The organism is Allorhizobium sp. DMC15 (assembly GCF_056314065.1).
This window is the reverse complement of record NZ_JBQUZB010000002.1, coordinates 1-55781: the sequence shown is the minus strand read 5'-3', so window position 1 is coordinate 55781 and position 55781 is coordinate 1. Positions and strand designations below refer to the sequence as shown.

Annotated in this window: 52 protein-coding genes, 1 other RNA gene and 1 pseudogene (1 of these 54 running past the window's edge); 27 read left to right on the top strand and 27 right to left on the bottom strand. The window is 62.2% G+C overall.

Going from position 1 to position 55781, the window contains the following annotated elements; genetic code table 11:
• Nucleotides 1-317, top strand: the 3' portion of a protein-coding gene (locus ACT53S_RS08825; RefSeq protein WP_476066708.1) for an SCO family protein. Its footprint begins 283 nt before the window's first position; only the last 317 of its 600 coding nucleotides appear in the window; the start codon falls outside the window, past its left edge; its stop codon occupies nt 315-317.
• An 86-nt stretch (nt 318-403) separates the two neighbouring features.
• Nucleotides 404-1288: a 50S ribosomal protein L11 methyltransferase gene (locus ACT53S_RS08820; protein WP_476066707.1), complete on the top strand. Its 885-nt coding sequence runs from the start codon at nt 404-406 to the stop codon at nt 1286-1288.
• Between the two features lie 144 nt (nt 1289-1432).
• Here the strand turns inward: ACT53S_RS08820 and ACT53S_RS08815 are convergent, their stop codons facing one another.
• Nucleotides 1433-1606 (bottom strand): hypothetical protein, encoded by a 174-nt coding sequence (locus ACT53S_RS08815; protein ID WP_174238474.1) that lies wholly within the window; start codon nt 1604-1606, stop codon nt 1433-1435.
• Between the two features lie 274 nt (nt 1607-1880).
• Here ACT53S_RS08815 and ACT53S_RS08810 point away from each other — a divergent pair, with 274 nt between their 5' ends.
• A complete protein-coding gene (locus ACT53S_RS08810; RefSeq protein ID WP_476066706.1) occupies nt 1881-3716 on the top strand; it encodes an aminopeptidase P family protein in 1836 nt (611 codons plus the stop codon).
• 3 nt (nt 3717-3719) lie between these two features.
• Here the strand turns inward: ACT53S_RS08810 and ACT53S_RS08805 are convergent, their stop codons facing one another.
• Complete coding sequence (locus ACT53S_RS08805) at nt 3720-4031, bottom strand: AzlD family protein (RefSeq protein ID WP_113375588.1); 312 nt, start codon at nt 4029-4031, stop codon at nt 3720-3722.
• Nucleotides 4031-4735, bottom strand: coding sequence for an AzlC family ABC transporter permease (locus ACT53S_RS08800; RefSeq protein WP_113375514.1), 705 nt, complete (start codon nt 4733-4735; stop codon nt 4031-4033). Before ACT53S_RS08800 ends, ACT53S_RS08805 begins: the two co-directional genes overlap by 1 nt.
• Nucleotides 4736-4902: 167 nt before the next feature.
• Here ACT53S_RS08800 and ACT53S_RS08795 point away from each other — a divergent pair, with 167 nt between their 5' ends.
• Nucleotides 4903-5151 (top strand): DUF2164 domain-containing protein, encoded by a 249-nt coding sequence (locus ACT53S_RS08795; RefSeq protein WP_476066705.1) that lies wholly within the window; start codon nt 4903-4905, stop codon nt 5149-5151.
• Here ACT53S_RS08795 and panB read toward each other — a convergent pair whose 3' ends face one another.
• The 3 genes from panB to pncA all read right to left on the bottom strand — a co-directional run bounded on the left by panB (nt 5152) and on the right by pncA (nt 7571).
• Nucleotides 5152-5979, bottom strand: coding sequence for a 3-methyl-2-oxobutanoate hydroxymethyltransferase (panB, locus tag ACT53S_RS08790; protein ID WP_476066704.1), 828 nt, complete (start codon nt 5977-5979; stop codon nt 5152-5154).
• A 1-nt stretch (nt 5980) separates the two neighbouring features.
• A complete protein-coding gene (gene panC / locus ACT53S_RS08785; protein WP_476066703.1) occupies nt 5981-6853 on the bottom strand; it encodes a pantoate--beta-alanine ligase in 873 nt (290 codons plus the stop codon).
• A gap of 91 nt (nt 6854-6944) precedes the next feature.
• Nucleotides 6945-7571: a bifunctional nicotinamidase/pyrazinamidase gene (gene pncA, locus ACT53S_RS08780; protein WP_476066702.1), complete on the bottom strand. Its 627-nt coding sequence runs from the start codon at nt 7569-7571 to the stop codon at nt 6945-6947.
• Between the two features lie 224 nt (nt 7572-7795).
• Here pncA and ACT53S_RS08775 point away from each other — a divergent pair, with 224 nt between their 5' ends.
• Nucleotides 7796-10135 carry a glucose/quinate/shikimate family membrane-bound PQQ-dependent dehydrogenase gene (locus ACT53S_RS08775; protein ID WP_476066701.1) on the top strand — a complete coding sequence of 780 codons (2340 nt, stop codon included), beginning with the start codon at nt 7796-7798 and terminating at the stop codon, nt 10133-10135.
• Nucleotides 10136-10286: 151 nt separating this feature from the next.
• Nucleotides 10287-10568, top strand: a complete 282-nt coding sequence (locus tag ACT53S_RS08770; RefSeq protein ID WP_476066700.1) for a DUF6074 family protein — start codon at nt 10287-10289, stop codon at nt 10566-10568.
• A 2-nt stretch (nt 10569-10570) separates the two neighbouring features.
• Here the strand turns inward: ACT53S_RS08770 and ACT53S_RS08765 are convergent, their stop codons facing one another.
• Nucleotides 10571-11191 (bottom strand): cupin domain-containing protein, encoded by a 621-nt coding sequence (locus ACT53S_RS08765; protein ID WP_476066699.1) that lies wholly within the window; start codon nt 11189-11191, stop codon nt 10571-10573.
• Nucleotides 11192-11334: 143 nt separating this feature from the next.
• On the opposite strand from ACT53S_RS08765, the gene ACT53S_RS08760 reads away from it, so the two are divergent.
• Entirely contained in the window at nt 11335-12252 is a 918-nt protein-coding gene (locus tag ACT53S_RS08760; protein ID WP_476066698.1) for a LysR family transcriptional regulator, read from the top strand.
• Between the two features lie 126 nt (nt 12253-12378).
• On the top strand, nt 12379-12978 hold the full coding sequence (locus ACT53S_RS08755; RefSeq protein ID WP_476066697.1) for a thymidine kinase: 600 nt from the start codon (nt 12379-12381) through the stop codon (nt 12976-12978).
• A 21-nt stretch (nt 12979-12999) separates the two neighbouring features.
• Here ACT53S_RS08755 and ACT53S_RS08750 read toward each other — a convergent pair whose 3' ends face one another.
• Nucleotides 13000-15468 (bottom strand): ATP-dependent helicase, encoded by a 2469-nt coding sequence (locus ACT53S_RS08750; RefSeq protein WP_476066696.1) that lies wholly within the window; start codon nt 15466-15468, stop codon nt 13000-13002.
• A 277-nt stretch (nt 15469-15745) separates the two neighbouring features.
• On the opposite strand from ACT53S_RS08750, the gene ACT53S_RS08745 reads away from it, so the two are divergent.
• The 4 genes from ACT53S_RS08745 to ACT53S_RS08730 all read left to right on the top strand — a co-directional run bounded on the left by ACT53S_RS08745 (nt 15746) and on the right by ACT53S_RS08730 (nt 25449).
• Nucleotides 15746-16990: an efflux RND transporter periplasmic adaptor subunit gene (locus ACT53S_RS08745; RefSeq protein ID WP_476066695.1), complete on the top strand. Its 1245-nt coding sequence runs from the start codon at nt 15746-15748 to the stop codon at nt 16988-16990.
• Nucleotides 16987-20136: an efflux RND transporter permease subunit gene (locus ACT53S_RS08740; RefSeq protein WP_476066694.1), complete on the top strand. Its 3150-nt coding sequence runs from the start codon at nt 16987-16989 to the stop codon at nt 20134-20136. The genes ACT53S_RS08745 and ACT53S_RS08740 overlap by 4 nt, the downstream gene beginning before the upstream one ends.
• A gap of 120 nt (nt 20137-20256) precedes the next feature.
• Nucleotides 20257-21666: an FAD-binding oxidoreductase gene (locus ACT53S_RS08735; RefSeq protein WP_476066693.1), complete on the top strand. Its 1410-nt coding sequence runs from the start codon at nt 20257-20259 to the stop codon at nt 21664-21666.
• A gap of 72 nt (nt 21667-21738) precedes the next feature.
• Nucleotides 21739-25449, top strand: coding sequence for an AsmA family protein (locus ACT53S_RS08730; protein WP_476066692.1), 3711 nt, complete (start codon nt 21739-21741; stop codon nt 25447-25449).
• Nucleotides 25450-25456: 7 nt separating this feature from the next.
• Here the strand turns inward: ACT53S_RS08730 and ACT53S_RS08725 are convergent, their stop codons facing one another.
• The 5 genes from ACT53S_RS08725 to ACT53S_RS08705 form a co-directional block, all read right to left on the bottom strand.
• Nucleotides 25457-25705 carry a ribbon-helix-helix domain-containing protein gene (locus ACT53S_RS08725; RefSeq protein WP_476066691.1) on the bottom strand — a complete coding sequence of 83 codons (249 nt, stop codon included), beginning with the start codon at nt 25703-25705 and terminating at the stop codon, nt 25457-25459.
• 59 nt (nt 25706-25764) lie between these two features.
• Nucleotides 25765-25962 carry a DUF4169 family protein gene (locus tag ACT53S_RS08720; RefSeq protein WP_113375526.1) on the bottom strand — a complete coding sequence of 66 codons (198 nt, stop codon included), beginning with the start codon at nt 25960-25962 and terminating at the stop codon, nt 25765-25767.
• A gap of 57 nt (nt 25963-26019) precedes the next feature.
• The gene (locus ACT53S_RS08715) at nt 26020-26523 is read right to left on the bottom strand and encodes an SspB family protein (protein WP_113375527.1); all 504 of its coding nucleotides are present in this window, start codon (nt 26521-26523) and stop codon (nt 26020-26022) included.
• Nucleotides 26524-26701: 178 nt separating this feature from the next.
• Nucleotides 26702-27078: a transfer-messenger RNA gene (gene ssrA / locus ACT53S_RS08710) on the bottom strand.
• A 37-nt stretch (nt 27079-27115) separates the two neighbouring features.
• Complete coding sequence (locus ACT53S_RS08705; RefSeq protein ID WP_113375528.1) at nt 27116-27847, bottom strand: AprI/Inh family metalloprotease inhibitor; 732 nt, start codon at nt 27845-27847, stop codon at nt 27116-27118.
• A gap of 205 nt (nt 27848-28052) precedes the next feature.
• Between ACT53S_RS08705 and ACT53S_RS08700 the strand changes: the two genes are divergently transcribed.
• The 5 genes from ACT53S_RS08700 to ACT53S_RS08680 all read left to right on the top strand — a co-directional run bounded on the left by ACT53S_RS08700 (nt 28053) and on the right by ACT53S_RS08680 (nt 33453).
• Entirely contained in the window at nt 28053-28847 is a 795-nt protein-coding gene (locus tag ACT53S_RS08700; protein WP_476067457.1) for a thymidylate synthase, read from the top strand.
• Between the two features lie 21 nt (nt 28848-28868).
• Complete coding sequence (locus ACT53S_RS08695) at nt 28869-29393, top strand: dihydrofolate reductase (protein ID WP_476066690.1); 525 nt, start codon at nt 28869-28871, stop codon at nt 29391-29393.
• 152 nt (nt 29394-29545) lie between these two features.
• On the top strand, nt 29546-30670 hold the full coding sequence (gene hflK, locus ACT53S_RS08690; RefSeq protein WP_113375531.1) for an FtsH protease activity modulator HflK: 1125 nt from the start codon (nt 29546-29548) through the stop codon (nt 30668-30670).
• Between the two features lies 1 nt (nt 30671).
• On the top strand, nt 30672-31628 hold the full coding sequence (hflC, locus tag ACT53S_RS08685; RefSeq protein ID WP_113375532.1) for a protease modulator HflC: 957 nt from the start codon (nt 30672-30674) through the stop codon (nt 31626-31628).
• A 256-nt stretch (nt 31629-31884) separates the two neighbouring features.
• Complete coding sequence (locus ACT53S_RS08680) at nt 31885-33453, top strand: Do family serine endopeptidase (RefSeq protein ID WP_476066689.1); 1569 nt, start codon at nt 31885-31887, stop codon at nt 33451-33453.
• 2 nt (nt 33454-33455) lie between these two features.
• Here the strand turns inward: ACT53S_RS08680 and ACT53S_RS08675 are convergent, their stop codons facing one another.
• The 3 genes from ACT53S_RS08675 to serB all read right to left on the bottom strand — a co-directional run bounded on the left by ACT53S_RS08675 (nt 33456) and on the right by serB (nt 37361).
• On the bottom strand, nt 33456-35840 hold the full coding sequence (locus ACT53S_RS08675; RefSeq protein ID WP_476066688.1) for a putative bifunctional diguanylate cyclase/phosphodiesterase: 2385 nt from the start codon (nt 35838-35840) through the stop codon (nt 33456-33458).
• Nucleotides 35841-35920: 80 nt separating this feature from the next.
• The gene (locus ACT53S_RS08670) at nt 35921-36466 is read right to left on the bottom strand and encodes a GNAT family N-acetyltransferase (RefSeq protein ID WP_476066687.1); all 546 of its coding nucleotides are present in this window, start codon (nt 36464-36466) and stop codon (nt 35921-35923) included.
• A 4-nt stretch (nt 36467-36470) separates the two neighbouring features.
• Nucleotides 36471-37361: a phosphoserine phosphatase SerB gene (gene serB, locus ACT53S_RS08665; protein WP_476066686.1), complete on the bottom strand. Its 891-nt coding sequence runs from the start codon at nt 37359-37361 to the stop codon at nt 36471-36473.
• On the opposite strand from serB, the gene miaA reads away from it, so the two are divergent.
• Complete coding sequence (gene miaA / locus ACT53S_RS08660) at nt 37360-38295, top strand: tRNA (adenosine(37)-N6)-dimethylallyltransferase MiaA (protein WP_476066685.1); 936 nt, start codon at nt 37360-37362, stop codon at nt 38293-38295. The two genes, serB and miaA, sit on opposite strands and share 2 nt — an antisense overlap.
• On the opposite strand, the gene ACT53S_RS08655 is transcribed toward miaA, so the two are convergent.
• Nucleotides 38280-40373 (bottom strand): ATP-binding protein, encoded by a 2094-nt coding sequence (locus ACT53S_RS08655; protein WP_476066684.1) that lies wholly within the window; start codon nt 40371-40373, stop codon nt 38280-38282. The genes miaA and ACT53S_RS08655 overlap by 16 nt on opposite strands.
• A 338-nt stretch (nt 40374-40711) precedes the next feature.
• Between ACT53S_RS08655 and ACT53S_RS08650 the strand changes: the two genes are divergently transcribed.
• Both ACT53S_RS08650 and ilvN read left to right on the top strand, forming a co-directional pair.
• Nucleotides 40712-42490: an acetolactate synthase 3 large subunit gene (locus ACT53S_RS08650; RefSeq protein WP_476066683.1), complete on the top strand. Its 1779-nt coding sequence runs from the start codon at nt 40712-40714 to the stop codon at nt 42488-42490.
• Between the two features lie 17 nt (nt 42491-42507).
• Nucleotides 42508-43080, top strand: coding sequence for an acetolactate synthase small subunit (gene ilvN, locus ACT53S_RS08645; protein WP_476066682.1), 573 nt, complete (start codon nt 42508-42510; stop codon nt 43078-43080).
• Between the two features lie 328 nt (nt 43081-43408).
• On the opposite strand, the pseudogene ACT53S_RS08640 reads toward ilvN, so the two are convergent.
• The 4 genes and pseudogenes from ACT53S_RS08640 to ACT53S_RS08625 all read right to left on the bottom strand — a co-directional run.
• A pseudogene (locus ACT53S_RS08640) lies at nt 43409-43684 on the bottom strand (metalloregulator ArsR/SmtB family transcription factor); the annotation flags it as partial.
• Between the two features lie 126 nt (nt 43685-43810).
• Nucleotides 43811-44290: a DUF2269 family protein gene (locus tag ACT53S_RS08635; RefSeq protein WP_476066681.1), complete on the bottom strand. Its 480-nt coding sequence runs from the start codon at nt 44288-44290 to the stop codon at nt 43811-43813.
• A gap of 1 nt (nt 44291) precedes the next feature.
• Nucleotides 44292-45575, bottom strand: a complete 1284-nt coding sequence (locus ACT53S_RS08630) for an SDR family oxidoreductase (protein WP_476066680.1) — start codon at nt 45573-45575, stop codon at nt 44292-44294.
• A 29-nt stretch (nt 45576-45604) separates the two neighbouring features.
• The gene (locus tag ACT53S_RS08625; RefSeq protein WP_476066679.1) at nt 45605-46450 is read right to left on the bottom strand and encodes an aldo/keto reductase; all 846 of its coding nucleotides are present in this window, start codon (nt 46448-46450) and stop codon (nt 45605-45607) included.
• A 156-nt stretch (nt 46451-46606) separates the two neighbouring features.
• Between ACT53S_RS08625 and ACT53S_RS08620 the strand changes: the two genes are divergently transcribed.
• From ACT53S_RS08620 to ACT53S_RS08600, 5 genes are all read left to right on the top strand, one after another.
• The gene (locus ACT53S_RS08620) at nt 46607-47200 is read left to right on the top strand and encodes a LysE family translocator (protein WP_476066678.1); all 594 of its coding nucleotides are present in this window, start codon (nt 46607-46609) and stop codon (nt 47198-47200) included.
• A gap of 9 nt (nt 47201-47209) precedes the next feature.
• Entirely contained in the window at nt 47210-47866 is a 657-nt protein-coding gene (gene nthA, locus ACT53S_RS08615) for a nitrile hydratase subunit alpha (RefSeq protein WP_476066677.1), read from the top strand.
• Nucleotides 47863-48522: a nitrile hydratase subunit beta gene (gene nthB / locus ACT53S_RS08610; RefSeq protein WP_476066676.1), complete on the top strand. Its 660-nt coding sequence runs from the start codon at nt 47863-47865 to the stop codon at nt 48520-48522. The genes nthA and nthB overlap by 4 nt, the downstream gene beginning before the upstream one ends.
• On the top strand, nt 48509-48883 hold the full coding sequence (locus tag ACT53S_RS08605) for a nitrile hydratase accessory protein (RefSeq protein ID WP_476066675.1): 375 nt from the start codon (nt 48509-48511) through the stop codon (nt 48881-48883). The genes nthB and ACT53S_RS08605 overlap by 14 nt, the downstream gene beginning before the upstream one ends.
• A gap of 73 nt (nt 48884-48956) precedes the next feature.
• Entirely contained in the window at nt 48957-50087 is a 1131-nt protein-coding gene (locus tag ACT53S_RS08600) for an ATP-dependent DNA helicase (RefSeq protein ID WP_476066674.1), read from the top strand.
• A gap of 16 nt (nt 50088-50103) precedes the next feature.
• Here the strand turns inward: ACT53S_RS08600 and ACT53S_RS08595 are convergent, their stop codons facing one another.
• From ACT53S_RS08595 to ACT53S_RS08585, 3 genes are all read right to left on the bottom strand, one after another.
• Entirely contained in the window at nt 50104-50616 is a 513-nt protein-coding gene (locus ACT53S_RS08595) for a DUF4405 domain-containing protein (protein WP_476066673.1), read from the bottom strand.
• 103 nt (nt 50617-50719) lie between these two features.
• Nucleotides 50720-51406 carry a MerR family transcriptional regulator gene (locus ACT53S_RS08590; protein ID WP_476066672.1) on the bottom strand — a complete coding sequence of 229 codons (687 nt, stop codon included), beginning with the start codon at nt 51404-51406 and terminating at the stop codon, nt 50720-50722.
• A gap of 208 nt (nt 51407-51614) precedes the next feature.
• Nucleotides 51615-52601, bottom strand: a complete 987-nt coding sequence (locus tag ACT53S_RS08585; RefSeq protein ID WP_476066671.1) for a hypothetical protein — start codon at nt 52599-52601, stop codon at nt 51615-51617.
• Between the two features lie 257 nt (nt 52602-52858).
• On the opposite strand from ACT53S_RS08585, the gene ACT53S_RS08580 reads away from it, so the two are divergent.
• On the top strand, nt 52859-53611 hold the full coding sequence (locus tag ACT53S_RS08580; protein WP_476066670.1) for a pyridoxine 5'-phosphate synthase: 753 nt from the start codon (nt 52859-52861) through the stop codon (nt 53609-53611).
• A 27-nt stretch (nt 53612-53638) separates the two neighbouring features.
• Here ACT53S_RS08580 and ACT53S_RS08575 read toward each other — a convergent pair whose 3' ends face one another.
• On the bottom strand, nt 53639-54352 hold the full coding sequence (locus ACT53S_RS08575) for an aspartate/glutamate racemase family protein (protein WP_476066669.1): 714 nt from the start codon (nt 54350-54352) through the stop codon (nt 53639-53641).
• A gap of 164 nt (nt 54353-54516) precedes the next feature.
• Between ACT53S_RS08575 and ACT53S_RS08570 the strand changes: the two genes are divergently transcribed.
• Nucleotides 54517-54981: an Lrp/AsnC family transcriptional regulator gene (locus ACT53S_RS08570; protein WP_476066668.1), complete on the top strand. Its 465-nt coding sequence runs from the start codon at nt 54517-54519 to the stop codon at nt 54979-54981.
• A 1-nt stretch (nt 54982) separates the two neighbouring features.
• On the opposite strand, the gene ACT53S_RS08565 is transcribed toward ACT53S_RS08570, so the two are convergent.
• A complete protein-coding gene (locus ACT53S_RS08565; protein WP_476066667.1) occupies nt 54983-55369 on the bottom strand; it encodes a DUF4087 domain-containing protein in 387 nt (128 codons plus the stop codon).
• Nucleotides 55370-55502: 133 nt separating this feature from the next.
• Nucleotides 55503-55751, bottom strand: coding sequence for a hypothetical protein (locus tag ACT53S_RS08560; RefSeq protein WP_476066666.1), 249 nt, complete (start codon nt 55749-55751; stop codon nt 55503-55505).
• Nucleotides 55752-55781 lie beyond the last annotated feature (30 nt).

Sequence of the window (55781 nt, the reverse complement as noted above, 5' to 3'; positions counted from 1 at the left end):
GCCTGCAGGCTTACTTCGTGACCGTCGACCCGGAGCGCGACACTCCTGAAATCCTTGGTCAGTATATTTCCAATGTCACCGATCGCGTCACCGGCATCGCCGGCGATCCCGCAAAGATCGCAGAGATCATCAAGGGCTTTCGCGTCTATGCCAAGAAGGTGCCGCTGGACGAAAGCAAGCCGGATGGCGATTACACGATGGATCACACGGCTTCGGTTTTCCTGCTCGACGCGGAGGGCCGTTTCAAGGGCACCATCGCCTATGGCGAAAACCCGGACACGGCGGTGAAGAAGCTCGAAAATCTGATGAAGGGCTGATGCGCTTCCCGCTTGCGCCGGTTGCCTTGGCGGCCATTGCGTTGTACCGCAAGGCCTGACCTTGAGACGTCCGAGAAAGTTGAGCCGTGAGCGAAATCCGCCTGTATGTCAGCACGACCGAAGTGAATGCCAATCGCGTCCTGGACCTTTTGGGTTTTGAGTTCGGCGAGGAGGACTTTGCCATCGCGACCACCGAGGTCGACGAAAAAGCGGACATATGGGAAGCCTCTGTCTACCTGATGGCGGACGACGAGGACGCCGTGCGGGCGCGTTTCGAAACAGCGATCGCAGACGCCTTTCCTGACCTCCTGATCGCGCGCGAGATCATCCCTGACATCGACTGGATCGCCAAATCGCTCGAAGGTCTGACGCCTGTGAGGGCAGGGCGCTTCCTGGTCCATGGCTCCCATGACCGCGACAAGGTGCAGCCGCACGACATCGCTATCGAGATCGATGCCGGACAGGCGTTCGGCACGGGCCACCACGGAACGACGGCCGGCTGCCTTGAGGTTATCGAAAAGGTGGTTCGATCGCGCAAGGTGCGCAATGCGCTCGATCTCGGCACCGGCAGCGGTGTGCTGGCGATCGCCGTGCGCAAGCTCCTGCCGATCCCTGTGCTCGCCACCGACATCGATCCGATCGCTGTGCGCGTGGCGCGCGACAATGCGCGGCGCAATCAGGTGGTCGATGCCATCGATTTCCGCACGGCGCCCGGTTTCCATTCGACAGCCTTCAGGCACTATGGGCCATTCGATCTCATCATTGCAAACATCCTGGCGCGGCCACTGATCAAGATGGCGCCGCAACTGGTGACGCATCTGGCGCCGAACGGATCGGTCATTCTTTCGGGGATCCTGGCGAGCCAGCGCTGGAAGGTGATTGCCGCCTATAGTGGCGAGGGGCTGTCGCATGTGCGCACGATCTGGCGCAACGGCTGGGTGACGATCCATTTCACGCAAGGCAAGGGCTGACTCCTAGAGTCAGCACTTGATCTCATTCAGCAGTCACAAAAAAAAGGCGGCACCAGGTGGAGCCGCCTTTTTGGCATCGGCATCGTGCCGCGCCTTGGTTCGCGAGCGTGGGAGGAGCGCTCAAGCGGATGCGTTTCTCTGGTATCAGATGATCGCGCGCTGCGACGGGCGACGGCGCAGTTCTTCGCGAGTCAGGCCCATGGCCTTCAGTGATGCGTCATCAAGGGTGAGCAGAGCGCCCGTGGCGTAGAGATCGGCCCGGCGCTGGCGGGCTTCCACGAGGTTGTCGAGGGCGGTGCGCAGGAAGGACTTGGCCATTTCTCTGTTCCTTTCGGTTCGACGCGATCACCGCGTCGTCATGACCAACATATAGTTGCTACCAGCGGGATGAGGCAGGGGGTCTGCGGCACGGGAGCCGTGCAATTGCTGCATAGCAACATGAGAGCGGCCTTAAATTTAGGCATGACGGATAGATGGTGGTGGCAGATGCCGCAATTTCCGTCTGTAGCCGTTCACCTGACGTGGATGGGCAGCTTGGGGCAGCCTTGCTATAAGGCCGGAGAGAATCCCTTCCCATCAACGCAGGCATGTCATGTTCCAGTCCTTCGACGTCAAATCCACTCCGCAGCACGGCAAGGCCCGGATCGAGGCCCTGCGCGGACTGTTCGCCGACAACAAGATCGACGGGCTTTTGGTGCCGCGTTCGGACGAATATCTCGGCGAATATGTGCCGCCGTCTGCCGAGCGGCTCGCCTGGGCGACCGGATTTACCGGTTCGGCCGGACAGTTGCTGGTGACTGTGAGCAAGGCCGTGATCTTCGTTGACGGCCGCTATGTGACGCAACTCGCCCAGCAGGTGGATCCTGACGTGTTTACGCCGGGTGACCTGGTTGGCGAACCACCGCACAAGTGGATCGCAAAACACGCCGCAAAGGGCTTCCGCCTCGGCATCGATCCGTGGATGCACACCGGCGCAGAGGTGCGCAAGCTGGAACAGGCTCTCGCCGAGATTGGCGGTGCCTTGGTGCTGCTGCCATTCAACCCGGTCGATCGGCTGTGGAGCGATCGCCCCGCCGAGCCGCTCGGCAAGGTCGCGATCCAGGCGGAGAATCAGGCCGGCGTTTCAGCCAAGGACAAGATCGCGAAGATCGCCGCCGATTTGACCGAACGCGGGTTGGCGGCTGCCTTCATCACCGATCCCTCTTCTGTCGCGTGGATCTTCAATATTCGCGGCAATGACGTGCCCCATACCCCGCATCCCCTGTCGCGTGCTTTCATCAAGGCAGATGGCAGCGCGGAACTCTTTCTTGACCCGCGCAAGACGAATCTTGAGGTGGAAACCTATCTGCGCGATCTCTGCGAGCAGGTCGATCCGACCCTGCTGGCGGAGAGGCTGGAGCGGCTGTGCGCCCATGGTGCGCGCATTCTGCTTGATCCGGACCTCGCACCGCATGTGCTCGGCCATCTGATCCGTCATTTCGGAGGCGACGTGGTCGAGGGCAACGATCCGGCCAAGCTCGGCCGCGCGGTGAAGAACATGGTCGAGTTGAATGGCTCGGCTGCCGCCCATCTGCAGGATGGCGTCGCCATGGTCGACTTCCTGCACTGGTTTGACGAACAGCCGGCCGGCAGCCTGACAGAGATTGCCGCCGCGCAGGCACTCGAGGCGTCGCGCGCGCGTGTCGGCGAGCGCATGCAGAACCCGCTCAAGGACATTTCCTTCGAGACGATTTCCGGTGCCGGCGAACATGCCGCCATCATGCATTACCGGGTGACGACGGAGAGCGATCGCACGATCCGGTCCGGCGAGATGTTCCTGATCGATTCGGGCGCGCAATATGTCAACGGCACGACCGACATCACCCGCACGCTCGCTGTCGGCACCGTGCCTGACGAACAGCGACGTTTTTTCACGCTGGCTCTGAAGGGCATGATCGCGATCAGTACGGCGCGTTTTCCGAAGGGGACGCGTGGCTGCGACCTCGATCCGCTGGCGCGCATCGCGCTGTGGAAGGCCGGTGCCGATTTCGCCCATGGCACGGGCCATGGCGTCGGTTCCTATCTCTCGGTGCACGAAGGGCCGCAGCGGATTTCGCGGGTGTCGACCCAGGAACTTCTGCCCGGCATGATCCTGTCGAACGAGCCGGGTTATTATCGACCCGGCAGCTTCGGCATCCGCATTGAGAACCTGATCTATGTCCGCGAGGCGGAAGCGATTGACGGTGGGGACCAGCCGATGCTCGGGTTCGAGACGCTGACCTTCGTTCCGATCGACCGCAGGCTGATCGTCGAGGACCTTCTGACCCGCGAGGAACTGCGCTGGCTCGACGACTATCACCAGAAGACGCGTGACGAGTTGATGCCGCTGATTTCCGACCCGGCACAGCGTGCATGGCTGGAAAAGGCGACGGCGCCGTTCGGGCGCTGAGGCTCAGACGAGGAACTGGCGCAACAGCATGAGCACCACCCATCCCGCGACCAGCATCGGGATGGCCGAAAAGCGCAGGCCGACCAGTAGGGAGACTGCCATGGCGACCTTGATGTCCATGCTGCCGGCGAAGAAGGCAGGCGCGACCAGCGTCGTCAGCACCGCCGCCGGCACGGCATTCAGGGCGGCCTCCAGGCGCGGTGGCATGGTCTTCAGGCGCTTGACCAGGACATAGCCGCCAATCCGCGTGAGGTATGTGGCCAGTGCCGCAGCGAAGATCAGCAGCACCATGTAGGGGTTGAAAAGCGTGCTCATCATGCCTGCTCCGCAGTCGCGGTATCCGTCTTCGGCGGCAGGATGGCTGCGAGAGCCACGCCGGCAATGGCACCGATGCTGATGTGCCAGGGTGCGCCGACGAGATGCTGGGCGATGACGGAGACGGCACCGCTCACTACCACGATCGGCAGGAAATTGCTGCGCCGGCGGAAGCCCAGCACCAGTCCCATGAAATAGATCGGCAGCAGAACATCGATGCCCCAGTCGGCCGGGTCACCGATAATCTTGCCGAGCAGGCCGCCGATCGCCGACATCACGACCCAGGGGAAATAGATCACGGCGCCGAAGCCGAGATACCAGCGGAAGCTGACCGGGTCGCCGGATTCACCGCGGGCAAGGGTCTCGGCAAATTGCGGATCGGTGAGCAGGAAGAAGCTGAGAAGCTTCTGGGGCAGGGTGAAATGGTCGATCAGCGGGGTTAGCGCCGCCGAATAGAGGATGTGGCGAAAATTGACTGCGAGGATCGACAGGACGACGATCCAGAGCGGGACCTGCTGGCCGAAAAGTTCAATGCCCACAAGTTGGCTGGCACCGGCATAGACCGTCGCGCTCATCAGGGCAGCCTCGGCGACCGACTGGCCATTTGCCACCGCCACCGCGCCGAACAGGATGGCAAAGGGACCTGCGGATACGATGACCGGCAGCGCCTTCAGCGCGCCTTCTGCATAGGGTGATCGGGACATTCTCGAATTCTCGCGTTCATTTGCTGGCTAAAGCCTGTCACGGCAATGGACAAACCAATTCCGCTGATGGAACAACGACCGCCATTGATGAATGGCATTGCCATCTGGCGCCCAACGGCGTCTTGTCGAAAAGTCGCACTCGCTCTGCTCACTTGGAGGGAAGGAAGATGGAAAAGGGTCTGGTCAGCCGAGAGGACATGGAGCGGCTGCTTCTCAGAGTTCAGCGCCACCTGTCCGACGAGGTTGATGTCGAACTCGGTCGTTTCGAGGTCGAAGCGCTTGTCGAGTTCATCGCGACGATGATCGGCCCGCACAACTACAACAAGGGCCTGCGGGATGCGCAGGCGCTCGTTGCCCGACAGGTGGACCAGATCAATGATGCGATTGACGAGATGGAGCGACTGCCGGAGCGCTGATTACTTCTTCGGTCGAACCTGGAAGGTGTGCTCGGGGCCGGGGAAGGTTCGGGCCTTCACCTCTTCCGCATAGTCCGAAACCGCCTTGTCGATGACATTGGCGAGTTCGGCGAAATGCTTGACGAAACGCGGCTTGAACTCGTTGAACAGGCCGAGCATGTCGTCGGAGACAAGGATCTGGCCGTCGCAGGCCGGCGAGGCGCCGATGCCGATAGTGGCGGATTTGACCGACGTGGTGATTTCGCGGGCGAGGGGCTCGACCGTTCCCTCGATCACCATGGCGAAGGCACCCGCCTCGTCGATCGCTTTGGCGTCACGGCGGATTTTGTCCTGTTCGGCTTCGCTGTGGCCCTTTGAGCGATAGCCGCCCGACGTGTTCACCTGCTGCGGCATGAGGCCGATATGGCCGAAGACCGGTACACCGCGCGAGACGAGGAACTCCACGGTCTCGGCCATTTCCGCGCCACCTTCGAGCTTGACGCCGTCGCAGCCGGTTTCCTTCATCAGCCTTACTGCGTTCTGGAAGGCCTGTTCCTTGCTTTCCTGGTAGGAGCCGAAGGGCAGGTCGACGATGACGCAGGCGCGCTTTGTGCCGCGCATGACAGCCTGGCCATGGGCAATCATCATCTCCATGGTGACGCCGACGGTGGTGTCGAGGCCGTAGAGCACCATGCCGAGACTGTCGCCGACCAAAAGCAGATCGCAATGGTTGTCCATGATGCGGGCAACGGGGGTGGTGTAGGCGGTCAGCGAAACGATCGGCCGCACGCCCTTGAGAGCGCCGATATCGGCAGGGGTGAAACGCTTCTGGCGGGGTGGTGTACTCATGTCAGGCGGCCTCCATGCCGGTGGCGGCCGCTTGGCCGATGATGCGGTTGTCGAGAAGCTTCGTCTTGCCGAAACGGACGTAGAGAAGGACCAGCGCCCTGTCATTCACCGTCTCGATGCGCTCCAAGGTCTGAGGGTCGCGAATGGCCACGACCTCCGGTTCTGCGAGAGGCTCGGTGCGCAGGAAATCGAGGAGCTTGGCTTCCAGCACCGCGACGTCGCGGATGCCGGTCAGCAGCAGCCTCTCGGCCTCGGCGAGCGTCTTCGGCACGATGACGGCTGCGGCGCGTTCGGCGGGCGAGAGATAGACATTGCGCGACGAACAGGCGAGGCCATCGGCCTCGCGCACGGTCGATACAGGGACGATGCGGAGGGGCTGGGCGAGATCCTCGACCATCTTCTGGATGATGGTGACCTGCTGGTAGTCCTTCTCGCCGAAATAGGCCGCATCCGGCTGGACGATGTTGAAGAGTTTTGTCACCACCGTCGCGACACCGGCGAAATGGCCGGGGCGGGCTTCCCCTTCCAGCTCGGAGCCGAGCTTCGGAAGGTCGACCACGGTCTGCATGGGCTCCGGATACATTTCGGAGACGGGTGGGGCGAAGAGGAAGTCCACGCCTGCCTCGCGCAGAAGGGCTGCGTCGCGGTCGAGGTCGCGCGGATACTTTTCCAGGTCCTCGTTCTTTCCGAACTGCAGCGGGTTGACGAAGATCGAGACGACCGTCACGGCGTTTTCGGCTTTCGACCGGGAAACGAGGCTGAGATGGCCCTGATGGAGATAGCCCATGGTCGGCACGAAGCCGATCGACTGGCCGCTTCTGCGACGGGCTGCGAGCTTTTCCCGCAAAGCGGCGATCGTGGTGATGATATCCATGACCGGGCGTCCTCCCTGTCTTGCTCTTGGGTCCGCCTCTAACGCGTGCCGCCAAAAAAGGCAATCGCACGAATCATTTGCAGTCCTGTCTTCAGATTCCGATTCGGCTGCTGTCGACGATCTCGACGCCGGCATCGGCCATTACATCGAGTGCCTGTTTGACCGCAGCCGGGTCGATCCCCCGACAGCCATCGGCAATGAGCCGCACCGTGACACCCGGCAGCATGTCCACGGCGTCGAGGGCCGAGAAACGCACGCAGTAATCTGTCGCGAGGCCCATCAGGTCGAGCTCCGTGACATTCTTCGACCTCAGATAATCCGACAGGCCGGTCAGCGCCGACCTGTCGTTGTCGCGGAAGGCCGAGTAGCTGTCGACGGCAGGGTTTTCGCCCTTTCGCTGGATGTAATCGATGCGGCTCTGGTCGAGATCCGGGTGGAATTCCGCGTCCCGCGTGTCCTGGACGCAGTGATCCGGCCACATCACCTGAGGCTGGCCGGAGAGTTCGCCCATGTCGAAGGGTTTCTTGCCGTCATGCTGGGAGGCGAAGCTGCCGTGATTGGCCGGGTGCCAGTCCTGCGAGGCGACCACGAGATCGTATCGTCCTGATCGCATGAGCCGATTGGCGACCGGCACCACCGCGTCGCCTTCGGCGACCGGCAGATTGCCACCCGGGCAGAAGCCGTTCTGGATATCGATCAGCAGCAAGGCCTTTGTCATGGAACGCGCTCCCTTGTTTGTGCGGCGCAAGATGGCAATGGGCGAGTGCAGGATCAAGAGAAAGTTGGTGAATTTTTGCCGGCGAGTGGGCCCGAAAACATTGTTCCATTCGGGATGGAACAATCCTCCGTTTCTCCCGTTCGACTGATGTCGCAGGTCCCTTATCCCGCGCCATTCGACGCGTAGGGCCATCTCGTACATTTCCAGACATGAATGGACTTGGCATGTTATTGACCATCACCATCGGCATATTCGCCCTTGTGGGGCTCGTGCTCGGGGTCGGCGGAGCACAGCTCGCCGCCCTGGGTGGCAGCTTGTATTACCTGATCGCCGGGATCGTCTTTCTGGCGACCGCCGTGCTTTTGTTTCTCAGACGCGCGGAAGCGCTGTGGCTCTATGGGCTCTTCATCCTCGGCAGTCTCGTCTGGGCGCTCTGGGAGGTTGGGCTCGACTGGTGGCAGCTTGGTCCCCGTGGTGGACTGGTCGTCGTGCTTGGCCTCTGGCTGATGTTGCCGGGTGTCCGTCGCAGACTTGGTCCGGAGCATCGCCGCGGGCGCGTGCCGGCGCCGCTGCTGCCGCTTGCCGTGCCCGTTCTGATCGCCGTGATCACGGCGGCCATTTCCCTCTTCACCGATCCCTATGACCGCTCCGGCAGCCTGCCGACGGAGCAGGTTGCGGCGGCGCCGTCGCTGGGTGGCAACGTCCCCGACGGCGACTGGCATCAGTATGGCCGAACCCCGTATGGCCAGCGCTACTCGCCGCTCACCCAGATCAACACCGACAACGTCAAGGACCTGAAAGTCGCCTGGACCTACCAGACCGGTGACGTAAAGCTTCCCGAGGACGTGACGGAGACGACCTATCAGGTGACGCCGCTCAAGGTGGACGACACGCTTTATCTCTGCACACCGCACAACTGGGCGATCGCGGTGGATGCGGCGACCGGCAAGGAGAAGTGGAAGTTCGATGCCAATGCCGGTCTCAACACCGATCGCCAGCACCAGACGTGCCGTGGTGTGACCTATTACGCGGATCCCGCCGCGGCCGCCGGTACGGCCTGCGCCACCCGCGTCTACCTGCCGACCTCGGACGCCCGTCTGATCGCGCTCGACGCCGCAACCGGAGCCGTTTGCCAGAACTTCGCCGACGGCGGCACGCTGCAGCTCGGCCAGGGCATGCGGTACAACCCGGCCGGCTATTACTATTCCACCTCGCCACCCGTGATCGCCGCCGGCAAGATCATCATCGGTGGTGCCGTCAACGACAACTATTCGACGCAGTCGCAGTCGGGCGTCATCCGCGCGTTCGACGTCAATACCGGGGCGCTCGTGTGGAATTGGGACAGCGGCAACCCGACAGAGACCGCTCCGATCGGCGAAGGCCAGACCTATACGACGAACTCGCCGAACAGCTGGTCGGTCTTCTCCGTCGATGAGCAACTCGGCCTCGTCTATATCCCGCTTGGCAACCAGGTGCCCGACCAGCTCGGCATGGGCCGCAGCGAAAGCGTCGAGAAATACTCGTCTTCAATAGTTGCGCTCGATGTGAACACCGGGCAGGATCGCTGGTTGCGCCAGACCGTGCATCACGATCTCTGGGACATGGACGTTCCTGCCCAGCCGGTGCTGATTGACATCAACAATTCGGACGGTGCCGTTGTGCCGGCTCTCGTCGGGCCGACCAAGCAGGGCGACATCTATGTTCTCGACCGCCGGACCGGCGAGCCGATCATCCCGGTTCGCGAGATCCCGGCGCCGGGCGGCGCCATTCCGGAAGACTTTACGTCCCCGACCCAGCCGATCTCGGACCTGACTTTCCGTCCGCCGACGCTGCAGGAAAAGAACATGTGGGGTCTGTCCATCATCGACCAGATGATGTGCCGGATCGCCTTCCACAAGCTGAACTATGAGGGACAGTACACCCCGCCGTCGCTGAACGGGACGCTCGTCTATCCCGGCAATTTCGGAACGTTCAACTGGGGTTCGGTCGCGGTTGATCCGGAGCGGCAGGTGATGTTCGGCATGCCGACCTATCTCGCCTTTACCTCCAAGCTCGTTCCGCGGGCAGATATCCCGCCAAAGGGCGAAGGTGAGAAGGGCTCAGAGCAGGGTCTGAACCGTAACGAAGGTGCGCCTTACGGCGTGGTCATGGGGCCGTTCCTGTCGCCGCTCGGCATTCCCTGCCAGGCGCCGCCATGGGGTACGGTTGCTGGTGTCGACCTGCGCACGGGCCAGATCGCCTACCAGCACCGAAACGGCACCGTCTACGACATGACGCCGCTGCCGCTGCCGTTCAAGGTCGGCGTGCCTGGTATCGGCGGTCCGATGATCACCAAGGGCGGCGTCGTCTTCCTCGGTGCAGCCGTCGATGATTACCTCCGCGCCTACAACCTGACGACCGGCGAACAGCTGTGGGAGGCTCGCCTCCCGGCCGGAGGCCAGGCAACGCCGATGACCTATGCGCTCGACAACGGCAAGCAGTATGTCGTGATGGTGGCCGGCGGCCATGGCTCCGTCGGTACCAAGCCGGGTGACTATGTCATCGCCTATACCCTGCCGGACTGACAGCCAATCGCATCGTCTGCATGCTTTCGCACTCCCTGCCGCAAGGCAGGGAGTGTTTTCATTTGGGCCACCTCCGACAATCGCGATGTCTGCGAAACGGAACATTAACTATGTGATTCTAAACACATCTCGTAACGTGAGGATGTTTCGCATGAGTAGCCAAGCCATGACCGGCAAGACGACCACCCCGACCATCGCCTTCTTTCCGCTTGCGAGCCGCCGGGACCTGGTTCGCCGATCGGCTGTCGAACTCGACCGCCTCAATGGCTACGCCGCCACCGAATTCTGGAAGACCACCTGCCGTGGCCTCGGCAACGAACTTCTTGCCTTGGGCTGCCCCGAAGACGAGATGCGGGCGGAAATCATGGATTTTCAGGCCGCCGTTCAGGTGGAACTGATGTGGCTGCACCGCGAGGAAGCGGCGCAAGGCTGACATCACCGACCGGTGACAAGGCTGCCTTGATCCTCAATCGCGAGGTGCGCGGTGTTCGCGCGCGGCGGAACGGCCAGCCGGTAACCCATCATCCGGGCAATCGGGGCAAGTGTGGCGAAGAGCAGCTTCTGCACCACGACTGGTGGCCCAGAGATGTAAAGATGGTTACGGAAGGCGTTGAGGCCGAGCGCGATCGGCAGTAGCTTCACCGAACCGTCAGGCTTGAAATAGTCCGGGCACTCAGACGTCCAGCGCGCCAAGTTGAGGAAGAAGCGCAGGTGCTGCTGGGCGTTGACGAACGTCACCGTCAGATGCGTTTCGCCGAACGAAGCGTTGCGAAAGAAGTGGCTCGCGCCCTTCGGCACTGTGATCGACTGACCGTCGGTTGCATAATGTTCCTGACCGTTGATCATGACCATCACCCGCCCTCTGTTGACGGTGAAGATCTCGTCCGTCTCCGGATGGATATGGGCGACGGCATTTCCGCCTCCCGACCCACCCTTGCCGAGGACGACGTCCATCTGGCTGGTGACTCCGCCTTCATAGGGGTGCGTGAAAACGAAAGTCTCTTTATTGAAGGCATTGAGGATACGGGTGCCGGCTGGCACAAGCGCTTCGCGCATGGCTTTACTCCTTGCTGATCTGGGTTTTGAGTGCGTATTGGAAGCCCGCGGACATGTATCGTGGGCGATGAAAAGCGTGTAGATTGTCAGCGTTTCCGCTTCAAACACCGTTTTTGCCGCGACAATCACCGGATTTGCATAACGTGACCGCATCGTTGAACTTCGATGACTTGCGCTACATGCTGGCAGTCGCCGAGACAGGGACGACGCTTGCTGCATCCAAGCTCTTGCGGGTCAGCCAGAGCACGGTTTCGCGGCGCATAGCGGCGCTTGAGGACGCGCTTCAGGTGGAGCTCTTCGATAAGCGCCGAACTGGTTATGTTCTGACCGAGGCAGGGTCACTTCTTCTCGCACCCGCAGAGGCTGTGCGTCACGCCGTCGACGCGTTTTCAGGTGCCGTCGACAGCCTTTCCCGAGAGATTTCCGGCACCGTCCGCTTCACGACCAATGAGGTGCTGGGCTCCTTCGTGCTGCCGCGGTTGATCGAGCGCCTGCGGCAAAGGCATCCCGGTGTGAAGCTCGAAGTGGATACGACCAATGTCCTGCGAGACTTGATTGGTGGCGAAGCCGATGTGGCGTTGCGGGCATCACCCGCACCCACTCAAGCGGGTCTGGTGGGAGTTCGTCTGATCGAGGATTACTGGAGCCTCTACTGCTCGCGTTCCTACAGCCTTCGCCACGGCGTCCCGAGACGCGTCGAAGACCTGGCCGGCCACGCCATCATCGGCATCGATGCCCATGTCCGTGGCCGCCCGATCTTCGATTGGGCAACGAAGAACTTCCCGGCAGAGGTGTTGCTCCGGCACAACTCGGTGCCCGCCGTCTTCACCAGCGTCAGGAATGGCGTCGGCGTCGGCTTCTACTCCGACTTCGTGGCGGCCGGAGATCCCGAACTGGTTTTCTGTTTCCGCCCGCCCGTGCCTCCTGCCGCCGAAGTCTGGCTCGTGACGGATGAACGGCTGCGTCATGTGCCCCGTGTCCGCGCCGTCATGGACGTGATCAAGGAGCTGGTGAAGGAGATCACCGGGCAGCGAATGGCGGCGGCGGCTGTGCCGGCCTGAGGGCGCCGTATTTGCAGCAGGCAAGACAATTGCCTGTTGGCAAAGTCTTCCGGCGGTTGTCCGGCGCGCTTTATCTTCCTAGAAAGACAGCTATCTTCAGCCCCACCACTCGATAGCAGCGACGCCTTGGCCAAACTTCATTTCATTTACGCCACCATGAACGCCGGCAAGTCGACACTGTTGCTGCAGGCGGCCTATAATTACCGCGAACGCGGCATGCGGGTCGCGACGCTGATCAGTGCGCTCGACAACCGCGTGGGCAAGGGGTTCATCGGTTCGCGGATCGGCCTTCGGGCCGAAGCTGAAGCCTTCGGGGCCAAGGACGATCTGTTTTCCGCAATCAAGGCTGACCACGCGGCATCGCCGCTGTCCTGCGTCTTCGTTGACGAAGCGCAGTTCATGACGACCGAGCAGGTTTGGCAGTTGGCGCAGATTGTCGATGTTCTCGACATCCCGGTCATGGCCTATGGTTTGCGCACGGATTTCCGTGGCGAACTGTTTCCGGGCTCCAAGGCCTTGCTCGCTATCGCGGACGAACTGACGGAGGCCCGCTCGATCTGCCATTGTGGGCGCAAGGCGACCATGGTCGTGCGCATGGGGGAAGACGGCAAGGCGCAACGCGACGGCGCCCAGGTGCTGATCGGCGGCAACGAGACCTATACCTCGCTCTGCCGGCGCCACTGGCAGCTCGCTTTTGCTGCGGAAGAAGTGCACCCCGCCGCCTGAGCCGACGCTAGCCGGCTCCGATCAGCCGGCCTTTTCGACGAAGCCGTCCAGCACCCGCTTTTGCCCGGCGCGGTCGAAGTCGATCGTCAATTTGTTGCCCTCGATCGAGGCGATATTGCCGTTGCCGAACTTCATGTGAAAGACACGATCGCCGACCGTAAAGCGTGACGGTTCTGTCGTGGTCGACTTTGCGACCAGTTCACCGTCGATCGTCTTGGCCCTGGGACCGCTTTCGCCGTAGCCGATGCGCTCCACCGCATGGCCGGAGCGGGTGCCCCAGTTGTCGCGAGTCGCTTCCGTCTTGTTGGCCTGCGCGCGCTTCCAGCCGGGCGTGGAATAGCTGTTCTGGAACGGTTCCTGCTTGTCGAAGCGGGACTGGCCGTAGGGATTGCGGCCGTAGCCGCCGTAAGAGGTCTCGGCTTCGGCGACTTCGACATGCGCCGTCGGCAGTTCGTCGAGGAAGCGCGACGGCATGGTCGACTGCCAGAGGCCATGGATTCGGCGGTTGGAGACGAACCAGATGTGGCAGCGGCGCTTGGCGCGGGTGATGCCGACATAGGCGAGGCGGCGTTCTTCCTCGAGGCCCGAGCGGCCGCCTTCGTCGAGTGCGCGCTGATGCGGGAAGAGGCCTTCTTCCCAGCCGGGCAGGAAGACGGTCTCGAATTCCAGACCCTTGGCCGAGTGCAGCGTCATGATCGAGACGGCATCGAGGTTTTCGTTCGTTTCGGCGTCCATGACCAGCGATACATGCTCAAGGAAGCCGCGCATGCTTTCGAAGGCTTCCATCGAGCGGATGAGTTCCTTCAAGTTGTCGAGACGACCCGGCGCTTCTGCCGATTTGTCGTTCTTCCACATGTCGGTATAACCCGACTCCTCCAGGACCTGTTCGGCGAGCTCCGTATGCGGCGTGTTCTCCAGAAGCTCGCTCCAGCGGCGGAAGCTCACGACCACGTCGAACAGCGCCTTGCGCGCCTTGGGCTTCAGCTCGTCGGTCTCGATAATATCAGAAGCTGCCGCGAGCATCGGAATATCGCGGGCGCGGGCGTAGTCGTGCAGGGCGCGGATCGTGGTGTCGCCGAGACCGCGCTTCGGCGTGTTGACGATGCGCTCGAAGGCGAGGTCGTCGGCCGGCTGGCAGATCAGCCGGAAATAGGCCATGGCGTCGCGGATTTCCAAGCGCTCGTAGAAGCGCGGGCCGCCGATGACGCGGTAGTTCAGGCCGAGCGTGACGAAACGGTCTTCGAATTCGCGCATCTGGAAGGAGGCGCGGACCAGGATCGCCATGTTGTTCAGCGGATGCTGCTGGCGCTGGAGCTGTTCGATCTCCTCGCCGACGGCGCGGGCTTCCTCTTCGGAATCCCAGGCGGCGTGGACGACGACCTTGCCGTCGTTCGGATCAACGCGGTCGGTGAAGAGGGTCTTGCCAAGGCGACCTTCGTTGTGGGCAATCAGATGGCCGGCTGCACCGAGGATATGTTCCGTCGAACGGTAGTTGCGCTCGAGCTTGATGACCTTCGCGCCCGGAAAGTCCTTCTCGAAGCGCAGGATGTTGTCGACCTCGGCGCCGCGCCAGCCATAGATCGACTGATCATCGTCGCCAACGCAGCAGACATTCTGCGGCACGCCCTGGGGACGCTGGGCGAGCAGCCGCAGCCACATGTATTGCGCGGTGTTGGTGTCCTGATACTCGTCGACCAACACATATTTGAAGCGCTGATGGTATTCCTTCAGCACGTCCGGATTGGCCTTGAACATGCGGATCGGATGCAAAAGCAGGTCGCCGAAATCGCAGGCATTCAGCGTCTTCAGGCGGTTCTGGTAAGCGACATAGAGCTCGCGACCCTTGCCATTGGCGAAGGCGCGGGCGTCGCCTTCCGGTATCTGGCTCGGATCAAGGCCCTTGTTCTTCCAGCCATCGATCATCTGGGCGAACTGCTTGGCCGGCCAGCGCTTGTCGTCGAGGCCTTCTGCCTGGATGATCTGCTTGATCAGGCGCACGACATCGTCGGTGTCGAGAATGGTGAAATCGGAGGACAGGCCGACCAGTTCGGCGTGGCGGCGCAAGAGCTTGACGCCGATCGAGTGGAAGGTGCCGAGCCACGGCATGCCCTCGACGGCACCGCCGACGAGATGGCCGATACGCTCTTTCATCTCGCGAGCGGCCTTGTTGGTGAAGGTCACGGCGAGGATCTGACTCGGAAAGGCGCGGTTGGTGGCGAGGATATGGGCGATACGGGTGGTCAACACGCGCGTCTTGCCGGTGCCGGCGCCCGCGAGCACGAGCACGGGGCCATCGACGGTTTCCACCGCCTCGCGTTGTTCGGGGTTGAGGCCGCTCAGGTAATCCGGCGTGTTCGCCTGGCTACGGGCTGCCATAGCGCGGGCGGCAATGCCCAGTCCGCCTGACGCCGGCGGGGCCGGTGCGGCAGCCGGCTTGCGCGGCGCTGGTTCCTCGTCGAAGAAGGGGATATCGTCGAAACCGTTACTCATGCGGCTCAATGTAGTGATTCGGTCTCGAAAGGCCAGTGATGCCGTTCTGGTTTTATTCCGGCATGGCCGGTTCATCACCGGTTTTAGCCGGCCTCACGTGCGAATGTGCGGGGCAAGCCAGACCGATTGCGCGATGCTCTGTCGGTAAGGTGATCACGCCCGCGTGAATTTCCGCGAGATTACAAATCAGTAAGCTTGCCTCGGAGGCATTGCCAGACACAATCTGAGCCCCATACTCCGCCCTGGTCATTTTTAAGTTTTTTATCTGGAGCCTTGCATGCCGCTTTGGAAGCAACTCACCATCAGTGTTGCGCTGTTGTTTGTCGGACTTTGTGCCTGGGTCTATGTCTCACCCGGGGCCGGGCAGAGCCTTGTGCAGATGGGGGTGCCGGAACGTCTGGTCGCGATGATTTCCGCCGGCAATCCCGATGGTCAGGCGGGTGAAGGCCAAGCCCCGGGGCGGCAGGCCCAGGCGGAGCGCCAAGGTGCCGTTCAGGGGCAGGGGCAGGGGCAGGGGCAGGGGCAGGGCGAGCGGCGAGGTGGCGGGCGCGGCAACCAGAACATCCTGGTCGCCACGCAGCCGGTGGCGACGGCTGTTGTCAACGACCGGCTGAACGCAATCGGCGACGGGGAGGCGGTGGATGCGGTTACCGTGATGCCACAGGCTTCCGGTACGATCGCGGAAATCCTGGTGACCTCCGGCCAGACCGTCAAGAAGGGCGATGTGATTGCCCGCCTCGACAGCGACGAGCAGGTCATCCTGCGCGACCAGGCGAAGGTCGCGCTGCGCAGTGCGACCGAGAAGGCCGATTCCTATGGAAATCTGAAGAGTTTTTCCCGCCTGGAGGTTCTGGATGCACAGATCGCCCGTGAACAGGCCGAGCTGCAGTTAACCACGGCGGAACTGAACCTGAAGCGCCGGGAGATTACCGCGCCGATCGATGGCGTGATCGGCATCATCGGCGTCAGCATCGGCGACAATGTCACCAGTTCGAGCGCGGTCGTCTCGCTCGACAATCGTTCGCAGCTGCTCGTCGACTTCTGGGCGCCCGAGCGGTTCGTCACGGCGGTAAAGCCCGGCATGGCGGTCGAGGCCACATCCGTCGCGCGCCCCGGCCAGCGGTTTACCGGTACGGTCGATGCCGTCGACAGCCGGGTCGACCAAGCGAGCCGAACCATCCGGGTCCGTGCGCGGATCGACAATCCCGATGACGTGCTGCGTGCCGGCATGTCTTTCGCAGTCTCCATGACCTTTCCAGGCGACCGGTATCCTGCGGTCAACCCGCTTGCGGTCCAATGGGACGGGCAGGGCTCCTTCGTGTGGCAGATCGTCGACAACAAATCCGTGAAGACCCGTGTCCGGATCATCCAGCGCAATTCCGATCAGGTGCTGATTGATGCCGCCTTGAAGGAGGGCGACGTCGTGGCCATCGAAGGTCTGCAACGGGTGCGTGAAGGAGGTGCCGTCGAGGTGGCCAATGCCGGGTCCGACGAGAAGGCACCGGAGGTGGCTGTCCGATGAGCGCTTCCGAAACACCTCAGGAACAGTCCGGCCGCAGCTTCACGGCTCTCTTCGTCCGTCGCCCTGTTCTTGCAGCCGTTCTCAACACGCTTCTCGTCGTCGCGGGTCTCGCCGCCCTGGCCGGCATCGAGGTTCGCGAATTGCCAGATGTCGATCAGCCGGTCATCACCGTCAGCACGGACTATGACGGCGCGTCGGCGCAGACCATGGACCAGGAGGTGACCCGCATCATAGAGGGTGCGGTCGCGCGGGTCAGCGGGTTGAAGTCGATGTCCTCCCGATCGCAGTTCGGCTCCAGCCGGACTACCCTGGAATTCTCAGACAATGTCGATCTCGCGGTTGCGGCCAATGACGTGCGCGATGCGCTCGGCCGCGTCCGCAACCAGTTGCCGGACGATGTCGACGAGCCGCGCATCGTCAAGGCCGATTCGGACTCGCAGCCGATCATGCGGCTCGGGGTCACCTCCACGACACTGTCGATGGAAGATCTGACACTGTTGGTCGAGAATGAGATTTCCGACCGCCTGGCCGCCGTTGATGGTGTGGCCGATGTCGAGATTTACGGCGACCAGGAAAAGGTGTTCCGGATCGACGTGAACCAGGCGGCTCTCGCCAGCCGCGGTCTCTCAGTCGCCGATCTCTCGACGGCGCTGCAGGGGGCTTCCCTCGACGTGCCCGCCGGATCGTTGGAATCCCAGACCCAGGACATCGTCGTGCGGGCGACCGCCAGCTTGACCTCGGTCGCGGATTTCGAGAACGTGCTAATCGGCAACCAGGTGCGGTTGCGCGATGTCGCCACGGTGACATTGGGGCCGGACGATGGCTCCACGGCCTTGCGTTCCAATGGCGTTGCCGGCGTCGGTCTCGGCGTCATTCGTCAGGCGCAGTCGAACACGCTCAGCATTTCGAGCGGGGTGCATCAGGCCGTCGATGACCTTCAGGATGTTTTGCCCGAGGGGACCAAAATCGTGGTGAGCAGCGACGACGCGGTCTTCATTCAGGGCGCACTGCACGAGGTTGAGCTCGCACTGTCTCTCTCGGCGCTGATCGTTCTCGTGGTTCTGTTCCTGTTCCTGAGGGACTGGCGGGCGACGCTCATCCCTGCGCTCACCATGCCGGTGGCGCTGATCGGCACGCTTGCCGCCATCTACATGGTCGGTTTCTCGATCAATATCCTGACACTTCTGGCGATTGTTCTGGCCACCGGACTTGTGGTCGACGATGCGATCGTCGTGCTGGAGAACATCGTCCGGCGCCGGTCTGAGGGCATGGGGCCGCGGGCTGCTGCCGTGCTCGGGACCCAGGAGGTGTTTTTCGCCGTACTTGCGACGACCGCGACGCTTGCCGCCGTTTTCGTACCGCTCTCGTTCCTGCCAGGCCAGCTTGGTGGTCTCTTCCGCGAATTCGGTTTCGTGCTGGCATTTGCGGTTCTCTTGTCTTCGGTGACGGCGCTGACGCTCTGCCCGATGATGGCCTCGCGCATGCTGCGGGAGGCGAAACACGGCGACCACGGCATTCTCGGCCGCTTCGGAGCGCGCTTCTCGTCCGTCTACCGGCGCAGCCTCGGCGCCTGCCTGCGCAACCCGCTTATCGTGGTTGTGGTCGCCGTGCTGTTCTCCGCCGCCGCCTATGCCACCTTCACCACGATCCGCAGCGAACTGACGCCGCGCGAAGACCGGTCTATGGTGATGATGCGCCTGTCCACACCGCAGGGTTCGAGCCTTGCCTACACGCGCGACCAGGTCCAGCGGGTCGAGGAGAATTTGAAGCCCCTCGTCGACAGTGGAGAAATCCGCAACGTGTTCTCAATCTCGGGCCAGGGATCGTCCAACAGTGCCTTCATGGTGCTGACGCTTGCACCGTGGGACGAGCGCACGCGTACGCAGGACCAGATTGTTCAGGATGTGAATGCGGCGGCGGCGAAGGTACCGGCTGTGCGCGGCAACGTGTTCCAATCAAACAGCCTCAGGATCCGTGGTGCCGGCAGCGGCCTGCAGATGGCGCTTGTGGGCAGCAGCCATGAGAAGCTGACCGAGGCGGCGATCAAGATCGTCGATCAGTTGGGCAACTCCCCACTCCTGCAGACGCCGCGCCTCGACAACGAGCCGACCCAGGCACAGATCTCCGTGACCATCGATCGCGAGCGGGCCTCCGACCTCGGTGTCGACATCAACGCGATCGGGACGTCGCTTCAGGCGCTGCTTGAAGGACGGTCTGTGACGGATGTCTTCATCGACGGGAATTCGATCCCGGTGCGGCTCGTCTCCAGCACGCAGCCGATCAACGACCCGACGGATCTCGAAAACATCTTCCTGACGACCTCGGACGGCCGCGTCGTGCCCATGTCGACGATCGCCACACTGGAGGAGCGGGCGGTGGCACCGCAGCTCAATCGCGAGCAGCAACTGGCCTCCGTCTCCTTCTCAGCCGGCCTGAACGATGGCGTCGCTCTCGGGGACGCGGTCGAGGCCGTCAAGGCCATCGCAGAGCCGCTGCTGCCGCCGGGTTCCCGCCTTGTGCCTCTGGCGGAGGCTGCCACCCTGCAGGAAAATTCCTATGGAATGGCACTGACCTTCGGCTTTGCCATCGCGATCATCTTCCTGGTGCTGGCGGCACAGTTCGAAAGCGTCATCTCAGGGCTGATCATCATGGCGACGGTTCCGCTGGGCCTTGCCTGTGCCGTCTTTGCACTGGTCATCACCGGATCGACGCTCAACGTCTACAGCCAGATCGGCCTCGTGCTGCTGGTCGGGGTCATGGCGAAGAACGGCATTCTGATCGTCGAGTTCGCCAACCAGCTGCGAGACCGCGGGCAGAGCGTGCGCGAGGCGATCGAGAATGCGTGCGCGATCCGCCTAAGACCGGTGATGATGACGATGATCGCGACTGTTCTCGGAGGTTTCCCGCTTGTTCTGGCGCAAGGCGCCGGCGCCGAGGCCCGCATCGCGCTCGGTTGGGTCATCGTAGGTGGGCTGGGGTTTGCCACTCTCGTGACGCTTTACATCACGCCCGTGGCCTATCTGCTGCTGGCGCGGTTCTCCAAGCCGCATGCTCATGAAGAGGCGCGGCTGAAACGCGAGCTCGACGATGCAAGCCTGAAGGGCGCGAACGATGCGGGCGAACCACCGCGCATTGCCGCTGAATGACAGAGACGCGCCCTTGCTGTGGCGCGTCGTTTCTGTCGCTGGACAAAGAAATGCGCCTATCCCATAGCAGGGACGCCACAGAAGAAACTGCGGCGCGAATGCCAATTGGGGAGGCGATGAATGGCCCGCAAGGATGTGATTGACGGACACCGAAACGAGGCAGGGATCGCAGCGGCCTTGCCAATCCTGAAGCAGCGCTTCGGTGATCGTTTACAGACCGGTCAATCCTTCCGCGAGCAGCGCAGCCACACGACGACCTATCTGCCGTCGCAACTGCCCGATGGCGTGGTGTTCGTCGAAACGTCCGTCGATGTGCAAGAGGTGGTTAGAATCTGTGCCGCTCACCGCGTCCCGATCGTCGCCTTTGGAACGGGGTCTTCACTGGAGGGGCAGGTCAACGCACCTTCGGGCGGTATTTCGGTCGATTTCAGCCGGATGAATCGAATCCTTGAAGTGAATGCTGAAGATCTGGACTGCACGGTCGAGCCCGGCGTGACTCGCGAGGACCTCAACACCTATCTGCGCGACACGGGCCTCTTCTTCCCCATCGACCCAGGCGCCAATGCCTCGCTCGGCGGGATGACAGCGACTCGCGCCTCGGGCACGAATGCCGTGCGCTACGGGACCATGAAGGACAATGTGCTGGCGCTCACCGTTGTCACCGCCAATGGTGAAGAAATCCGCACGGCGCATCGGGCGCGCAAATCCTCGGCCGGTTACGATCTCACACGCCTCTTCGTGGGGTCCGAGGGAACGCTCGGCCTGATCACCTCGATCACGCTGAGGCTCCAGGGCATTCCCGCCAAGATCGGAGGTGGCGTCTGCGCCTTCCCGACTTTGGAAGACGCGTGCAACGCCGTCATCACAACGATCCAGATGGGGATCCCCGTCGCCCGGATCGAGTTGCTCGACGAAATGCAGATCCGCGCCTGCAACGCCTATTCGAAGCTTTCCTATCCGGAGCGGCCGACGCTTTTCGTCGAGTTTCACGGAACGGAGGAGACGGTTGCGCTGCAATCTGAACAGTTTGCGGAGATCGCAGCCGAATTCGGTGCGGATGGTTTCCGGTTCACCGCCAATGCCGACGAGCGGGCGCAGCTCTGGAAGGCGCGCCACAACGCCTATTGGGCAAGCCGGGCGCTGGCGCCGGAACTGGCGGCGCTTTCGACCGATGTCTGCGTTCCGATCTCGCGTCTTGCCGAGTGTGTGGCCGAGACCCAGGCCGACATCAAGGCGCACGGATTTCTCGCCCCGATCGTCGGCCATGCGGGAGACGGCAATTTTCATGTGCTGCTGCTGTTCGATGACAAGGATCCGAAGAGTGTCGGTGAGGCGGAAGCCTTTCTCGAGCGACTGAATGGACGGGCACTTTCCATGGAGGGGACCTGCACCGGCGAACATGGGATCGGGCAGGGCAAGATCAGCTATCTCAGGCAGGAACTCGCCTCGGCTCTGCCGGTCATGCGGGCCATCAAGGCGAGCCTCGATCCCTTGGATATCTTCAATCCAGGCAAGATTTTTCGCGTCTGACTACAATACCTTGCGGCTTGCTACCACGGCGAATTGAGTTACCCTGCGGCCGAAATCAAGGGAGTGGCATTGGTGCTCGGACGCATTCTGGTAACGCTCGGCGGCCTTCTGGTGGTGGCGCTGTTTGCCGCGCTGTTGGCGCCGCTTTTCGTCGACTGGACCAATTTTCGGCAGGATTTCGAGAGCAGAGCAAGCCAGCTTTTGGGCAAGAAGGTCGTGGTGCACGGGGCAGTCAGCGCCCGTATCCTGCCGTTTCCCTCGGTGACCATGGAAGACGTCACGGTCGGTGCGGATGTCGACGGATCGCCGCTGGTCCAGGTGGCGCGTTTTTCACTCGATGCAGAACTGGCGCCGTTCCTGTCGGGTGAGGCGCGGATCTTCGACATGCGGATTGAACAGCCGCGCGCCCGCGTCCGGCTTCTTGCCGACGGTACGCTGGACTGGCTGCGGGGCAGCCGTCCGAGCATTCCAGCACGGACCGTGATCCTGGAGAAGGTCTCCGTCTCCGATGGTCTCATCGAGTTCATCGACGAACAATCCGGCCGCAACCGTGTTCTGTCCGACCTCGACGCGGATATTTCCGCCCGCACCTTGGCTGGTCCCTGGTCCGTTTCCGGCCGTGCATCCCTGGACGGTCAGATCGGCGGGTTTGCGCTCACCAGTTCCGAGACCGTCAACGGAAGCCTGCCGATCCGGATCAGGATCGAACCCGATGTGCAACCCTTCGATCTGTCGCTGGAAGGCGAACTGGCGCTGGAAGAGGGCCGGCCGATCTATAAGGGGCAGTTTCTCTCCGCCTGGAAAGAGGCTGCGCCACCTGCAGCCGATACGGCTACGGCCCCATCTGGCCCCCGGGCGCGCGGTGCCTTCGAACTGACTAATGAGAGCGTTGTCGTCCCCTCCTATCGGCTTGAGCTCGGCGATGCCGCAGATCCCTATGTGATCACGGGGGAGGCGAAGCTCGACACTGGGGCAAAGCCCGAATTCCTGCTGACCGCAGAGGGGCAGCAGGTCGATGTGAACCGGCTTGCTGCTGATGGTAGCCGGGCGGCAAAGACGGCCCGCAATGGGACCGTTTCGCTGCAGCAGCGCTTGACGCTACTCCTTGAGACGGCTGCCCGGATCCCGATTCCGAAAGTCCCCGGGCGGGCAACACTGAAGCTTCCGGCGATCCTCGCGGGCGACACCGTCTTTCGCGATATCCAGCTCGACGTCCGGCCCGCAGGCACCGGCTGGACGGTCGACCGCGCTGTGGCTGTGCTGCCGGGCCGCACGCAAGTCGAGGCGGACGGCCGATTGAATCTTGCCGGTACACCCTCCTTCGACGGTCATCTGCTGGTCGCGTCGACCCAGCCGTCCGGTCTTGCCACCTGGATTTCCGGCAAAGTCGATCCCGCGATCCGGCAGCTGCGATCTGCGGGCTTTTCCGCCACGGTCAATCTGACCAGCGAGCTGCAGCGCTTCGAGAAGCTGGAGCTTGCCGTGGGCGACAAGCCGTTGAAGGGCCGCCTCGAGCGCGAATCGGGCGCGGGTGCTGCACCGAGCCTGTCCGTCGACCTTTCCGGGGCGGGGCTCGATCTCGACGCAGCCCGCGCCATCGCGGCACTGGTCGTCGGCGAGGATGCCGAACGCAATCTCTTGGCTGAAAGGATCGCCGCGCGGCTGAAGCTCGGACGACTGACGGCCTTCGGCATCGATATCGGCGATGTCGACGGCATCGTCAGCTATGAGGGAGACCGGCTCTCGGTCGAGCGCATGAAGCTCGGAAATGTCGCAGGCGCGTCCTTCGACATGAGTGGGGTGTTGGCCCTCTCTGCCGGAGTTATTGACGGGGAGGGGCGTGTGGCCCTGCGGTCGAAAGATCCCTCTGCCTTCCTTTCGCTGCTCGACGAGCGCTTTCCAGGACGACCTGTCCTGAAGCGATTGGCTGAGAGTGCCGATTGGTATGCAGATACCGACATTGCTGCAGATATTGCTCTTGAAGGGGGCGGGGCGGTGCGTGTCAGCGGAGGTGGCAGCTCCAACGGCAGCCGCACGAACTTTTCGGTGACCGCGCCGACCCTTTCGGCACTGGCGGGCGGTGACGGACGCAAGGTGGACCTCAGCGTCGAGAACGACGAGGCGCAGATCCTGATGGGGCAGGCGGGTCTCCAGCCGCTGCCCTGGCCGGTTGGGGAAGGCGGCCGTCTCAGCCTCGTGCTGGACGGACGAAATGCCAAAGAGGCAGAGGCGGATATCCGCTTCGACGGTGCGCGATCGAAGCTGGCTGCGACCGGCCGGTTGAAGGGCATGGACGGACCGTATGTGCTCGACGGAGACTGGGACGTCTCGGCTGAAAGCGAGGATGTCGGTCCCTATCTGATGGCGCTCGGGGCTGCTCTACCCGGCCTGCAAGCTGGCGTTCCCACAACGATGAACGCCAAGCTTGGGCTTGCGGCCGGACAGGTGACGATCGACGATCTGCGGTCGACGGTCGCCGGACAAGCGGTCTCGGGGCAGGGGATGCTCGACCTTCGGGGTGCCGTGCCGACCGCGACGGGCACCCTTGCCCTCGACAGTCTCGATATGGACTGGCTTGCCGAGAGCCTGCTTGGCCCCGTCCGTGATCCGAGCTCCGGCGCGCTTGCGGCGTCGCCGTTCGCAAAGAGCAGCCTGACAGCCGATCTCGATCTTGCCGTGACGGCAAAGCAGGTCTGGCCGGGAATCGGCGAGTCAATGACGGATGTTTCCACCAAGCTGACGGCCAGAGCCGGAGAACTGACGTTGGACGAGATTTCGGGCGGCTGGTTCGGCGGCAGCATGACCGGTCGCCTGTCGCTCGCCAATAGTGATGGAAACGGCTTCCTGCAGTCGCGGCTCGACGTGAAGGGTGCCGATCTCAGACGAAGCCTGAATGCGCTGCGCCTGAGGCGGGGCCTCGATCCGTCGGAGGGCGTGGCCGGAACCTATGACCTGACTTTCGTCGGTGAGGGCAGCGGCGCGACTGCGGCTGAACTCATCGGCGGTGCAAGCGGCTCCGGTCAGGTCACGCTGTCACGGCTTGCGATCAGCGACCTGGACCTCACCATTCTGCCTCGCCTTGTTGCCGAGGCGGATGGGCTCGGGACCGATCTGGACCAGGAGAAGGTCCGGTCCATCACCAGTGCGCTGGTGTCCGGTGGCACGACGACCGTCGAAGGGGTCGCGCTTCCCTTTGCGCTCTCGGATCGGACGCTTCGCGTCCAGAATGCGGTTGTGCAAACCGAAGTCGCATCCCTCAACGGCAGCGCCCGGCTCGACTTCGACAGCGGCACAGTGGAGGGGGACGTCGACATTGCGCTTCGGGCCGGCGATTTCGCCATGGAGGGGGCTTCCCCTAATCTTCGGCTCATGCTGACGGGTGACGTCCTGTCTCCGGAGCGCGGGCTGGACGTGACCGAGATCACCAATTTCCTGTCTCTACGGGCCTTCGAAACGGAGCGGCGCCGGGTCGAGGCTTTGCAGTCGAGCGTGCTCGAAAAACAGAGGCTGAGGCGCGAAGCGGCCCTTGCCCGGGCGAATGCCCAACAGCGGGCACAGGCCCAAGAAGACGCGCGGAAGCGTGCCGAGGCGGAGCGGTTGCTGCAGGAGCAGCAGCAACAGGCTGCGCCAACGGTGCCGTCTGACGGAGCTACGGATCAGCCGACTGGCCCGACCACCGACAGTGTTCCCGATGCGCCGGCCCTGCCCGTCCCGCAGCGCGAGCGCGTGGTGCGCCAGCCTCTGCCAGGCATGACGTTCGAAGGGTTGCCCGGCGTTCAGTGAAATTGCTCTATCCGGGGGAGCGCGAGGCGTCGGATGCGTCCGGCGCCGCCGCCTTCCTGAGATATGCCAGAACGTAAAGACGCAGAGCGGAAGACAGATTGGCACTGGTCGCGCGGTTCTCGTCGACTTCGGCGATGAGGGCCGCGAAGCTGATGCCGCGAGCCGTCGCCATCTCCTGCAATTCCGCTAGAAACTCGTCCTCGACCGAAAAGCTCGTGCGGTGGCCATGCAGGGTGATGGAGCGTTTGCGGATCATGGCGTTGAGTGACTCGCGGCTTTAAGACGGTTCGTGCCTCAACGGGCGGGCGAGGCGCGTTAGTCCTGGTTGTCGTCCGGCGTCTCGATATGACCCTGGTCAAGCCGCTTGGAGGCTTGGGCGTTCAGCTTACGGGTCAGCGTCTTCTCAGCTTTCGTTCGACCGTGAGTCAGACGGTTCTGGTCGGCTGTGGCCTCGCGTTCGGCGCGCGCCTTGGTCTTGCGGAACTGGCGGAGATTGACGATGTCTGCAGCCATGTCTTTTGTCCCGAATGTGGAAAAGCCGGCCCCATGGGGCCGGCTGTCGGCATGACTTTATTGCTTCTTGCGGAAGGCATCGAGGGAGACCACAGAGCCTTCCTTCTTTTCCTCGGTCGCCGCAGTTTCGGCCTCTTCCGCCTTTGCGGGCACGTCCAGCGGATAAGCGGTGATCTCGGCGTCGTTTTCGTCCTCGTCCGCCAGCGGCACGTCGAATTCCAGCTCGAAATTGACCGAGGGGTCATAGAAGCCGCGGATGGCGTTGAAGGGGATGACCAGCTTTTCCGGGGTGTCGGAGAAGGACAGGCCGATTTCGAATTGGCTGTCGGTGACCTTCAGTTCCCAGAACTGGTGCTGGATGACGATTGTCATCTGTTCGGCATACTTGGCCTTCAGATGCTGCGAGATTCGCACACCCGGAGCCCCGGTCAGGAAGGTGATGAAGAAATGATGGTCGCCCGGGAGACGTCCGGTGGCGGCGACTTCGGTCAAAACCTTGCGGATGACACTTCTCAGCGCGTCCTGGGCCAGAATGTCGTAGCGAATGTGGTCGTGCCCCATCAGATCCTGTCTTTCCTTCTCATGCCGTTTCGACGGCTATATGCCACGGCGCAGCGGTGTCGAAAAGCCCCGTCGCGCGAACGCGGTTCGCCTAAGGATACATCATTTTCCTGCGCACGGGTAGGCGCGTAAGGTAGCCTTGTGTGAGCACGGCGGAAAACAGGGTGGGAGAAGGTTAGGTGAAGGCTTCTGTTGCCAGGTGCCTTCGGACCCCGCCTTGAGGGGCTAACCCCAAGGACTTAGTTCGGATTTCCCGCACCGCCATTAGGCAGCGAGAGCATAACCCTTAGCGTTGTTGTCGTTTGCAACTACACTTGTGACCCGATAACGGCGGTATCATGCCGAGCAAAAGTTCGATCTTTACGCCCTTGTCGATCCTATTTCGCCCCCATCAAAAGCCGGTCTGAACACTCATCAGATCCGACCGGTTTTTGGTGGAGGCGCCGGGTACCGCCCCCGGGTCCAATAGGTTTATTACACCGACCGTTTATTGCCATAGCCGGAGCAAGCCCCGGCAAGGCTGATATAGGTGTTTCCATCTCCGTTGGAAAGAGGGCGTGTGAACTATCGCGCGACCGGTTCTGCCGAACCCTCAACGGCACTGGTTGCGGAACACGATGTAGTCGCCTGTCTTGTCGCTGAAATACTTGATCACGTAGCCCTTCTGGCCGCTGTCGCCGACCGGGACGCGGCAGCGAAGGCCCCATTGCGGGGTCTGGCGGCAGGATTCAACGAGGAAGCACTGGCCGACTTCGAATTTGCCGATGACCGGGCTCTTCATGTCTTCCTTGCTGCGGATATTCAACTGGTTGAGCGCCTGCACGCGCACCGGGCCATTGCCGGTGAAGGGCGGGACGAGATCGGTCGCCTCGGCGCAGCGGTCGTTGTCGTAGCGGCGGCGGCAGTTCTCCCGTTTCCCGGGTGCCGCTGCCGGTGCCTGGACGACACGCGGTGCGCCGATCCGCTGGCCGCTTGCCGGTTTCAGCGTCACCAGACTGCCGTCGTTCAGCTGCCCGACCAGGACGCCCCGGTTCGGACGGAGGGTGGCGATCAGGAAGTTGTTCGTGCCGAGAATGGTGAGCCCGTTGCCATTCGGTGCCCAGGCCCAGGCGAAGGACATGGGGCCGACGCAGGTATAGGTCGTCGCCTTCAGCTGGCCGCCCATCGCCTGTCCGGAGAGATTGATGCTGCAGGCGCCAAGTGGTCCGCCCTCCACGGTCCAGTTGCCGACAAAATCCTGGGGAGCTTGCGCCTCTGCTCGTCCAGTTGCGACGAGCAGCAGGATGCATGCGAACAGCTTTGCGACAATGGCGGGCATCTTCATCGGTTCGTTCCCTCATCTTCACGGGTTTTGGCCCGACGTCTTCATCGGAGAGGTGAGATGGATTCGGCTAGTCCAAACTCTGCAGGCATTTTCGATCGGGTGGGGCGCATGGCAGTGGCTGGGACGGGGAAAACGTGGAAGCCGGCTTGGTTCGCGGTGGCGTTGGGGTTAGAATGCCGCATTCTCCATGACTCGCCAGGGACCCATGCACCAGTATCACGACCTCCTTCGCCATGTGCTGGAGACCGGCAGCGATCGCGGTGACCGCACCGGCACCGGCACGCGCTCCGTCTTCGGATACCAGATGCGCTTCGATCTCGCCGACGGCTTCCCGGTCGTGACGACCAAGAAACTGCATCTGCGCTCGATCATTCACGAGCTTCTCTGGTTCCTCAAGGGCGACACCAATATCGGCTATCTGCGCGAAAACGGGGTGACGATCTGGGATGAATGGGCCGATCAGGACGGCAATCTCGGCCCCGTCTATGGTGCCCAGTGGCGGTCTTGGCCCGATTATGACGGCGGGCACATCGATCAGATCGCGCGCCTCATTGAGGGCATCAAGACCAATCCGAATTCCCGCCGTCATATCGTTTCGGCCTGGAACCCTGCGCTTGTTGACGACATGGCGCTGCCGCCGTGCCACTGCCTGTTCCAGTTCTATGTCGCGGACGGGCGTCTGTCCTGCCAGCTTTACCAGCGCTCGGCCGACATCTTCCTTGGCGTGCCCTTCAACATTGCATCCTACGCGCTGCTGACGTTGATGGTGGCGCAGGTGACGGGACTTGAGCCGGGCGAGTTCATCCACACGTTCGGCGATGCCCATCTTTACGCGAACCATTTCGACCAGGCGAAGCTGCAGCTGTCACGGACGCCGAAGGCGCTGCCGGTGATGAAGCTCAACCCCGACATCCGGGATATCTTCTCCTTCACCTATGACGACTTCACCCTTGTCGGCTATGAGGCCGATGCCAGCATCAAGGCGCCGATTGCCGTCTAGGCGAAGGGTGAGGCAGCAGAAATGAGCGACATCAAAACGCTGATCATCGTAGCCGTGTCGCGCAATGGTGTCATCGGACGCGATGGCGACATGCCATGGCGGCTGTCGATCGATCTCAAACGCTTCAAGGCGCTAAGCATGGGTAAGCCGCTGGTAATGGGGCGCAAGACTTTCGAGTCGGTCGGCTCGAAGCCCCTGCCGGGACGACCGCATGTGATCGTCAGCCGCAATGCCGTGATCGAGATGCCCGGTGTCGAGACAGCGACGTCGGTGAAAGAAGGGCTCGAGCAGGCGCGGGTGCTGGCGCGCGAGACGGGCGCCGACGCCCTATGCGTCGTCGGCGGCGGCGAGATCTATCGCCAGACAATCGCTGACGCCGACGAACTGCACGTGACCCATGTCGAGACGGATCTCGAAGGCGATACATATTTCCCTGCGATCGAGCCGGATCTCTTCGAGCTGGTCGAGGAAACCGCCGTTCCGGCGGGGGAAAAGGACAATTACCCGACGCGCTACGCGATATACCGTCGCAGGACCGGCCGATAACGGAAAATTTGCCCTGTCTTCGGAAGAAGTTGGCCCCTTCGCGTTGAAAGGGAGGGCCGTGATACCTATAACCCTGTGGAACCTTTCGTGATGCGGCTCTCAACCGTCGCGACCGCAAGGACTTGGGAGCGATTTACAGCAAAGAGGTATGAATGCCCTGGAGCAATCAGAACGGCGGCGGCGGCGGTCCTTGGGGCGGCGGCGGCGGCGGTAACAATCAGGGCCCCTGGGGGCAGGGGCCGAACCGGCCGCGTGGCGGCGGCGGTGGCGGCAATCAGCCCCCGGATCTCGAGGATCTCATCCGTCGCGGACAGGATCGTCTGAAAAACGTCGTGCCCGGCGGCTTCAATGGCGGCGCCTTCGTGATTGTTGGCCTCGTGCTGATCGCCTTCTGGGCGATCCAGGCGATCTACACGGTGCAGCCGGATGAGCGGGGCGTCGAGCTTCGTTTCGGCAAGCCAAAGGAAGAAGTGTCCATGCCGGGCCTCCACTTCCATCTCTGGCCAATCGAACAGGTCGAGATCGTCAAGGTCACCGAACAGCAGCAGAATGTCGGCAGCCGCGCGACCTCCAACAATCCGGGCGCCGGCCTTATGCTGTCGGGCGACCAGAATATCGTGAGTGTCCAGTTCTCGGTCCTGTTCACCGTCTCTGACCCACAGGCCTATCTCTTCAATCTGGAAGACCCGTCGCAGACCCTGCAGCAGGTTGCCGAAAGCGCCATGCGTGAAGTGGTCGGTCGTCGTCCGGCGCAGGACGTCTTCCGCGATAACCGCGAAGACATCTCCACGCAGGTGCGCGACATCATCCAGGGCACGATGGACAATTACGGCGCGGGTATTGCCATCAATGCCGTGCCGATCGAAGACGCCGCGCCTCCGCGTGAAGTGGCCGAGGCTTTTGAAGAAGTGCAGCGTGCCCAGCAGGACGAGGATCGTTTCGTCGAGGAAGCCAACCAGTACGCCAACCAGCGTCTTGGTCAGGCCCGCGGTCAGTCGGCCCAGATCCGCGAAGAGGCGGCCGCCTATAAGGATCAGGTCGTCAAGGAAGCGGAAGGCGAGGCGCAGCGCTTCATCTCGATCTATGACGAGTATGCCAAGGCGCCAGACGTCACCCGTCAGCGTATCTATCTGGAAACCATGGAGAATGTCCTGCGCAATTCGAACAAGGTGATCATCGACGAGAAGCAGGGCGTGGTGCCGTATCTGCCGCTCAACGAAATCACGCGCCAGCCGGGCAACCAGTCTGGCGGCCAGTCGGCAACGGGAGGCAACTGACATGGCCAATCGTCTGCCCTACTTCGTCGCGGCCATCGCCGTCGTCCTGTTCTTCGCCTATTCGTCGATCTTCGTGGTCAACGAACGCGAACAGGCCATCGTCCTGCGTTTCGGTCAGATCCAGGATGTGAAGACCGAGCCTGGCCTTTATCTGAAGCTGCCCTTCGCCTTCATGGATGCCGACCGGGTCCAGTATGTCGAGGACCGCGCGCTGCGCTTTGACCTCGACAACATCCGCGTCCAGGTTCGTGGCGGTGCCTTCTACGAGGTCGACGCTTTCGCCGTTTACCGGATCAACGATGCGCGGCGGTTCCGCGAAACGGTGTCCGGCGACCGGGAAGCGGCCGAAGCGCGTCTGCGCACCCGTCTCGATGCCGCGCTTCGCCGCGTTTACGGTCTGCGCAACTTCGATGCAGCCCTGTCTGAAGAGCGCGGTTCGATGATGTCGGATGTGCGCAATGACCTGCAGACGGCGGCAGCGAGCCTCGGCCTGCAGGTGACCGACGTGCGCATTCGCCGGACCGACCTGACGCAGGAAGTCTCCCAGCAGACCTTCCAGCGCATGAAGGCCGAACGCCTTGCGGAAGCGGAACTGATCCGCGCCCGCGGTAACGAAGAAAGCCAGCGCCGCCGAGCGATTGCAGACCGCCAGGTCGTCGAGTTGCAGGCGGAAGCTCAGCGCGATTCGGAAATCCTGCGCGGTGAGGGCGATGCGGAACGCAACCGCATCTTCGCCGAAGCCTTCCAGCGTGATCCGGAATTCTTCGAGTTCTATCGCTCGATGCGTGCCTATGTCGCCTCGATGAGCAATCAGGGCACGACCATGGTGCTGTCTCCCGATTCGGACTTCTTCCGCTTCTTCAATAGCGGTGTGGACCGACAGAACCAACAGGGCACGGGTGCTCAGGCTCCGGCAGCCACCCCGCCGGCGGCGCCTGCCGTTCCGGCCGGCAACTGATCGTTGAGAGCCGGCATCCTTGCCAGGTATTAATTTGAAGGGTCGGCCGAGAGGCCGGCCCTTTGTCGTTTTTGCCCATGGTTTCTGCGAGAGCTGCGTCTCATGTTGCTCTCGGACCGGGAATCGTGTGGTAGCTGTCTCTTCGACAAGATCTGGTCGCATGTTGCGGATATGCCGGTTCCGGGAAATGTGATTTTCCGTTTGCCCGTTCCGCCCTATGTTCAACGTCGCCCTGACACTCCCAGCGAGGAAGCCGATGACACACCCCGCCCGCCCGTCTCGAAAGATCCTGCCGGCGATTCTGGTCGGCAGTGCCGTGGTGATGGGTGGTGTCGGCGGCCCGTCGCCGGTCGAAGCGCGTGGGCCGGACTCGGTTGCGGATCTCGCGGCCGGCCTGCTCGGCGCGGTCGTCAACATCTCCACCTCGCAGAGCGTCAAGGAAGAGGGCGAGGGACCCGTTCCGCAGGTTCCGGAGGGCTCGCCTTTCCAGGAGCTGTTCGACGATTTCTATAAGAATGGCGAGCAGGGAGACAGCAACAGCAAGGTCAATTCATTGGGTTCCGGCTTTGTGATCGACCCCAAGGGCTTCATCGTCACGAACAACCATGTCATCGAGAATGCCGATGATATTGAGGTGATCTTCTCCGACGGCTCGAAGCTCAAGGCCAAGCTGATCGGAACCGATACCAAGACGGACCTCTCGGTGCTCAAGGTCGAGCCGCCACAGCCGCTCACTGCGGTGAAATTCGGTGATTCCCGCAAGCTGCGGATCGGCGACTGGGTGATGGCGATTGGCAATCCCTTCGGCCTTGGCGGATCGGTCACGCTCGGCATCGTGTCGGCCAGCGGCCGCAACATCAATGCGGGCCCTTACGACAACTTCATCCAGACGGATGCGGCCATCAACAAGGGCAATTCCGGAGGTCCGCTGTTCAACATGGACGGTGAAGTGATCGGCATCAATACCGCGATCATATCGCCAAGTGGCGGCTCCATCGGGATTGGTTTCTCGGTACCGACGGAGCTCGCAGAGAACATCGTGAACCAGCTCATCGAGTTCGGCGAGACGCGTCGTGGCTGGCTTGGCGTGCGCATCCAGCCGGTGTCGGACGAAGTGGCTGAAAGTTTGAAGATCGGCCGTGCTCGGGGCGCGCTCATCAGCGGTATCGTCGAGGACGGTCCGGTCGCCAAAGGGCCGATCATGGTCGGTGACATCATTGTCAGCTTCAATGGCCGCCCGGTTGCCGAGACACGTGACTTGACGCGCATGGTCGCAGAAAGCCCGATTGGAGAACCGCTCGACGTCGTCATCCTGCGCGATGGCAAGGAGCAGACCGTGAAGGTCACGCTCGGCCTGCTGGAGGATGATGACACGGAGAGCGGAGACCAGGCGTCGCCGGACCAGACCGTGGAGCCGGAAAGCGAGGGTGAAGATCCAGGCGCCGACGATCAGGCCCAGCAGGCGCCGGATGCCGGTGAGGGCGAGCCGTCGGTTCCCGGCGAAACACAGCCGGCCGCGCCTGTGACCGAAGGCCTGATCGGGGTCGAGCTCGCGTCGCTGGACGATGCGCAGCGCAGCTCCTACGGGATCGCCGAAGGTGTGGAAGGGGTCCTGATTACTCGCGTGCTGCCGGGATCAAAGGCTGAGAGCAAGGGGCTCAAGCCCGGTGATGTCATCGTCGAGGTGGCGCAGGAGTTCATGCGCACGCCGCAGCAGGTGGCCGAGAAGCTCACAAAGATCAAAGGCGAGGGGCGCCGCAGCGGATATCTTATGATTGCAGACAAGGAAGGCAATCTGCGGCTGATCGCCGTTCCGCTGGAATAGCGTCAGGCGTAGCGGCGCTCGACAGCCGCATCGTTGGCGGAGAGGAAGGCGGCGAAGGCCTGGGCCGGCATCGGCCTTGCGATCAGATAGCCCTGGATTTCGCCACAGCCGAGCTGACGCAGCAGGGCCAGCTGACTCTCCGTTTCGACGCCCTCGGCCGCCACGCTCATGCGCAAGTCCCGGGCGAGACGGATAACCGCTTCGACGATCGCACGGCCATCATTGTTGGTTTCCATGTCGGAGATGAAGGACTGGTCGATCTTGAGCTTGTCGAAGCGGAAGCGGCGCAGGTAGCTGAGCGACGAAAAACCCGTGCCGAAATCGTCGAGCGCGATGCGGACGCCCATCTTTCCCAGCGTGTTCAGCGTATGCTCGACGCCCGGCGTCGAGTTCATCAGAAGGCTTTCGGTGACTTCCAGTTCCAACCGGCCTGGGCGCATGTCATTGGCCTTGAGGGCGTTTTCGACCATCGGCACAAGGCCGGGGCTCAAGAATTGGCGCGAGGACAGGTTGACGGCAACCCGGATGTGGTCCGGCCAGTCCTTGGACACGCGGCAGGATTCCCTCAGCACCCAGGCGCCGATGCTGGTGATCAGGCCGGTTTCCTCGGCGATCGGTATGAATTCCGCGGGGCTGATCGGCCCGAGCCTCGTATGGTTCCAACGCAGCAGCGCCTCGGCGCAGACCACGGTACCGCTCTGCGCGTCGATCAGCGGCTGGAAGGACAGGTCTAGCGTGCCGAGGCTGATCGCCAGGGCCAGCTCCTGTTCGATCAGATTGCGGCGCCGGGCGGTGGCATCCAGCGACTGGTCGAAATAGCGGAAGCGATTGCGGCCATCGGCCTTGGCACGATACAGAGCCAGATCCGCGTTGCGCATCAATTGGTCCGGATCCCTGCCGTCGACGGGGGCGCAGGCGAGGCCGATGCTGACGCCGACATGGGCCGTTCCGGATCTGAGATGGAAAGGTTGACCCAGTCGCTTTATGATGCGGGCGGCCAGGTGGCCGGCGCTCTTGGGGTCCTCGCCGGACATATGGAGGATGACGAATTCATCGCCCCCGAGCCTGGCGAGCGTGTCGTGTTCCCCGCACAGCTGCTGCAGCAAACCGGCGACCTCGCGCAACAGTTCGTCGCCACCGGCATGGCCGTGATTGTCGTTCACCTGTTTGAACCGGTCGAGGTCGAGGAGGAGGAGTGAGAAGCCTTCGCCGAAGCGCTCCAGCCTCGACACCGCGCGAGCCAGATCCTCGTTCAGCAGAATTCGGTTGCCGACGTCTGTCAGCGGGTCATGCCGAGCCATGTGCTCGATGCGCAATCGGGTCTGCCGGTTGGCGGTGACATCGCGCCCGACGCCGCGGTAACCGATGAAGCGACCGCTGTCGTCGTGGATCGCCTTTGCCGTCAAAGACCAGATGCCGAGTTCGCCGGCCTGTTCGACACAGATATCCACGTCGCGGAAGGACTGGCGCGATTCGAGCTTTCTACGGAAGCTGTCGCGGTCTCCGATTTGTTCGATCTCGGTCATGCAATGGCTCGCGAAGGGGATCGCGTCCACCATGAACTTGCCGACGACCAAACTATCCGGCGTCGCCAGCTGCTCACAGAAACGGCTAGACGCGCGCGCCAGCCGCAGCTCCTCGTCCGCACCCCAGAGCCAGTCTGCCGTATTCTCCTCAAAGTCGTTGAGAAGCAGGTTGATCACGTCGCGCTGCTCATCGGCAGCCATCTTGGCGCGGACTTTTTCGGTAAGGCTGGAACAGACGGCTAGGGAGGCGCGGACAATGATCGATGCAAAGATGACGTAGAGGGCGAAAAGATAAACCCCGACCATCGACGCCTCGTTGCCCAGCGCAATGGCGGCCCCAAGGCCCATCACGCCACAGAAAGCGATCGAGGCCGGTGGCACGGTGGCGAGTGCAAAACCGCCGCCGCCCGCCATGCCGACGCTCAGAGCGATCAGCACCATGCGTTGGGTCTCCGTCGCCTCGGGATAGGCGAAGACGGCGAGCAAAGCCCAGAGGCTGCTCAACAGGGTCGCGTGCAATACGGCCCTTCGCGTGCCGCGCACGCTTGCCCGCTCACGGGCAGGCCGTGCGCGACCGTGCCACCATCGGAGGATGGTGTAGATCGCGATAGCAATGAGGGCGCCGCAGATCAGGTTGACGGCTACGGCAGCCGGACTTCCCCACAAAGCAAGTGCTGCGAGCAATGCATTGCCGACGTTCGCAGCCATCATCCAGGGTGTATTCTTGCCAACGATGGAGAGGCGGATAGCCCGGATGAGCGGCGCTTCCTCCGCCGTCTGGCCGCTTTCGCCCAGACGCCAGAAGCTATCAATCCACGAAGCCCCCTGGGCGGGCGTATGCGCCGTCACAATATCCGTCATGCCTCAACTATAGGCACAATGCTTTAAGCGCACGTAAATTGCTGAATTAGCCTTGTCTGCATTTGCGCCGAATTCGCCGCTCAGTTTGCCGATGCGCAAAAGAGAACATGCTTCTTCAGTTGAGGATGATTGTCCGGAACTGACGGGTGGTCAAAGTCGCGTCCGCTCAGCCTTGTCATCCCCAGCCTCTCCATCACGGCGATGGAGCGGCGATTGTCGTGAACCGCGAAAGCGTAGATCTCATGAAGTCCGCGTTGCTTGAACCCGAAGTCCAGAAGTGCCCGGGCCGCCTCCGTGACGTAACCATTGCCCCAGAAGCGCGTCGCGAGACGCCAACCGATCTCGGTTGCGCCTTCAGGCAATATGCCGGGCAGGTCGACTTTCGATATTCCGCAAAAACCCATGGGTTCGTCGGTCTTCCGGTCGGCAAGTGCAAAGAAGCCATACCCGGTGGTGCTGATCATCGCCTGCAGCCGGCCCATCAGTTCATCGCATTCGGCGTGGCTGCGGCGCATGGGGAAAAACTGCATGACCTTTTCGTCACGATTGATTTCGCGAAATAGATTGCGGTCTTCCTCCCGCCAGTTGCGCAGGGTCAGGCGCTCGGTCTGCAGGAGGAATGGCATTGCTTCATCCTTGCTGGAAATCGGACTTTCTGTAGCCCTGAAGATAGAGGAGAGCGGTGAGGTCGGAATGGTCGATGCGGATCTTGGCCTCTGCCGCCACCGCCGGTTTTGCATGCAGCGCGACCCCCGAGCCGGCGATGCCAAGCATGCCGAGGTCGTTGGCGCCATCACCCACGGCGATGGCATCGTCCGGTGTTACTCCCAACGTCTTTGCAATGTCGAGCAGCGAATCGACCTTGGCCTGCCGTCCGAGGATCGGTTCGGCAACCTCGCCGGTGAGTATGCCGTCTTTTTCGATCAGAATATTGGCGCGGTTCTCATCGAAGCCGAGAACGGACGCGATGCGGGATGTGAAGACAGTGAAGCCACCCGAGACGAGGGCCGTGTAGCCACCTCTTGCCTTCATCGTGGCGATCAGTTCGAGGCCGCCCGCCGTCAACGTTATGCGCTTCCCAATGACCTCTTCGACCACCGAGATCGGCAGCCCCTTGAGCAACGCGACGCGTTCCCGCAGTGCCGGTTCGAAAGCGATCTCGCCGTTCATGGCACGTGCCGTGATCGCCGACACCTTGTCTTTCAGGCCCACTTCGGCCGCCAGTTCGTCGATGCATTCTTGACCGATCATGGTTGAATCCATGTCCGCGATAAGGAAGCGTTTGCGCCGCGTCTCGGCCAACTGAACCGCGACGTCGACTGGCAGGCCGGCGACCGCTTCGCGAAGCCGTGTCTCGGCATCGAACGGATCCGAGCCGTCGGTCAGCGGGATATCGCAGGCAATGCCGTCTGCGAGCCAGTACAGCCGGGACGACCGGACTGCCTCTGCGGCTCTTTCGGCAGCGTCGGGGGTAAGAATGGGATTTGACGGATTGGCGACAAGCGTGGCAACCAAGGCCATGATGCAAGATCCTGGAAAGAACACAGAGGCCATCCTGATAACCGGGCCGACCGCCAGCGGCAAGTCCGCACTGGCGCTCGACTTCGCCCGGCTGCATGGCGGCGTCGTCATCAACGCCGACAGCATGCAGGTTTATGACACGTTGAGAGTTGTCACCGCGCGTCCCGGTGAAGAGGAGATGGACGGCATTGCACATCGGCTCTACGGCCATGTGCCAGCGGGAAGGGCCTATTCGACCGGTGACTGGTTGCGGGAAATGACCGCGTTGCTGGAAGCCTTGAAACAGCAGGGCAAGATGCCCGTCGTTGTTGGCGGCACGGGGCTCTATTTCAAGGCCCTGACCGGCGGGCTCTCCGAGATGCCTGAGATCCCCGAGGAGGTGCGTGCGCAGTTGCGGGCCCGTCTGCTGGCGGAGGGGGCCGACGTGCTGCATGGCGAGTTGGCGTCCCTCGATCCTGCCGTGGCTAAAGGTCTGAACCCGAAGGACGGGCAGCGGATCGTGCGGGCTCTGGAGGTTGTCACCGCCACAGGACGCTCGATTGCATTCTACCAGCGCCAGTCCGGGCCGGTCCTGATCCATCCTGAACGGGCGTTGAAACTCGTGGTTCTGCCGGAGCGCAAACTCCTGCATGCCCGGATCGACCGTCGTTTTTCACAGATGATGGAGCAGGGGGCCGTGGACGAAGTGCGGGCGCTCCTCAATCTGGATCTCCCTCAGCAATCGCCGGTCATGAAGGCGATCGGCGTGTCGCAGATCGCGTCGATGCTGTCGGGCGAGATCAGCCGTCAGGAGGCAATCGAGGCCGCATCGGCGGCCACGCGGCAATATGCCAAACGCCAGATGACCTGGTTCCGTAACCAGATGGACGAAAGCTGGGAGCGGATCGACCCAACAAGCTATCGATCCGTCGGAGCCGGTCAGTCGCGCTTGTAAAGGCTCGATAGAGGCTTCTTCAGGATACTCTCGCGCAGGGACGAACCGCCGCCTTCGCGGCGAAGGGGGGAGGTGCCAAAGGCACTTGTTGTCGCTTCGCTTTCGAATGCGCTTTCCGCTTCGGTCCGTCTGACGCCATCGCCTGCGCCTGCACGGGGTAGCATATCCGGCCGATACGGCTCGATTGTCGGCGTCTGTGCGGATGTCAGGCTCTGGCGCAGGGGCGGTTGCTCGGTAACGCGCAGCGGCGCTGGGGCCATGACAGGGGGAGGGGCAAAGCGGTTGAGTGCCTCCTCCTCCATGGCGTCGTCATCGATTTCCTCGTCATCGTAGATGCCGTCCGGTGCCATGGGCACATCGCCCCGGGCCAAGCTGTTTTCGAACTGTTGCTGGAAGGCGGAGATGTCGGGACCGGCGATGGCACGCATGCGGCTGACGATGGAGCGCAGGTCGACGGTGTCCGGCGTCTCCTCCGTCGACTTCGCGTTGACGCCATTGGCCTTCGGCAGGCGTTGTTCTTCCACGCGGGTGAAGCGCATGCGCATCGGCACTGCGATCGCTTCGCCGAAAGCGATGGCTTCGCCATTGCCGATCGAGGAAATGAAGCTGGTGGTCGAGATCGAACTGTCGGGGATGGCTGAGCGGATGATTTCCTGGTCGCGATCGTTGGCAAGGCGCATGGCAAACAGCGTCGAGCATTGCGACAGGATTGTCTGGTCGAGTTCTCCGGGGCGCTGGGTGATGACGCCGAGCGAGACGCCGTATTTGCGGCCTTCCTTGGCGATACGGGCGATCGCCTGGCGTGTCGGGAAGAAGCCAAGATTGGGGTCGGCAGGTACATAGCGGTGGGCTTCTTCGCAGACCACCAGCATGTGGATTGCACCGTTTGACCAGAGCGCCAGTTCAAAGGCCATACGGCAGAGGACCGAGGCCACGGAGTTCACGACTTCCGAGGGGATCCCCGAAAGCTGGAACGTGGAAATCGGGCGGTCGTCGCCGGGAATGCGGAAGATGTGCGCGATCGTCTCCATGATCGTGTCGCTGATCGTATTGTTGGAGAACATGAAGTGATAGCGTGGATCGTTGATCGCCGACATGATGCGCATCTTGAGGGAGCGCAGGAACGGCTTTTCGCCACGTCCTTCGAGGCGGCCAATGCGTTCGTCGATCAGTGCCATCAGGTCCGCGATGCGATAGGGGACTGGCGTGTCAGCCGTCATCGAACTCTTGTCGGCCATGCGGCGCATCAAGGCGCTTTCATTGCCGCGGAAGGCACGCTTCGCTTCCGGCATGAGGTCGCGCAGGATGTCGAGTTCCTCCGGGATCGGAGGGCGCCCACGGAACAGCACCTCGGCGAATTCGTCGAGCCGCATCAGCCAGAAGGGGAGGTCAAGCGTGTCCGTGTCGATCACGACGGCCAGCTCGGGAAAGGCGGCGGCGAATTCATTGTGCGGGTCGAGGATCAGGATGCGCAGCTTCGGGTCGCTCTCGATCGCCTTGCGCAGGAGAAGGGAAACGGCGGTGGATTTGCCGACGCCCGTCGAGCCGACCACGGCAAAGTGTTTCGATAGCATCGAAGGAATATGGATCGCTGCGTCGATCGTCTCGTCCTGGGTGAGCTTGCCGATCACGGCGGTATCGCTGTGGTGCGTATCGTAGATGCGCAGCAGGTCGGCGGCCCTGATCCTGTGGGCGATGGCACCAAGATAGGGATAGCGCGAAATGCCGGTGGAGAAGATCTCCTTGCCGTCTTCCTGCACATAGACTTCGCCGAGCAGTTCGACTTCGATGAGGAACTGATTGTCGGCGCCTTCGCCCCAGTCCTTGCCCTCGGTCTGCATGGAATAGGCAAGCGCCACGACGCGATTTTTGCCGACACTGATCGAGATGAGGCGGCCGACCGACCAGAGTTCGGTCAGGTCAGTGCCGCCTTCTTCCGCGACGGCGGCAATCGTCGCGCGCGAACCGTTACAGGCGACGACGCGCCCCAGCATCCGGTTGCCGGGCCGCATACCATCGCGGCGGTCTTGATCTCCGGACTGGCCGGACTTGTGAAATTCATCTTTCGACAAGCGCATTCTCCCTGCTGACGCAAGTTTAGGATGGGGCGCTTAAAATTTCGTGTAGTGCGTTAGGCCGGTGGTGATGTTCGAGCAGCGCTTACGCAACAAACTGTCGCCGACCTGAGCGAAATTTTGCAAAAGATGCGTTGACGCTGATGGCCTTTCTGGCTAACACTTCGGCCCATGAAAAACTCGGTTGCACTTATCGTGGTGGGAAGGCGCATGGGCAGGATGGTGTAACCATCCGGCGATAGCCACCCATGCGCTAGATGACAGGCTCCTCAAGGGGCCTTTTTTTATGCCCTGAACCGGGTTATCAGCCCCAAAACCAAGAAGGCAGATGGAAACACAGCATGACGGGTAAAGACAATCAGATGACTGGCGCCGAGATCGTCCTGCGCGCGCTCAAGGATAACGGTGTCGAACACATCTTCGGCTATCCCGGTGGGGCCGTGCTTCCGATCTATGACGAGATCTTCCAGCAGGACGACATCCAGCACATTCTCGTGCGCCATGAGCAGGGTGCCGGCCACGCCGCCGAAGGTTATGCGCGCTCGACGGGGAAGGTTGGCGTCATGCTGGTTACGTCCGGTCCCGGCGCCACCAATGCGGTGACGCCGCTGCAGGATGCGCTGATGGACAGCGTGCCGCTGGTCTGCATCTCCGGCCAGGTTCCGACTTCGCTGATCGGGTCGGACGCCTTCCAGGAATGCGACACCGTCGGCATCACGCGCCCCTGCACCAAGCACAACTGGCTGGTCAAGGACGTCAACCAGCTGGCCTCGATCATCCATGAAGCCTTCCGCATCGCCCAGACCGGCCGTCCGGGTCCGGTTCTCGTCGATATTCCGAAGGATATCCAGTTCGCCACCGGCACCTATACCCCGCCGGATGCGCACAAGGCGCTGAAGAGCTACCAGCCGAAAGTTTCTGGCGATGCCCGTGCGATCCAGGCCGCCGTCGAGCTGATGGCCTCGGCCCGCCGTCCGATCATCTATTCCGGCGGTGGCGTCGTGAACTCCGGTCCGGAAGCCACCAAGCTGCTGCGTGAACTGGTCGGCCTCACCGACTTCCCGATCACCTCGACCCTGATGGGCCTCGGCTGCTACCCGGCCTCGGGCAAGAACTGGCTCGGCATGCTCGGCATGCACGGTTCCTATGAAGCCAATATGGCGATGCATGACTGTGACGTCATGGTCTGCATCGGCGCGCGCTTTGACGACCGCATCACCGGCCGTCTGAACGCCTTCTCGCCGAACTCGAAGAAGATCCACATCGACATCGACCCGTCGTCGATCAACAAGAATGTCCGCGTCGATGTGCCGATCACCGGCGATGTCGGCCGGGTTCTCGAAGACATGGTCCGTGCCTGGCGCGCCCTGCCGAAGAAGCCCGAGGCGTCGCAGACGGCCGAGTGGAATGCGACCATCGGCAAGTGGCGCGCCCGCAACTCCTTCGCCTATTCGCCGTCGAAGGACGTCATCATGCCGCAATACGCGCTGCAGCGGCTCTATGAACTGACCAAGGATCGCGACACCTACATCACGACCGAAGTCGGTCAGCACCAGATGTGGGCCGCTCAGTATTACGGCTTCGAGCAGCCGAACCGGTGGATGACCTCGGGTGGCCTCGGCACCATGGGTTACGGCCTGCCGGCAGCACTCGGTGTACAGATCGCGCATCCGGACGCGCTCGTCATCGACATCGCGGGCGACGCCTCGATCCAGATGTGCATTCAAGAAATGTCGGCCGCCATCCAGTATAGCGCGCCGATCAAGATCTTCATCCTGAACAACCAGTACATGGGCATGGTGCGCCAGTGGCAGCAGCTTCTGCACGGCAACCGTCTGTCGAACTCCTATACGGAAGCCATGCCTGACTTCGTCAAGCTCGCCGAAGCCTATGGTGCCGTCGGCATTCGCTGCGAAAAGCCCGACGATCTCGATGGCGCGATCCAGGAAATGATCGACGTGAAGAAGCCCGTGATCTTCGACTGCCGTGTGGCCAATCTCGCCAACTGCTTCCCGATGATCCCGTCGGGCAAGGCACACAACGAGATGCTGCTGCCGGACGAGGCGACGGATGAAGCGGTCGCCAATGCCATTGATGCCAAGGGCCGTCAGCTCGTCTGACCGGGAGGAACAAGACTATGAACGCACATCTTCAGCCGACCGGCTCGGCCTATTTCATCGCCAAGGAAACCGCCACGATCGAAAGCCACACGCTTTCGGTTCTGGTCGACAATGAGCCGGGCGTTCTCGCCCGTGTCATCGGCCTGTTCTCCGGACGGGGCTATAACATCGAGAGTCTCACGGTTTCCGAGACGGAGCACGAGGCGCATCTGTCGCGCATCACCATCGTGACGCGCGGCACGCCGGGTGTGCTCGAACAGATCAAGGCGCAGCTCGAGCGGATCGTGCCCGTGCATCGCGTACTGGATCTCACCGTGCGGGCGCGCGAGCTTGGCCAGGAGCGGCCGATCGAGCGTGAAGTGGCGCTGGTGAAGGTGGTCTCGACCGGCGAGATGCGTGCCGAGACGCTGCGTCTGGCGGATGCCTTCCACGCCAAGGTTGTCGATGCGACCGTCGATCATTTCATCTTCGAGATCACCGGCAAGTCTTCGAAGATCGACCAGTTCGTCTCGATCATGAAGCCGCTCGGCCTCAACGAGATCTGCCGCACCGGGATCGCCGCGATGAACCGGGGCCCGCAGGGCATGTAAGGACTTCGGGAATTCCCGAACTGAATAAGGGCGGCCTCGCGGTCGCCCTTTTTGTTGTCTTCGCTCTTCAGTTCATTCCGAGGAGATCAAGAAGGCCCATCTGCTGCGGTGCCGGAGGCAGGTCGGCTTCCGCTTTTTTTAGCTTTTCCTTAGCTGGCTTCTCACTGGCCTTGGCCTTCGAAGCCTTCTCCGGTTTGTCAGAGGCTGTCTCGACCTCTCCCGGATCGGCCTTCTTCCTTGTGGGCTTCTTCGCCTTGGCTACCGGTTCCTCGGATGTCGCCGCCTCGACCATTTCGCCGTCGACTTGGGTCGTGGTCAACATGGCAGTCAGTGCGTGACGCAGGGCTGCGGGTCTCAGGCTGTAGTGGATGTACTGGCCCTTCTTCTCGCCTTCGATCAGTTCGGCGTTTTCGAGGATCGAGAGATGCTGGGAGATCGAGGGCTTGGCCATGTCGAAGCGGGCGGCGATTTCGCCAGCGGTCAGGGTCGACTGTGACAGATGCACCAGCATCATTCGCCGCGGATCTGAGGCGAGCGCGTGAAAGACGCGGGACGAGATCTTGTCCATTGCCGGATGTACTTCGGTTTTTCCGCGCTTTGCCATGTCGTCCCTCAGCAATGCGGCTCTCTCGCCGCAATTCTCGAATTAGGCAATCTCCTAATTTCCTGAGGGGCTGTGGTAAAGTGCCGGAAATGCAGGGCCTGTGGATAGATCGTGATTTTGCGATGCTCAGAAGCCGATCGGGACCTCGGGCTTGTTGAGCATGAGCCAGAGGATGGCCATGACCGAGAAAAAGGCGGGAAAGCCGCAGGCAAACCAGATGCGGAAAAGCCTGTGATAGCGGGGCGGGAGCGGAGTGCTGGTGGTGGCTGCCTCCCGTGCGAGATCGCGCAGCCGGATCTGGATCCAGACGACGGGCAGCCAGAAGAGGCCGACCACGACATAAAGGATCAGAGACAGAAGCACCCAGCTCGACATCAGCGGCCAGCCGATTTCGTAAGCCAGCCAAGCACCGGTGATCGGCTGCAGGATGGCGGCGGTCGCGGTGAAGATCGTATCGGCAATCACCACCGTTCCGGCGACATGGGCGATCTGTGACGGATTGCCGGTCCTGTGCGCCAGCAGCATGAAGAAGGCGATGCCCGCGCCCGTGCCGAAGAGTACGGTCGCCCCGATCACGTGCACGAAGCGCAGGACCTCTTCGAGCATCTCAGCGCTCCTCCAGGACAGCAAGGGTTGCGAGTGTCAGCAGGATCGAGGGCAGGACCTTGACCAGCGGTCCCAGTGGATCGAGCCAGAGGGTCGGTTCGATCAGGGTTCCGCCGGCGAGATAGGCGAGCGACACGGTGATCATGCCGAGCATGGCCCGTTTTGCCCAGGGCTGGACGAGGATTGCCAGGCCGAGCGCGATGTCGAGCAGGGACGTGAGGATGGTGACTGTCACCGCCATGCCGGCCGCCATGCTGACGCCGAAGCGCAGCGACGTGGTCACGGGATCAAGGAGCGGCACCAGACCTGAGACGATCCAGAACAGCGAGAGCGTCAGGATCATCAATGGCTTCAGGAGGTAGAGACGGGCGAACCAGAGGTCCTGCGCGGCGGCGGGCTCCGTTGCCAGCCTGAGCGTCGGGTCGGGCGCGGTCAGGGTCGGGCGGGCTTTGTCCGGTGCCACGCCGATGCCGCTGATGCGGATCGCGGTGGAGCGCAAGGGTGAGCGCCAGCCGAGGCGCCCGGCGAGATCGGCGGCAAGTGAGAGAGGTCGAGCAACGCCTGAAGGCAAGCGGATGACGGGTGCATCGGCAAGGCCGAGCCACCGGCGGTAAAGGCGTGCCATCTCCTCGACACTGCGGGTCGGTTCGCCTGCGAGCACCAGATCGGACCCAGGCGCGATGCGGCCCTCGACGGCGTCGAGCACAGCTTGTGCAACGTCGTGCAAGTGGACTGTATTCATCGGGCTTTCGGCGTCCACCAGCGGCAGGACGCCGGGGAAAGATGCGATGGCGCGGAGCAGGGCGGTGCCGCCATAGGTATTGCGTCCGACCACGACTGTCGGACGCAGGATGACATGCGGGAGGCTAGAGGCCGCGAGCGCGCGGTCGGCCTCCAGCTTGGTCGTCATGAAGGGGGTGCCGGCGCTCGCCAGGTTTTCGGGTGCCGAGATCTGGATGATCAGTGGCGGCGTTGCGCGCGTGGCGGCTGCCTGTTGCAGGGCGAGCATGGCGTCCTTCTGCACGGCCACGAGATCGTCGCGCAACCCGTCCTGCAGGGCGCCGGCGCAGTTGATCACGGCGGTAGCGCCATCCAGGAGCGGAGGCCAGTCCGCTGCTTGGCGGAGCGTGCGGAGATCGCGGGCGATCCAGGTTGCAGTGGGAAAACGGGCGCTGGCCTGCCTGGTGTCGCGGCCGAGGCCGGTGACCGGGTGGCCGGCCTGGCTGAGCGTGAGCAAAACCTGCTGGCCGATGAAGCCGGTCGCGCCGAGAACGAGGATGGTCATGCCTTCACTTTCCGCCGGGCCGGTCGAGATCAGATCATTTCCAGCGGCATTTTGCGCGCCGGTGGCGGGAAGGCAACGTCGAGGCGGGCCCAGTCCTCGTCGGAGATTTCGAGATCCACCGCGTCACGATTCTCGTGCAGACGGCGAATGTTGGAGGTTTTGGGGATCGGTATGACGCCGTCACGCTCCAGCAGGAAGGCAAGGGCAACCTGTGCCGGGGTCGCCTGATAGGCCTTGGCGATGTGAATGAGTTCGGGATGGTGGAGGATGCGGCCCTGTTCGATCGGTGAATAGGCCATGATCGGGATGCCGTGCTCCTGGCACCAGGGCAGGAGATCGAATTCGATGCCGCGGCGGGAGAGATTGTAGAGGACCTGATTGACGGCGCAGTTTTCGCCATCGGCCACGGAGAACAGCTCCTCCATGTCATCCAGGTCGAAATTCGAGACGCCCCAGGCGCGGATGCGGCCCGCAGCTTTCAGCTCTTCCATCGCCGCGACCGTGTCTTCGAGTGGGTGTTCACCGCGCCAGTGCAGGAGATAGAGATCGAGATGGTCGGTGCCGAGACGGTCGAGGCTGGCATGGCAGGCCTTGATCGTGCCGTCGTAGCTCGCATTCCAGGGCAGGACCTTGGAGACGAGAAAGGCGTCTTCGCGTCGATCCTTCAGCGCTTCGCCGACAATGCGTTCGGCGCCGCCATCGCCATACATCTCGGCCGTGTCGATCACCGTCATGCCGAGATCAAGCGCCAGCCTGACGGCATCGACTTCCGCCTTGGCCTCGGATTTCGTTTCGCCCATCATCCAGGTGCCGAAGCCGAGCGTCGGGATCTCCTCGCCGCCCGGCAGAGTAACGATGGGGATGGTGTCATGCATGGTGATCCTCCTTCGGGCGGGATGCGCGAAGGATAGCGAGGCGGCCCCGCGAGGCAAGGACAAAGCGCTGTTGTCTTCGTGTCACCGTAACAAGAATGCGGATGGCATAGATCCAAAGGACAGTTAGGCTGACATAAAAATTCGGGAGGAATACACATGTCGGCCGATACGCTTCTTGCGCTCGTCTTGTTTGCCTTTGCGACCTCGATCACGCCGGGGCCGAACAACATGATGCTGTTTGCGTCGGGCGTGAATTTCGGCTTCCGGCGGACGGTGCCGCATATGCTCGGCATCGGTGCCGGCTTCCTCTCCCTCTTGATCGGTGTCGGCATGGGCCTTGGCGCGGTGCTGCATGCCTATCCGCCGGCCTTCATCGCGCTCAAGGTCGCAGGCGGTCTTTACCTCCTGTGGATCGCCTGGAAGATCGGCTCGTCGCGGTCGATGGGCGAGGGGGAGGCCAAGGCGCGACCGATGACGTTTCTCGGCGCTGCCGCCTTTCAATGGGTCAATCCGAAAGCCTGGGTCATGGCGGTGACGGCCATGGCGGTCTATCCCAATCCGGAGCAATATGCTTTGACAGTCACGATCGTCGCGCTGGTGTTTGCTGCCGTGAACGTGCCGAGTGTCTCGACCTGGGCGGGTTTCGGTTCGGCGCTTCGGGAGTGGCTGTCGGTGCCGGTGCGGCTCAAATGGTTCAATATCACCATGGCTGTGCTGCTCGTGCTCAGCCTCTGGCCAATGCTGAAATAGGAATGCCCGATGTCCGGCCATCATCACGACCACGACGATCATCACCATCATCATGGCCATGATCACCACCACGACAACCAGTATTCGGACATGCAGGCGCGGGTGAAGGCGCTCGAAACACTTCTGACCGAAAAGGGCTTGATCGATCCTGATGCGATCGACGCGATCGTCGAGACCTACGAGACGAAGGTGGGCCCGAGAAATGGCGCGCGGGTCGTGGCCAAGGCCTGGGCGGATCCCGCATTCGCCGACTGGCTGAGGCGCGATGCGACGGAAGCGATCGCCAGCCTCGGTTATACCGGGCGGCAGGGCGAGCATATGCGGGCTGTCTTCAACACACCCGACACCCACAATCTCGTCGTCTGCACGCTGTGCTCCTGTTACCCGTGGTCGGTGCTCGGCCTGCCGCCGGTCTGGTACAAGGCACCGGCCTATCGTTCGCGGGCGGTGATCGATCCGCGCGGTGTGCTCGCCGAATTCGGCGTGAGCCTGCCGGAGGAGATGCGGATCCGCGTCTGGGATTCGACGGCGGAGCTGCGGTATCTCGTCGTGCCCTTACGACCCGCCGGAACCGAGGCGCTCGACGAAGAGGCGCTCGCCGATCTCGTGACGCGCGATTCGATGATCGGTACCGGTCTGGCGCTTGCTCCGGAGGGTTTGCGATGAACGGGCCGCATGATCTTGGCGGGCAGATGGGCTTCGGTCCGGTCGCACCGGAGAAGGACGAACCTTACTTTCATGCCGAATGGGAAAAGCGGGCGCTTGGTATCACGCTCTCCTGCGGGGCTTTCGGCGCCTGGTCGATTGACGAGAGCCGGCATGCGCGTGAAAGCATTCCACCTGCCAGCTATCTGGCGGCGAGCTATTACGAGGTCTGGATCCGCGGTGTCGACATGCTGCTTGAGCGGCATGGTTTTGCCACGCCTGAGGAACTGGCAACAGGTCGGCACCTGGAGCCGGGACGCGCGCCAAAGCGCGTGTTGAAGGCCGATATGGTCGAAGGCGTGCTGGCCCGTGGCGGGCCTTGTGACCGCCCCGTCGAGACAGGGCCGAAGTTTGCCATCGGTGACCGTGTGCGCACGAAGAATTTCCATCCGACCGGCCATACACGGCTGCCCCGCTATGCACGGGCGAAGACGGGTGTCGTGGAGGCGGTGCAGGGCGGCTTCGTTTTCCCTGATGATAATGCCCATGGACGGGGTGAAAACCCGCAATGGGTCTATACGGTCGTTTTCACGGGAGATGAGATATGGGGCGAGGCTGCCGATCCGACGCTGACCGTCTCAATCGATGCCTGGGAGAGCTATCTTGAGCGTGTGTGACACGGTGACCGATCTTACGGCATCGCCGGGCTTGCCGCGTTCGCCCGAAGGGGCGCCCGTTTTTGCCGAACCCTGGCAGGCGCAGGCCTTCGCCATGACCGTGCATCTGCATGCGCGCGGCGTGTTCAGCTGGGCGGAATGGGCGGAGAGCCTGTCCGCCGAAGTGCATCGGCCGGAGCGGGCCGCAGACGGATCCGACTATTTCGACGCCTGGGTAGCGGCCTTGGCGGGACTTCTGGAGCGCAAGGGGCTGGCCGATCGCGACACCGTCGAGGCCTTGCGCGAAAGCTGGCAGCGGGCGGCGGAGGCGACGCCGCATGGTGCGCCGATCGAGCTTTCAAACGACCCGCTCAGAGGTTGATGTCCACGATTTGTTCTGATTTCCCCGGCTTTGGCCTTGCATCGGGCCTACGAATCCGCGCATGACCTAGGCCATGCAATTCGCGCCCCAGCAAGACGAGGCCCTCAAGGCCGTATCAAAATGGCTGAAGGAGGGGAAATCTCCCGTCTTCCGGCTGTTCGGCTATGCGGGTACGGGCAAGACGACGCTGGCCAAGCACTTTGCCGAGCATGTCGACGGCGACGTGCTGTTTGCGGCTTTTACCGGCAAGGCAGCGCAGGTCCTGCGCTCGCGTGGTGCCTCCAATGCCAAGACCATTCATTCGCTGATATACCGCCCGCGCGGCGAGGAGGCGGTGGAGGACGAGGAGACCGGCAAGACCTCGATTGCGCCGATGTTCTCGATCAACCGCCAGAGTCCGGTCGCCAAGGCCGCACTGATCGTCATCGACGAATGCTCGATGGTCGACGAGGCGCTCGGCCGCGACCTGATGAGCTTCGGTACGCCGATCCTGGTGCTCGGCGATCCCGGCCAGCTTCCTCCCGTCTCCGGCGGCGGTTTCTTTACCGACCAGGAGCCGGACTATCTGCTCACCGAGATCCATCGCCAGGCGCGCGACAATCCGATCATCCAGCTCGCGATGCATATCCGCGAGGGCAAGGAGATCATGTATGGCGATTACGGCACGACGGCCCGGGTGATCTCGAAGAACGAGGTGACGCAGGATCTCGTGCTCGGGGCCGATCAGGTGCTCGTCGGGACCAACAAGACGCGGCGGCGCTACAACATGCGCCTCCGGGAGCTGAAAGGCTTTACCGCCGACTATCCCCAGGCCGGTGACAAGCTGGTGTGCCTGAGGAACGATCAGGTGAAGGGCCTGCTCAACGGCTCGCTCTGGCAGGTCATGACCTCGTCGCGCGAGACGGTGAAGCCCGGCATCAATCTCCTGATCAAGCCAGAAGACGATGACATGGATCGCGGGGCGGCGAAGATCAAGCTTCTGAAGGCAGCCTTCGAGGACATCGAGACCGAAGTGCCGTGGTCGACGCGCAAGCGTTACGACGAGTTCGATTACGGTTATGCGCTGACCGTACACAAGGCTCAGGGTTCGCAGTGGAACGACGTCGTGTTGTTCGACGAGAGCTGGGCGTTCCGGGATACGCGCGAGCGCTGGCTCTATACCGCCGTCACTCGCGCCGCGGAGACGCTCACCATCGTCAGGTGAGCGCTCGTGACAAAGCTCACTTCGCCTTGAGGGCGGTCAGCGTCGCCATCAGTTCCATCGTGTCCTTGCCAGAGGCCGTTGCGATTTCGGCCAGCGGCTTGGCGCCATCCGCTGCCGTAAAGCCGCCCTGCTTCAACGCATCGACAACTTCGGCTTCTGTTTTCCCGAGCAGTGGGGCAACCTGACCCGGCGTGCCCGCGGCGACCACGTTGATCATGGCAAAGGCCGGATTGCCGCCTGCGCCGCTTGCCGAGCCCGTCATGGCCGGCCAAGCAAAGACGAGGCCCGCGACCAGACAGACGCCGAGCGACAGCGCCATGGGCAGGCGCTTGAAATAGGCGAGAAACGGCCGCCAGTTCTTCCAGACATGCAGGACGAAGGGCAGGATCAGCACCATGCTCAGCCATTCATGCATCTCGCGGAAGGCAGCTGTCCCGTAGTGGAAGAACAGCGCGATGCCCGAAATCAGGGATACGAGAAAGAGGCCGGTGGTGAACGGGGTGGCATAGCGTGCGAGAAAGGCGGGCATGACGGACCTGCAGTAAACGTTGATGACCTTTCGCTTCTACGGCATTCAAAACCGCGGGTCCCCTTACAAAGTCTCCACTTTTGGCGAAGGATAAGCTGAAGCGTCAACTGACGACGATGCCGAGCAGCACGGCTTTGGCCACGGCCTGGAACCGGTTTTGTGCGCCGACTTTCGTAACGATCTGCTGCTCTATCTCCTCCACCTCCGATACCTTCATCTCCAGCGTGCGAGCAATCCGTATGGTGGTATAACCTTCCGCCATCAGTTGCAGGCAGCAGCGCTCAGGCTCCGTGAGTTCCGGACTGACGCGTTTTGGCGCCCGGCGCAGGCCTGACACATCCTCGTTCTCGAGGAGGGCGTTCACCTGCTGCAGTTGCCGATGCACGATGGAGAGGCCTGCCGCAAGTTCGCGCCGACGGGTCGCGAGAGCTTCTTCGAAAATCAGGTTGGCTTCGGCCTTGGACTTGGCCGAGGCCAACAGTTCGAAGAGGTCCTGTATGACCGAGACCGGCATGCCGATCTCGCGGCAGAGGTTGATCACAGCCATGCGGGCAACATCGCCGTGCTGATAGACGCGCATCAGGCCAATCCGGCTGGCCTCGATCAGCCCTTTTTCCTCATAAAAATGCAGCGTGCGATGTGTAACCCCGAAGCGCTCGGCCATGTCGGCAATTGGGACGGGGTCTTTCGGCATGTCTTGGCCGGCCATGATGTCCGGAAGAATGATCTCGTGCCGCTTGCGGGCGGATAACTTTGAAATGGGTTGCAGATGGTGTGGTCCGTTCGGCATGTCCCCTCCATGTCACATCTGCGGTCCGCCCTTTGAGCGAGCGTGTCCCGCCGTTTTTTCAGTCCTGCTCCTTTTCTTTCGCAGCGCGAATCCGGCGACGGATTCGCTGCCATATATTCAATCTACACGATATATTCGCGAATGTTAAAATAACTTTGTCGGAAGGACGGTAACGCTCGGTGATGCCGTCGAGGGCGTGTGGGCCGGATCAGCCGTGGCTGCAGGTGAGAGCGAGCAAATGCGGGATTTCGACCAACACATCGCTGGCATTTTCAAGGCCAGGCCATTCCTGCTGGTGGCGGCGTGCACGCATGTACGCGGCATCCGACCTGTCCAGGCTGTAGCGATAGGTGGCATCGAGGCACAGCATCGCGTTCGAAGAGAGGCCATTTTCATGGCAGAAGCGATAGATACGACCCGGAATGGTCAGGTTCGCGCCGGCGAATTCATTGGCGGCGGCGCCGAGCTTCAAGATGTCGCCGAAGGCTGAGATTGTGATTTCCTCGCCGAGCAGCTCCCTGCCGGAGCGCATGTGGCGCAGGCTTATGGCCAGCGTCGCATCGTCACGCACCCGGGCCGCAATTTCGAAATGCAACGGGTCGGCCGTTTCATCGGTCGACGGCGGTCTTTCGCCGGCGGCGGCAATGCTGACCGCCCACAGCCTGTGCTCCCACAGCCGGATTGCATTCAGAAAGATCGAGCCGTCATCGGTGGCGCCTGCCACAGCGGCAAAATAAAGCCGCGGCAGTCCCCGTATCAATCCTGTCGAGTCGACCCTGACCCGACGTGCCACGGTTGCGAGATCCTGAAGGTCTGCGCCGATGGTCTCGACCTTGCTCGCCCGTTGTGCGCCCGCCCATTCGTAGATCGGTACATAGCCGCCTAGCGGAATGCGAATGCGCAAGGGTTCGTCTCGACCCTCTTCGGCATAAAAGAGGTTCAAGAGCTTGCGCAATTTGCCGGCCTGGACACGGACCAGCGGATCCGTGCCCGGGTCAAAGCCCTCGTCCCGGCTGAAGACATCGATGCCGATCGTGTAGCCCTTCAGCTGATGGGCGAGACCGAGCTGCTCCATTTCGACAACGAATTTGAGAAAACAACGCAGCCGCTCGGAGCGCGCGAAGGTTCGGCTTCGGAGAACCTTTTGCAAGGCTTCCGCGACCACTCCTTTGTCGATCCTCAATCCGCTCGTCATTCCTGCTCCAAACCGTGCCGGTGCCTCACCTCCATCGCCTTGGCGGAGGTTCGGTTTGTGCGATCCGTCACAATGATTAAGCTGACTAATGGAAACCGTGCGCGGGTCAATACCCTAAAGTCTAGGGGGGAAGGCGGTTTTTCAGGGATAACCACCCATCAGCCGCGCCGATCGGTCCATCTGCAATTCTGGTTGGCCTTCTGGTCCCGGATGTCCTACATCTGCGCCCACATCATTGCCGTCCCTGGAACAAAGCCATGCCCGCCAAGCTTTCCGTGAACCTCAACGCCATCGCCATGCTGCGCAATCGACGCGATCTACCCTGGCCGAGCGTTGCGCATCTGGGGCGGATTGCATTGCAATCGGGCGCCAGCGGGCTCACGGTGCATCCCCGTCCTGACGAGCGGCATATCCGTTTTACCGATCTGCCGGTGCTGCGTGCGCTGATTGACGATGAGTTCCCGGCCGCTGAGTTCAATATCGAGGGATATCCGAGTGAGGACTTCCTGGCGCTCTGCGAGGCGACCGAGCCGGAGCAGGTGACGCTGGTTCCCGATGACCCTTCCCAGGCCACATCGGACCACGGCTGGGATCTGGAACTTCATCAGGCGTTCCTGACGCGTGTTGTCGCGCGGTTGCGCAGCCGCGGGATGCGGGTCTCGCTTTTTGTCGACGGCGACGGCCGGGCAGACCGGATGCGGTTGGCGAAGGCGACGGGTGCCGACCGGGTCGAGCTCTATACGGGCCCCTATGGCGGGTGTTTCGACGATCCGGACGCGGCGCGTCGCGAGATCGAACGGCTCGGGCTGACGGCCGATGCCGCCAAGGCCGAAGGTCTGGAGGTGAATGCCGGCCACGACCTCACCGTCGCCAATCTGCCGGCGCTCGTCCATCGGATTGCACATCTGGCGGAAGTCTCCATTGGCCATGGGCTGACCGCTGACGCTTTGGAATACGGCATGGCGGAGACGGTGCGGCGTTTCTGCCGGGCCTGCGGCCAGACGATCTAAGCGCCGGCCCGCGCCGCATCGTTCATATCAGGCGGCTTTTATGCCTCTTGCAGCCTCAAGCGCAAAATCAATGGCCGCCTGGGCGTGGATCGTGGTCGAGTCGTAGCCGGGCAGCGGGAGAGCATCGGGATCAAGGATGAGGCAGATCTCGGTGCAGCCGAGGATGACGCTGTCAGCGCCATCGGCCTTCGCCTTTTCGATGATGGCGGTCAGGCGTTGGCGTGAACTGTCCAGCACGTGACCAGCGCAAAGCTCCTCGAAGATGATGGCATGGGTGGCGCTGCGACCATCGTCATCGGGCACCATGATATCGACACCGTGGCGGCGCATGCGCTCGGCATAGAAGGCGTGCTCCATCGTGTAGCGGGTGGCGAGGAGCAGCGGACGTTTTGCTCCCGACGCCTTCAGCGCTTGAGCGGTTTCGTCGATGATGTTGATCAGGGGAACGCCGAGGCGGGCCTCGACCTCGTCGGCCACCAAGTGCATGGTGTTGGTGCAGATCAGCACGCAGGCCGCCCCGGCCTTTTCGAGGCCGACCGCCACGTCGCCGAGCCGCTTGGCCGCAAGATCCCAACGGCCGGCCTTCTGCAGGGCGACGATCTCCTCGAAATTCACCGAATGCATCATCACTTCGGCGGAGGCGAGCCCGCCTAAGCGGCTCCGGACAGCTTCGTTGACCTGGCGATAATAGACTGCGGAACTCTCGAAGCTCATCCCGCCAATCAAGCCAATCGTCTTCATGTGCCATCTCCCTCGTTGTGACCCGGTCATGATGGCGCTTTTCCGGCGAGAACGGGTTGCAAATTTGCTCGCGTTGGCGCAGCTTGACGCCGTTTAGGGGGCGCAATTCGAAATTTTCACGCAGAAAATTTGTGCAGTTCGTTCCATTGGTAGGCGGAATCGGCGTGATTGATGAAAGAGACAGGAAGATCCTGGAGTTGCTGCAGCGGGATGCCTCGATGGCCATTGCCGATCTCGCCGAGCGCGTGGCGCTTTCCACCTCTGCCTGCTCGCGAAGAATCCAGAAGCTGGAAGAACAGGGTTATATTGCACGGCGCATTGTGGTGCTCGACCGTGAGAAATGCGGCGTGCCCACCACCGTTTATGCGCTCGTAAAGACAGCGCATCACGCCGATGACTGGATCGAGGCGTTTCGCCGCGCGATCAGCGATATCTCCGAGATTGTCGAGGCACACCGTTTGACGGGCCATTACGACTATATCCTGAAGATGGTGCTGCCCCGCGTCGAACACTATGACGTGGTCTATCGGCGGCTGGTCAAACGGGTCGAACTGTTTGATGTCTCGGCATCCATCTCGATGGAAATGCTCAAACACGGTCTTGCCGTCCCGGTCGACTACGCGCGCTAGATCATTCCGGGTCGCGAAGGGCTTTGTCTGCGCGGCACTGGCTGATCGGCAGCTGCTTTACCCCATAGATCGCGGTGATCCGGCCGACAAAACCGTCGCCGAATTCGTCGGTCCGCTCGGTTTCTGCCTGGATGCAGCCGCAGGCATAGCCGTAATAGCCATTGGTCTGGACGAAATCACCGGCTGTGAAGTCGGGCATGTTCTCCATGCCGAGAGGCTCCTGCTCGGAGCCTTGAGCCATCAGCATCCATGACCCTTCGCCATCATCGAGCCAGTAGTTGCCCGGTGTGGGGTTCTGGATCCAGCCGCAGCGGTTCTCCTTCGCGAGGGCAGAGGCCGTCGCGGTGAGAGAGAGGGTGAGGGAAAGTAGGATCAGTCGTGCGCGCATCTGGGGTTCCTTTTTGGATGCCCGACAATAGACACGGCCCCGGAGATGGGGAACGACCAAGTTTGGACAGGGCCGGAAAACGCAAAAACCCCGGAGCATGCTCCGGGGTTCTGGCAACGGTCCGATCGAGAAATCAGGAAGCGTTCGAAACGGCGCGGCTGACGAGGGTCACCGACTTGTCGGCGTTGACCTTGTAGACTTCGCGGACGTCACGGCCGTCACCGTTGGAGAAGGTGTGGAAGAAGGTCGAACCGGCAGGTGCCTTTTCCAGCTGAACATTGGCGTTGTCATAGGTGATCGAGCCCGGGATCGGCTGGACGGCGGCGAAAGCGGCTGAGCCGGCTGCAAGCGAGATCAGGGCTGCGGAGATGATGGTCTTCATGGTCTTATCCTTTCAGGGTGTGGTGTGGCG

What these genes read in the sequence shown, in the direction of transcription:
- ACT53S_RS08745 (WP_476066695.1), top strand. Translation starts at nt 15,746, where the DNA reads ATGCCGCTTTGGAAGCAACTCACCATCAGTGTTGCGCTGTTGTTTGTC.
- ACT53S_RS08670 (WP_476066687.1), bottom strand. Translation starts at nt 36,466, where the DNA reads ATGCCATTCCTCCTGCAGACCGAGCGCCTGACCCTGCGCAACTGGCGG.
- ACT53S_RS08655 (WP_476066684.1), bottom strand. Translation starts at nt 40,373, where the DNA reads ATGCGCTTGTCGAAAGATGAATTTCACAAGTCCGGCCAGTCCGGAGAT.
- ACT53S_RS08580 (WP_476066670.1), top strand. Translation starts at nt 52,859, where the DNA reads ATGCCCGCCAAGCTTTCCGTGAACCTCAACGCCATCGCCATGCTGCGC.
- nthA (WP_476066677.1), top strand. Translation starts at nt 47,210, where the DNA reads ATGTCCGGCCATCATCACGACCACGACGATCATCACCATCATCATGGC.
- ACT53S_RS08715 (WP_113375527.1), bottom strand. Translation starts at nt 26,523, where the DNA reads ATGGGGCACGACCACATTCGCTACGACATTCTGGCCCAGGACGCGCTG.
- ACT53S_RS08620 (WP_476066678.1), top strand. Translation starts at nt 46,607, where the DNA reads ATGTCGGCCGATACGCTTCTTGCGCTCGTCTTGTTTGCCTTTGCGACC.
- ACT53S_RS08775 (WP_476066701.1), top strand. Translation starts at nt 7,796, where the DNA reads ATGTTATTGACCATCACCATCGGCATATTCGCCCTTGTGGGGCTCGTG.
- nthB (WP_476066676.1), top strand. Translation starts at nt 47,863, where the DNA reads ATGAACGGGCCGCATGATCTTGGCGGGCAGATGGGCTTCGGTCCGGTC.
- pncA (WP_476066702.1), bottom strand. Translation starts at nt 7,571, where the DNA reads ATGACAAAGGCCTTGCTGCTGATCGATATCCAGAACGGCTTCTGCCCG.
- ACT53S_RS08800 (WP_113375514.1), bottom strand. Translation starts at nt 4,735, where the DNA reads ATGTCCCGATCACCCTATGCAGAAGGCGCGCTGAAGGCGCTGCCGGTC.
- ACT53S_RS08795 (WP_476066705.1), top strand. Translation starts at nt 4,903, where the DNA reads ATGGAAAAGGGTCTGGTCAGCCGAGAGGACATGGAGCGGCTGCTTCTC.
- ACT53S_RS08765 (WP_476066699.1), bottom strand. Translation starts at nt 11,191, where the DNA reads ATGCGCGAAGCGCTTGTGCCAGCCGGCACCCGTATCCTCAATGCCTTC.
- ACT53S_RS08600 (WP_476066674.1), top strand. Translation starts at nt 48,957, where the DNA reads ATGCAATTCGCGCCCCAGCAAGACGAGGCCCTCAAGGCCGTATCAAAA.
- ilvN (WP_476066682.1), top strand. Translation starts at nt 42,508, where the DNA reads ATGAACGCACATCTTCAGCCGACCGGCTCGGCCTATTTCATCGCCAAG.
- ACT53S_RS08700 (WP_476067457.1), top strand. Translation starts at nt 28,053, where the DNA reads ATGCACCAGTATCACGACCTCCTTCGCCATGTGCTGGAGACCGGCAGC.
- ACT53S_RS08560 (WP_476066666.1), bottom strand. Translation starts at nt 55,751, where the DNA reads ATGAAGACCATCATCTCCGCAGCCCTGATCTCGCTTGCAGCCGGCTCA.
- ACT53S_RS08705 (WP_113375528.1), bottom strand. Translation starts at nt 27,847, where the DNA reads ATGAAGATGCCCGCCATTGTCGCAAAGCTGTTCGCATGCATCCTGCTG.
- ACT53S_RS08650 (WP_476066683.1), top strand. Translation starts at nt 40,712, where the DNA reads ATGACGGGTAAAGACAATCAGATGACTGGCGCCGAGATCGTCCTGCGC.
- ACT53S_RS08680 (WP_476066689.1), top strand. Translation starts at nt 31,885, where the DNA reads ATGACACACCCCGCCCGCCCGTCTCGAAAGATCCTGCCGGCGATTCTG.
- ACT53S_RS08635 (WP_476066681.1), bottom strand. Translation starts at nt 44,290, where the DNA reads ATGCTCGAAGAGGTCCTGCGCTTCGTGCACGTGATCGGGGCGACCGTA.
- panC (WP_476066703.1), bottom strand. Translation starts at nt 6,853, where the DNA reads ATGGATATCATCACCACGATCGCCGCTTTGCGGGAAAAGCTCGCAGCC.
- ACT53S_RS08585 (WP_476066671.1), bottom strand. Translation starts at nt 52,601, where the DNA reads ATGACGAGCGGATTGAGGATCGACAAAGGAGTGGTCGCGGAAGCCTTG.
- ACT53S_RS08695 (WP_476066690.1), top strand. Translation starts at nt 28,869, where the DNA reads ATGAGCGACATCAAAACGCTGATCATCGTAGCCGTGTCGCGCAATGGT.
- miaA (WP_476066685.1), top strand. Translation starts at nt 37,360, where the DNA reads ATGATGCAAGATCCTGGAAAGAACACAGAGGCCATCCTGATAACCGGG.
- ACT53S_RS08750 (WP_476066696.1), bottom strand. Translation starts at nt 15,468, where the DNA reads ATGAGTAACGGTTTCGACGATATCCCCTTCTTCGACGAGGAACCAGCG.
- panB (WP_476066704.1), bottom strand. Translation starts at nt 5,979, where the DNA reads ATGAGTACACCACCCCGCCAGAAGCGTTTCACCCCTGCCGATATCGGC.
- hflC (WP_113375532.1), top strand. Translation starts at nt 30,672, where the DNA reads ATGGCCAATCGTCTGCCCTACTTCGTCGCGGCCATCGCCGTCGTCCTG.
- ACT53S_RS08630 (WP_476066680.1), bottom strand. Translation starts at nt 45,575, where the DNA reads ATGACCATCCTCGTTCTCGGCGCGACCGGCTTCATCGGCCAGCAGGTT.
- ACT53S_RS08735 (WP_476066693.1), top strand. Translation starts at nt 20,257, where the DNA reads ATGGCCCGCAAGGATGTGATTGACGGACACCGAAACGAGGCAGGGATC.
- hflK (WP_113375531.1), top strand. Translation starts at nt 29,546, where the DNA reads ATGCCCTGGAGCAATCAGAACGGCGGCGGCGGCGGTCCTTGGGGCGGC.
- ACT53S_RS08575 (WP_476066669.1), bottom strand. Translation starts at nt 54,352, where the DNA reads ATGAAGACGATTGGCTTGATTGGCGGGATGAGCTTCGAGAGTTCCGCA.
- ACT53S_RS08740 (WP_476066694.1), top strand. Translation starts at nt 16,987, where the DNA reads ATGAGCGCTTCCGAAACACCTCAGGAACAGTCCGGCCGCAGCTTCACG.
- ACT53S_RS08770 (WP_476066700.1), top strand. Translation starts at nt 10,287, where the DNA reads ATGAGTAGCCAAGCCATGACCGGCAAGACGACCACCCCGACCATCGCC.
- ACT53S_RS08725 (WP_476066691.1), bottom strand. Translation starts at nt 25,705, where the DNA reads ATGATCCGCAAACGCTCCATCACCCTGCATGGCCACCGCACGAGCTTT.
- ACT53S_RS08595 (WP_476066673.1), bottom strand. Translation starts at nt 50,616, where the DNA reads ATGCCCGCCTTTCTCGCACGCTATGCCACCCCGTTCACCACCGGCCTC.
- ACT53S_RS08565 (WP_476066667.1), bottom strand. Translation starts at nt 55,369, where the DNA reads ATGCGCGCACGACTGATCCTACTTTCCCTCACCCTCTCTCTCACCGCG.
- ACT53S_RS08625 (WP_476066679.1), bottom strand. Translation starts at nt 46,450, where the DNA reads ATGCATGACACCATCCCCATCGTTACTCTGCCGGGCGGCGAGGAGATC.
- ACT53S_RS08720 (WP_113375526.1), bottom strand. Translation starts at nt 25,962, where the DNA reads ATGGCTGCAGACATCGTCAATCTCCGCCAGTTCCGCAAGACCAAGGCG.
- ACT53S_RS08805 (WP_113375588.1), bottom strand. Translation starts at nt 4,031, where the DNA reads ATGAGCACGCTTTTCAACCCCTACATGGTGCTGCTGATCTTCGCTGCG.
- serB (WP_476066686.1), bottom strand. Translation starts at nt 37,361, where the DNA reads ATGGCCTTGGTTGCCACGCTTGTCGCCAATCCGTCAAATCCCATTCTT.
- ACT53S_RS08675 (WP_476066688.1), bottom strand. Translation starts at nt 35,840, where the DNA reads ATGACGGATATTGTGACGGCGCATACGCCCGCCCAGGGGGCTTCGTGG.
- ACT53S_RS08810 (WP_476066706.1), top strand. Translation starts at nt 1,881, where the DNA reads ATGTTCCAGTCCTTCGACGTCAAATCCACTCCGCAGCACGGCAAGGCC.
- ACT53S_RS08815 (WP_174238474.1), bottom strand. Translation starts at nt 1,606, where the DNA reads ATGGCCAAGTCCTTCCTGCGCACCGCCCTCGACAACCTCGTGGAAGCC.
- ACT53S_RS08590 (WP_476066672.1), bottom strand. Translation starts at nt 51,406, where the DNA reads ATGCCGAACGGACCACACCATCTGCAACCCATTTCAAAGTTATCCGCC.